This window comes from Fusibacter paucivorans, assembly GCF_018390735.1.
GTDB lineage: Bacteria > Bacillota > Clostridia > Peptostreptococcales > Acidaminobacteraceae > Fusibacter > Fusibacter paucivorans.
Map to the genome: position 1 here is coordinate 57672 of NZ_JAHBCL010000013.1, position 57671 is coordinate 115342.

General features: G+C 40.4%; 58 protein-coding genes, 2 tRNA genes and 1 pseudogene (2 of these 61 cut by a window edge). 10 read left to right on the forward strand and 51 right to left on the reverse strand.

Translation table 11 applies throughout. The annotated features are described in order from the left end of the window. The 6 genes from holA to KHM83_RS08910 all read right to left on the reverse strand — a co-directional run. Window positions 1–515: the 5' portion of a DNA polymerase III subunit delta gene (holA, locus tag KHM83_RS08885; protein ID WP_213236650.1), read on the reverse strand. Its footprint begins 511 nt before the window's first position; only the first 515 of its 1026 coding nucleotides appear in the window; its start codon is at window positions 513–515; its stop codon lies beyond the left edge, outside the window. 45 nt (window positions 516–560) lie between these two features. Then, window positions 561–2684: a DNA internalization-related competence protein ComEC/Rec2 gene (locus tag KHM83_RS08890; protein ID WP_213236651.1), complete on the reverse strand. Its 2124-nt coding sequence runs from the start codon at window positions 2682–2684 to the stop codon at window positions 561–563. 66 nt (window positions 2685–2750) lie between these two features. Next, the gene (locus tag KHM83_RS08895) at window positions 2751–4178 is read right to left on the reverse strand and encodes a hypothetical protein (RefSeq protein ID WP_213236652.1); all 1428 of its coding nucleotides are present in this window, start codon (window positions 4176–4178) and stop codon (window positions 2751–2753) included. Beyond that, on the reverse strand, window positions 4162–6072 hold the full coding sequence (locus KHM83_RS08900) for an Eco57I restriction-modification methylase domain-containing protein (RefSeq protein ID WP_213236653.1): 1911 nt from the start codon (window positions 6070–6072) through the stop codon (window positions 4162–4164). The genes KHM83_RS08895 and KHM83_RS08900 overlap by 17 nt, the downstream gene beginning before the upstream one ends. A 102-nt stretch (window positions 6073–6174) precedes the next feature. Further along, a complete protein-coding gene (locus tag KHM83_RS08905) occupies window positions 6175–6582 on the reverse strand; it encodes a hypothetical protein (protein ID WP_213236654.1) in 408 nt (135 codons plus the stop codon). A 93-nt stretch (window positions 6583–6675) separates the two neighbouring features. Then, window positions 6676–7560, reverse strand: coding sequence for a hypothetical protein (locus tag KHM83_RS08910; protein ID WP_213236655.1), 885 nt, complete (start codon window positions 7558–7560; stop codon window positions 6676–6678). A gap of 237 nt (window positions 7561–7797) precedes the next feature. Between KHM83_RS08910 and KHM83_RS08915 the strand changes: the two genes are divergently transcribed. The 6 genes from KHM83_RS08915 (at window position 7798) to KHM83_RS08940 (ending at window position 13808) form a co-directional block, all read left to right on the forward strand. Then, the gene (locus KHM83_RS08915; protein ID WP_213236656.1) at window positions 7798–8991 is read left to right on the forward strand and encodes a hypothetical protein; all 1194 of its coding nucleotides are present in this window, start codon (window positions 7798–7800) and stop codon (window positions 8989–8991) included. An 11-nt stretch (window positions 8992–9002) separates the two neighbouring features. Beyond that, window positions 9003–9743 carry a glycosyltransferase gene (locus KHM83_RS08920; protein ID WP_343213137.1) on the forward strand — a complete coding sequence of 247 codons (741 nt, stop codon included), beginning with the start codon at window positions 9003–9005 and terminating at the stop codon, window positions 9741–9743. Continuing rightward, the gene (locus KHM83_RS08925) at window positions 9740–10954 is read left to right on the forward strand and encodes an FAD-dependent oxidoreductase (RefSeq protein WP_425513869.1); all 1215 of its coding nucleotides are present in this window, start codon (window positions 9740–9742) and stop codon (window positions 10952–10954) included. The genes KHM83_RS08920 and KHM83_RS08925 overlap by 4 nt, the downstream gene beginning before the upstream one ends. Next, window positions 10938–11891, forward strand: a complete 954-nt coding sequence (locus tag KHM83_RS08930; RefSeq protein WP_213236658.1) for a glycosyltransferase — start codon at window positions 10938–10940, stop codon at window positions 11889–11891. The genes KHM83_RS08925 and KHM83_RS08930 overlap by 17 nt, the downstream gene beginning before the upstream one ends. A gap of 175 nt (window positions 11892–12066) precedes the next feature. After that, window positions 12067–13017 (forward strand): NAD-dependent epimerase/dehydratase family protein, encoded by a 951-nt coding sequence (locus tag KHM83_RS08935; protein ID WP_213236659.1) that lies wholly within the window; start codon window positions 12067–12069, stop codon window positions 13015–13017. Beyond that, on the forward strand, window positions 13014–13808 hold the full coding sequence (locus KHM83_RS08940) for a sugar phosphate isomerase/epimerase family protein (RefSeq protein WP_213236660.1): 795 nt from the start codon (window positions 13014–13016) through the stop codon (window positions 13806–13808). Before KHM83_RS08935 ends, KHM83_RS08940 begins: the two co-directional genes overlap by 4 nt. Here KHM83_RS08940 and KHM83_RS08945 read toward each other — a convergent pair. Further along, entirely contained in the window at window positions 13786–14697 is a 912-nt protein-coding gene (locus KHM83_RS08945) for an alpha/beta fold hydrolase (RefSeq protein WP_213236661.1), read from the reverse strand. The two genes, KHM83_RS08940 and KHM83_RS08945, sit on opposite strands and share 23 nt — an antisense overlap. A gap of 254 nt (window positions 14698–14951) precedes the next feature. On the opposite strand from KHM83_RS08945, the gene plsY reads away from it, so the two are divergent. Further along, window positions 14952–15548 carry a glycerol-3-phosphate 1-O-acyltransferase PlsY gene (plsY, locus tag KHM83_RS08950; protein WP_213236662.1) on the forward strand — a complete coding sequence of 199 codons (597 nt, stop codon included), beginning with the start codon at window positions 14952–14954 and terminating at the stop codon, window positions 15546–15548. 26 nt (window positions 15549–15574) lie between these two features. Then, window positions 15575–15671, forward strand: a tRNA-Sec gene (locus KHM83_RS08955). 49 nt (window positions 15672–15720) lie between these two features. Here the strand turns inward: KHM83_RS08955 and KHM83_RS08960 are convergent. The 9 genes from KHM83_RS08960 to KHM83_RS09000 form a co-directional block, all read right to left on the reverse strand. Then, on the reverse strand, window positions 15721–16773 hold the full coding sequence (locus KHM83_RS08960; protein WP_213236663.1) for a DUF2817 domain-containing protein: 1053 nt from the start codon (window positions 16771–16773) through the stop codon (window positions 15721–15723). Window positions 16774–16834: 61 nt separating this feature from the next. Then, entirely contained in the window at window positions 16835–18388 is a 1554-nt protein-coding gene (locus KHM83_RS08965) for a glycosyl hydrolase family 18 protein (protein WP_213236664.1), read from the reverse strand. 146 nt (window positions 18389–18534) lie between these two features. After that, window positions 18535–19389 carry a GerMN domain-containing protein gene (locus KHM83_RS08970; RefSeq protein WP_213236665.1) on the reverse strand — a complete coding sequence of 285 codons (855 nt, stop codon included), beginning with the start codon at window positions 19387–19389 and terminating at the stop codon, window positions 18535–18537. 8 nt (window positions 19390–19397) lie between these two features. Then, window positions 19398–20705, reverse strand: coding sequence for a sensor histidine kinase (locus KHM83_RS08975; protein WP_213236666.1), 1308 nt, complete (start codon window positions 20703–20705; stop codon window positions 19398–19400). A gap of 85 nt (window positions 20706–20790) precedes the next feature. Next, entirely contained in the window at window positions 20791–21495 is a 705-nt protein-coding gene (locus KHM83_RS08980) for a response regulator transcription factor (RefSeq protein ID WP_213236667.1), read from the reverse strand. A 15-nt stretch (window positions 21496–21510) separates the two neighbouring features. After that, on the reverse strand, window positions 21511–23367 hold the full coding sequence (selB, locus tag KHM83_RS08985; protein WP_213236668.1) for a selenocysteine-specific translation elongation factor: 1857 nt from the start codon (window positions 23365–23367) through the stop codon (window positions 21511–21513). Beyond that, the gene (gene selA / locus KHM83_RS08990; protein ID WP_213236669.1) at window positions 23360–24730 is read right to left on the reverse strand and encodes an L-seryl-tRNA(Sec) selenium transferase; all 1371 of its coding nucleotides are present in this window, start codon (window positions 24728–24730) and stop codon (window positions 23360–23362) included. The genes selB and selA overlap by 8 nt, the downstream gene beginning before the upstream one ends. 75 nt (window positions 24731–24805) lie before the next feature. Next, the gene (gene selD, locus KHM83_RS08995) at window positions 24806–25846 is read right to left on the reverse strand and encodes a selenide, water dikinase SelD (protein ID WP_213236670.1); all 1041 of its coding nucleotides are present in this window, start codon (window positions 25844–25846) and stop codon (window positions 24806–24808) included. 74 nt (window positions 25847–25920) lie between these two features. After that, window positions 25921–26358, reverse strand: a complete 438-nt coding sequence (locus KHM83_RS09000; protein ID WP_213236671.1) for a ComEA family DNA-binding protein — start codon at window positions 26356–26358, stop codon at window positions 25921–25923. 132 nt (window positions 26359–26490) lie between these two features. Here KHM83_RS09000 and KHM83_RS09005 point away from each other — a divergent pair, with 132 nt between their 5' ends. Beyond that, window positions 26491–27834, forward strand: a complete 1344-nt coding sequence (locus KHM83_RS09005) for a D-alanyl-D-alanine carboxypeptidase family protein (protein ID WP_213236672.1) — start codon at window positions 26491–26493, stop codon at window positions 27832–27834. 148 nt (window positions 27835–27982) lie between these two features. On the opposite strand, the gene KHM83_RS09010 is transcribed toward KHM83_RS09005, so the two are convergent. The 32 genes and pseudogenes from KHM83_RS09010 to KHM83_RS09165 form a co-directional block, all read right to left on the reverse strand. Beyond that, a complete protein-coding gene (locus KHM83_RS09010) occupies window positions 27983–28369 on the reverse strand; it encodes a RidA family protein (RefSeq protein WP_213236673.1) in 387 nt (128 codons plus the stop codon). 10 nt (window positions 28370–28379) lie between these two features. Then, complete coding sequence (locus tag KHM83_RS09015; RefSeq protein WP_213236674.1) at window positions 28380–29021, reverse strand: helix-turn-helix transcriptional regulator; 642 nt, start codon at window positions 29019–29021, stop codon at window positions 28380–28382. Between the two features lie 9 nt (window positions 29022–29030). Continuing rightward, a complete protein-coding gene (rsfS, locus tag KHM83_RS09020; RefSeq protein WP_213236675.1) occupies window positions 29031–29369 on the reverse strand; it encodes a ribosome silencing factor in 339 nt (112 codons plus the stop codon). Window positions 29370–29493: 124 nt separating this feature from the next. Then, window positions 29494–30048 carry a bis(5'-nucleosyl)-tetraphosphatase (symmetrical) YqeK gene (gene yqeK / locus KHM83_RS09025; protein WP_213236676.1) on the reverse strand — a complete coding sequence of 185 codons (555 nt, stop codon included), beginning with the start codon at window positions 30046–30048 and terminating at the stop codon, window positions 29494–29496. A gap of 87 nt (window positions 30049–30135) precedes the next feature. Then, entirely contained in the window at window positions 30136–30762 is a 627-nt protein-coding gene (gene nadD, locus KHM83_RS09030; RefSeq protein ID WP_213236677.1) for a nicotinate-nucleotide adenylyltransferase, read from the reverse strand. A 155-nt stretch (window positions 30763–30917) separates the two neighbouring features. Then, window positions 30918–31205: pseudogene (yhbY, locus tag KHM83_RS09035) on the reverse strand (ribosome assembly RNA-binding protein YhbY); the annotation flags it as partial. Window positions 31206–31219: 14 nt separating this feature from the next. Further along, on the reverse strand, window positions 31220–32497 hold the full coding sequence (gene obgE / locus KHM83_RS09040) for a GTPase ObgE (protein WP_213236712.1): 1278 nt from the start codon (window positions 32495–32497) through the stop codon (window positions 31220–31222). A 238-nt stretch (window positions 32498–32735) separates the two neighbouring features. Further along, complete coding sequence (gene rpmA, locus KHM83_RS09045; protein ID WP_213236713.1) at window positions 32736–33014, reverse strand: 50S ribosomal protein L27; 279 nt, start codon at window positions 33012–33014, stop codon at window positions 32736–32738. Then, the gene (locus tag KHM83_RS09050) at window positions 33001–33351 is read right to left on the reverse strand and encodes a ribosomal-processing cysteine protease Prp (RefSeq protein WP_213236679.1); all 351 of its coding nucleotides are present in this window, start codon (window positions 33349–33351) and stop codon (window positions 33001–33003) included. Before KHM83_RS09050 ends, rpmA begins: the two co-directional genes overlap by 14 nt. Window positions 33352–33357: 6 nt before the next feature. After that, the gene (gene rplU / locus KHM83_RS09055; protein WP_213236680.1) at window positions 33358–33666 is read right to left on the reverse strand and encodes a 50S ribosomal protein L21; all 309 of its coding nucleotides are present in this window, start codon (window positions 33664–33666) and stop codon (window positions 33358–33360) included. A 180-nt stretch (window positions 33667–33846) separates the two neighbouring features. Next, entirely contained in the window at window positions 33847–35268 is a 1422-nt protein-coding gene (locus KHM83_RS09060) for a ribonuclease E/G (protein WP_213236681.1), read from the reverse strand. A 67-nt stretch (window positions 35269–35335) separates the two neighbouring features. Then, window positions 35336–36016 (reverse strand): TIGR03936 family radical SAM-associated protein, encoded by a 681-nt coding sequence (locus KHM83_RS09065; protein WP_213236682.1) that lies wholly within the window; start codon window positions 36014–36016, stop codon window positions 35336–35338. Continuing rightward, entirely contained in the window at window positions 36016–37842 is a 1827-nt protein-coding gene (locus KHM83_RS09070) for a TIGR03960 family B12-binding radical SAM protein (protein WP_213236683.1), read from the reverse strand. Before KHM83_RS09070 ends, KHM83_RS09065 begins: the two co-directional genes overlap by 1 nt. Window positions 37843–37870: 28 nt before the next feature. Next, window positions 37871–38980, reverse strand: coding sequence for a rod shape-determining protein RodA (gene rodA / locus KHM83_RS09075; RefSeq protein WP_213236684.1), 1110 nt, complete (start codon window positions 38978–38980; stop codon window positions 37871–37873). A gap of 44 nt (window positions 38981–39024) precedes the next feature. Then, a complete protein-coding gene (gene minE, locus KHM83_RS09080) occupies window positions 39025–39291 on the reverse strand; it encodes a cell division topological specificity factor MinE (protein ID WP_213236685.1) in 267 nt (88 codons plus the stop codon). Between the two features lie 12 nt (window positions 39292–39303). Beyond that, on the reverse strand, window positions 39304–40101 hold the full coding sequence (minD, locus tag KHM83_RS09085) for a septum site-determining protein MinD (protein ID WP_213236686.1): 798 nt from the start codon (window positions 40099–40101) through the stop codon (window positions 39304–39306). Window positions 40102–40140: 39 nt separating this feature from the next. Continuing rightward, entirely contained in the window at window positions 40141–40833 is a 693-nt protein-coding gene (gene minC, locus KHM83_RS09090) for a septum site-determining protein MinC (protein WP_246542984.1), read from the reverse strand. A gap of 74 nt (window positions 40834–40907) precedes the next feature. Then, window positions 40908–43748 (reverse strand): penicillin-binding transpeptidase domain-containing protein, encoded by a 2841-nt coding sequence (locus KHM83_RS09095; protein WP_213236688.1) that lies wholly within the window; start codon window positions 43746–43748, stop codon window positions 40908–40910. Next, window positions 43741–44238, reverse strand: a complete 498-nt coding sequence (gene mreD / locus KHM83_RS09100) for a rod shape-determining protein MreD (protein WP_213236689.1) — start codon at window positions 44236–44238, stop codon at window positions 43741–43743. The genes KHM83_RS09095 and mreD overlap by 8 nt, the downstream gene beginning before the upstream one ends. Before the next feature lie 10 nt (window positions 44239–44248). Continuing rightward, the gene (gene mreC / locus KHM83_RS09105; protein WP_246542987.1) at window positions 44249–45100 is read right to left on the reverse strand and encodes a rod shape-determining protein MreC; all 852 of its coding nucleotides are present in this window, start codon (window positions 45098–45100) and stop codon (window positions 44249–44251) included. 21 nt (window positions 45101–45121) lie between these two features. Next, the gene (locus tag KHM83_RS09110; RefSeq protein WP_213236691.1) at window positions 45122–46147 is read right to left on the reverse strand and encodes a rod shape-determining protein; all 1026 of its coding nucleotides are present in this window, start codon (window positions 46145–46147) and stop codon (window positions 45122–45124) included. 41 nt (window positions 46148–46188) lie between these two features. After that, complete coding sequence (gene radC / locus KHM83_RS09115) at window positions 46189–46866, reverse strand: RadC family protein (RefSeq protein WP_246542980.1); 678 nt, start codon at window positions 46864–46866, stop codon at window positions 46189–46191. A gap of 9 nt (window positions 46867–46875) precedes the next feature. Then, on the reverse strand, window positions 46876–47448 hold the full coding sequence (locus tag KHM83_RS09120) for a Maf family protein (RefSeq protein WP_213236692.1): 573 nt from the start codon (window positions 47446–47448) through the stop codon (window positions 46876–46878). A 9-nt stretch (window positions 47449–47457) separates the two neighbouring features. Then, window positions 47458–47706 (reverse strand): DUF4321 domain-containing protein, encoded by a 249-nt coding sequence (locus KHM83_RS09125; protein WP_213236693.1) that lies wholly within the window; start codon window positions 47704–47706, stop codon window positions 47458–47460. A 343-nt stretch (window positions 47707–48049) separates the two neighbouring features. After that, window positions 48050–49033: an RnfABCDGE type electron transport complex subunit B gene (locus KHM83_RS09130; protein ID WP_343213134.1), complete on the reverse strand. Its 984-nt coding sequence runs from the start codon at window positions 49031–49033 to the stop codon at window positions 48050–48052. Between the two features lie 15 nt (window positions 49034–49048). Beyond that, window positions 49049–49630, reverse strand: a complete 582-nt coding sequence (gene rsxA, locus KHM83_RS09135; protein ID WP_213236694.1) for an electron transport complex subunit RsxA — start codon at window positions 49628–49630, stop codon at window positions 49049–49051. A 12-nt stretch (window positions 49631–49642) separates the two neighbouring features. Continuing rightward, on the reverse strand, window positions 49643–50236 hold the full coding sequence (gene rsxE, locus KHM83_RS09140; RefSeq protein ID WP_213236695.1) for an electron transport complex subunit RsxE: 594 nt from the start codon (window positions 50234–50236) through the stop codon (window positions 49643–49645). A gap of 14 nt (window positions 50237–50250) precedes the next feature. After that, window positions 50251–50829, reverse strand: coding sequence for an RnfABCDGE type electron transport complex subunit G (locus KHM83_RS09145; RefSeq protein ID WP_213236696.1), 579 nt, complete (start codon window positions 50827–50829; stop codon window positions 50251–50253). Beyond that, window positions 50829–51764: an RnfABCDGE type electron transport complex subunit D gene (locus KHM83_RS09150; RefSeq protein ID WP_213236697.1), complete on the reverse strand. Its 936-nt coding sequence runs from the start codon at window positions 51762–51764 to the stop codon at window positions 50829–50831. Before KHM83_RS09150 ends, KHM83_RS09145 begins: the two co-directional genes overlap by 1 nt. Window positions 51765–51776: 12 nt before the next feature. Then, window positions 51777–53090, reverse strand: a complete 1314-nt coding sequence (gene rsxC / locus KHM83_RS09155) for an electron transport complex subunit RsxC (RefSeq protein WP_213236698.1) — start codon at window positions 53088–53090, stop codon at window positions 51777–51779. A 218-nt stretch (window positions 53091–53308) separates the two neighbouring features. Next, a complete protein-coding gene (locus KHM83_RS09160) occupies window positions 53309–54112 on the reverse strand; it encodes a hypothetical protein (RefSeq protein WP_213236699.1) in 804 nt (267 codons plus the stop codon). Window positions 54113–54291: 179 nt separating this feature from the next. Continuing rightward, the gene (locus tag KHM83_RS09165) at window positions 54292–54654 is read right to left on the reverse strand and encodes a response regulator (protein ID WP_213236700.1); all 363 of its coding nucleotides are present in this window, start codon (window positions 54652–54654) and stop codon (window positions 54292–54294) included. 308 nt (window positions 54655–54962) lie between these two features. On the opposite strand from KHM83_RS09165, the gene KHM83_RS09170 reads away from it, so the two are divergent. Further along, window positions 54963–55047, forward strand: a tRNA-Leu gene (locus KHM83_RS09170). A gap of 214 nt (window positions 55048–55261) precedes the next feature. On the opposite strand, the gene KHM83_RS09175 is transcribed toward KHM83_RS09170, so the two are convergent. The 3 genes in view from KHM83_RS09175 to KHM83_RS09185 are tightly spaced (at most 17 nt apart) and all read right to left on the reverse strand, a layout consistent with a single transcriptional unit that may run on beyond the window. Beyond that, window positions 55262–56602, reverse strand: coding sequence for a sensor histidine kinase (locus tag KHM83_RS09175; protein WP_213236701.1), 1341 nt, complete (start codon window positions 56600–56602; stop codon window positions 55262–55264). Beyond that, window positions 56578–57252: a response regulator transcription factor gene (locus KHM83_RS09180; RefSeq protein WP_213236702.1), complete on the reverse strand. Its 675-nt coding sequence runs from the start codon at window positions 57250–57252 to the stop codon at window positions 56578–56580. The genes KHM83_RS09175 and KHM83_RS09180 overlap by 25 nt, the downstream gene beginning before the upstream one ends. 17 nt (window positions 57253–57269) lie before the next feature. Then, a protein-coding gene (locus KHM83_RS09185) for a lantibiotic immunity ABC transporter MutG family permease subunit (protein WP_343213135.1) crosses the window boundary here: on the reverse strand, window positions 57270–57671 show its 3' portion. The gene runs 324 nt beyond the window's last position; 402 of the gene's 726 nt are visible here — the last part of the coding sequence; its start codon lies beyond the right edge, outside the window; its stop codon occupies window positions 57270–57272.

Sequence of the window (57671 nt, forward strand, 5' to 3'; positions counted from 1 at the left end):
TTAAGATAATTCACCATTTCAATAAAATAATTGAGTGTATGGGAATCGATGGCACCCTGGTGTTCTTTAAACTTTTTACCTGTCCATTTTTGAAACTCCTTTTGTGACAGTTTTTCGAAATTGACAACACAGCCGGCTTTATCAATGGTCTTGAAGAGTTTCTTGCGTTTGTCCACTTCTTTTTCAATAAACAAAAGGTAAACGCCATCTGGGATATCAGCTAATAAATCAAAAAGCTTTTTATCTACTTCCTGTTTGAAACACTGCGCATTTCGGATAATAATAAGCCTCGCATTATCAAAGAATGGCAGCGCTGAAATGAGTGCTGATAGTTCATCTACGTTTAAATTGCCTTCCATGATGGAAAGATTCATATCCTTATAAGTAGGATTCAAATAGTTTGTTTCAATATATTTAACAGAATTGTCAAGCAGATAGCGTTCAAAGCCATATAGTAAATTAAGTTTAGGCAATTGCTGTGTTGAAATGCGTTTATAATAACTAAAAAAGTCCATATAACTCCTTCATATAAATAAGATATAAGAATTTAGAAGCCGCGTTTAATCATCAATGATGATATCGTCCTTGCTGCCTAAATAGGTTTGAATGTGTACTTGATCATCGTCAACAGTCAATTGTATATTGCCGTCATTAAAAGTAGTATAAAGCTTAGCACCAATGCGCTGATAGGCTTCGACGACTTTACTCGATGGCATATGATAACGTCGGTTCTGAGAGAATACTGCCACATCAACATGATGCTCATTGAAAAACGTTTCATCGTATCCAGTTGCAGAACCGTGATGCGGCACTTTGAGCAGATCAATATCACTTGGCAGCATGAACTGATTCAGCGTATGACCAGAGAGATCACCTGTGAAAACGGCATTAAAATCGCGATGTGTTAACAGCATCAAAGTACTATTATTATTGGGGTCCGAATCTGAAAGCGCATAGTGATAGGTCAGCTTGAGATCCTTATAGACGATTTCACCGGATGGCGGCAAAAATCGACATGTTATCCCTTCTGATTCTATCATATCTTTAACATCAGATAAACAAATGACTGCTTCGACATCCAATTTTTTTGAAATCATGGTTAAGCCGCCAATATGATCATCGTGCCGGTGAGAGATGACGAGATAGTCGATGTGATTAATATGATTTGCCAAAAGATAAGTATAAACATTGGCATATGCAGTTCCGCAGTCTACTAAGATATTTAGGCCATCATACTGTATTAGCGATGAATCGCCATGTCCAACATCAATGGCGGTTATTTTTAAGGTATCATCAGCTCTATGATACCATTCCCCTGTCAGCGTCAATACGAGAACCATCTGAATTCCAATGTATAATACATGTCGTCTGTAAGGTCGACAATTCTTTAGCGCAATGGCAGCTGTAAAAAGAAAAAACAGTATCAATAAGCAGAAAATGTCACTGTTTTGAAGACCATAAAATGCGATGGTTTTAATGGGAAGATAACCTACTGCATATTCCATAATGCCAAGAAGTAGATTGAGTACTTTGCCGATAAGCATCATTAAAAAATTTTTTGGCAATGCTGCAAACATAAAAAAATAAGCCGTAAGTATCGGCATTAAAAAACCGTATACGGGAATCAACAATGCATTGGCAATAAAACTAAATAGGTTAAATGTCTGAAAGACATATAGGGTGATGGGAATCAAATAAACCTGTACGGCGATATATTGCAGCAGATACTGCCCCACTTTATGCTTGATAAGTTTTTCTGTATAAATCGAAATATAGCGGTTAAACTTTGGCAGTATGTAGGCAACGCCGATATAGGCATAAAAGGAAAGTGCATAGGCGGCTGTTAAAATGACACGCGGCATCGTCAACATAATGATCATATTGGTGACAATCATCATATTCAAACGATCGACGGGACGCTTAATAATACTGGCGGCTACAGTATAACCAGCCATTAACAACGCTCTAAGACTTGCAACGCCGCCGCCTATCAGCAAATAGAAAAGCAGCATGACCAACGCTGTCAACAACTTTCTGACGCGAATATCACCTATGCAAAAAAGACGGTTGAACATGATATAAAGCACGCCAAAATGCAGTCCCGAAATGGTAAACAGATGCAAAACGCCCAATTCACGGTAGGTTTCGTATGTTGAAAGCGCCTCTGCTTCACCAAAGAATAACGCTGTTAGGATACTGCTTAAGTGAGGCAATTTTAGATTTTTTAATCCAAGATAAACGCGGTTCCGAAAACCTAAAATACCATGTGGTGCTATCTGATCCGGCATGTAATTTTCATATGTATAGCACCCTTCAATATGACTGGCAAATAAATAGCGATCGTAATCAAAGACATTTGGATTTTTTGTCGATGTCCACTGTGCTTCATTTGCATCAATCGAAATCGTCCCATGATTATCAGAATGCAGCATTGATTCAAAATCAGTCTCTGGTATTTTGACAATCAGCCACTGAATGCCGTCGTCTGTTTTAAACCTTACGGTTTGCTTAGCATAATCATAACTGGTGATCCTGCCGTGAACTGCTTTTAATACCATATCTCTCTGAATATTTGATGGATAGGCCACACGACTTTCTACAATCATATGACTGTATTGATTTTGAAGTAAAAACCATAGTAAAATCCACAATACATGATGCAATAGTACTAACTTACGCGACATAAAACCTCCCATATATTACCATTATTGTAACATAAAATGGAAATATATGGGAGGTTGAAATTATCATTAATAAACTTCTGAAATTTTATCGCTGAAAACAATCTTATTCCCCTCGATGTAAGCAGCTATGGTCATATAATCAGGAGAAAGGACGATTTTTGACAATGTGCCCTCAAAATCCATTAACTTCATAGTACCGAGATGATCATATCGATAAACAGCATTGCCATATGCGATAATAAAGCCTTTTTCATATGGTAAATAATATTGCTGGACTGCCATTGACGTATCAAATGGCTGCAACCCCGTCAGTGTTGTGAGGTTTTGATCTTCAAGGTGATAGAACAACGTATCTCCTTCAGGTGTAGACAACAGCATCAGATGATCTCTTACAATCACCGGCGAATTAATTTTAATATGTGTCCCTGCCATCGAGACGGCAGTCACCTTTTCTTTTGTAGAAGGATCATAAACTTCTATCGAATCGATAATAAACGTCATGTCATCGACGATACCGTTAATATATAGAACCGCATCAGAATCAGGAATAGTCGTAATGCTAATATGGTATTGCTCATCATCTTCGGCAGTATCATACTGAATATTGCCATTGCTAAGGTCAACAATCCCAAACTGGCGACCAGCAAAATCACCTGACATGGCCCCTTCATAAAAATAATATAGATAACCGTCATTTTCAGAAAAAGTTGGATTGATGCCCATAAAGCCGTCAACATAAGCCTTGGCACTGTCAGCCCCGTAGACATAAATAAGTTTTTCATCATCTTCAAAGAGCACATACCCGCCAAGTGGTGAGATGACAATGTAATCTTGCAAGTGGTTTAATTGATCCAACGTTAGTGACCGTTGAATAATTTTCTTTTTATTCGTTATAAAATCATATGTGACGATGCGATTTGTCCCCGTCTCAAAATAAACGAGTTTTGTACCGTTATCAGACACGATGGTATAAGGCTGATCATTCTCACTGACAGCCATTCGCTTGGATATTTGATAGACATTTCCCTCTGAATCAATTTTATAGAGACCGCGCAGTGCATCATCGGCGATATAATACATGCTGTAGAGATCGTTATAATAAAGCAGTGTGACATTCTCAGGTGACTGATTCTGTATGGTCAGCTCAGTAGTTGTGATGGGTTCATCACCATCAACATCGCCTCTTAACGTTAAGTTTTGGAGATCGACTTCATAAAGTGCCTCCCCTTTTTTAGCGTGCGTACCCTTAAAAATAAACGTTTGATCATCGACAAACCGAAACTGTCCGTTAATGGTCTGAATATCATTAACATCAATGATAGCGCCGTCACGTTCTACTTCCTCAGGAATGAAAGGCGTAATGACAACTTCCTGCGGTGTTACTTCAACGTTGGGCTTCAACTGCCAGTATGCAAAGACGAGTAGTAATAACACAGCAATAATTTTTGCTGGCTTATGCCATTTTGGCGTCTTTTTCTTAATGATGATTTTCATATAATCTCTCCTGAATATAGGCAATTTCATCGTCTGACAATGTCAGCGCATCAAATAATATTTGATCGACAGCCTGAATAATGCGATAAACTTGATTGCCCTTTGCGTCTTTTGCGGATGTTTTAAGCTGCTCGAGCTGCAATAACGATTGTGTATCAAAACTGAATATCGGCATGGCTTTCAGCGGCGTGGCATAAAGTTCCAACATTGTTCCCTTACGCTTTCCCTGCAGATAGAGCCAAAACCGAATGACACTTGAGTTTAAAACGAGCATAAGAATATCCAGCGGCATAATTGTATTAGTATGACTGTTATCAACATTATAAGCCAATTTGTTTTTAATGTAATAAACATCAGCAGACGCATAAAAGTCACTTTCAACATAGGCGAATGCATTGGTATCTCTTCGCTGCGGCACAACGATTTTAGGTCCTTTAAAAAGGTCTTCATCTCTGGGCCACGTCAATTGATACCATGCACGGACACCATTTTTCACTTCGCGACGCTTCTCAAGCAAGGTGCGATACGGTTCAAAGTGCTCAATCAACTCTATAGGCATTGTCGCTTCTGTTGCCTGGTCATCCAAATAGTAAATAAAATAGTCCGCTGTGGATTCTGTGGTAAAATGCCTGATCTGACTGTTTTTAAAAAATGGGCGCAGCCATTTCCGCATTGCTTGCGTTGTTTCAGCAGCTTCTTCATGAGAGAGGACAAAAATACCGCTGCGCGATTTAGATCGGTCTGCACCGCTTACAATCCCTTGTCGGACAACGTAGCGATCAGCAAGTTCGCAGACTTGGCAATTTCTTATTTTGGTCAAAATCGCATTCGCCACATCCGAAGCAATAAACTGAATTTGCTCACGATCGTTAAAAGCCATGTCATATGGCAACTGTTTCGGACTCGTCTGTAGATCGCGATAGAGATCAATATGCGTCGGTTTTGCTTTGGCGACTGCATAAAGACATGCGTGCAGCCGCCTGGATTGGAATACGGTTCTCTCATCAAAGTTTAGCATATTTTGCAGATAAAACCTAGTTTTAAGGAAATGCCTTAGTTTCTTGGCGCCATCCGCTGTAAAAAAGTAATTGGAAGTTAAATAGCAGAGTGTGCCGCCATCTTTTAAGCATTCATAGCCCCGATAGATAAAAAAATAGAAATAATCCATTTTGCCTTCATAATAAAGTTGCCCAAACGTCGTTTCTTTAATGGGTTTAAAAAGCGCGAGGTGCCCTTTTTCGCCAATATATGGAGGATTGCCAATAATGAGGTCAAATGATGCCATGTCGTGTAAAAGGCTGTTGCCGACAATGAGATTAAGCCTTTCAGGGCATTCCAGTTTAAAAGACATCAAAAATAATTTCAGTAATTGATTGAAAGCGACAATCGCATCCTCATTGATATCAAATGCATAAACATTATTCGCAATATAATCGTAGATGAGCTGCACGCGTGAACACTGTTTTAATATAAAAGCAAGCCATTCTAAATAGGCCAGTATCAGCATACCTGAACCGCAACACGGATCTAAAATACTTTTTTTTAAAAGCCAATCGGCAAGCATGCGGACTTCTTCTGTTGTGGTTTCCTCAATTGCTTTTATCTTACATTCAATATTGATTCCCTTTTTCTTCTGTTCTCCTTGAGCCGCCTCTGTTCTATGGGCAGAATACTGATCTGCGTAGACATCACTTTGGACATATTGACACCAAATGTGTTTAAAAGGTGCCATTAGATCCGGTCTATTTTGCTTAATATGCGCAGACAACAGCAAGTAAACCATTTCCTGCTGTTGTTCAGCTGGCGTATAAACAGTACCAGCCTCACCTTTTGGGACAATGGCGGATTCATGCGCGTATTTTGCCTTTAGTGTTAGATAATTCTCAGAAAACATGTAAAATGCCCTCCCAATTATGATTTGTATTGCAATACAATGCCACGCAAATGCCTTACTTAACTTTCAAATATTCTAAAAAAAAAATTTTAGTACAACGTACTAAAATTTTTGTCTTCTATATTTACCGTAGCCGATTTTCTCTACACCGTCAATGCTTAGAATAATATTATCAACCAATAGGTCAAAATCGGGGATGGTGATGTCGATACCTTTCTTTTTCAGATACTTCATGATTGTAATCAATCGGATGTGATAAGACGAAGGATTTTTAAAATAAGGATGTTTCTCGATCAAGACTTTAACGGTATCTTGGTCGATATTAGCGAGTGCCTGTCTGTTCTCATCATTGATTTTTGATGAAACCTCATCTAAATAACGCTGAAGCTCTTCTGTTGGGTTATCGTGCTTGTCTAATAAGTGTTTAATCTCATTTAGAACATCATTCATCTCCAACTTTTTACTGGGGGGAAGTTCCTGGGCGGGAAGTTCCGATGTCGCATTAAGCATAGTCTCTTAACGACTCCTTTCTTAAGCAAAAGTACACTAAGTCAAATTATATAAAACATTTTACACTTATCAAAGCATAATTGTCAAATATTTCTACAATAATTCATCAATTGTTAAAATTTCAGATTTGACAAAAACAAACGTTTCATCTTCAAACGGTTTCAGCAACGATTGCAAAAATGCTCGATCCGCTTCATTGTTGCAAAGCACGTATAAAAATGAGCCTTCAAACTCAAGTTCTGCAAAAATGCGATCTGCCTGAATGACGCGAAGAATGGCTTCATCGTCTTCATCTGCTGTAATCGTTATGGTGTCTACTGATAAAAGATCATCAATCAACTGGTCGTGAGATCCACTTAGCGCATAAGTTGCCTGATAGAGTAAATAAGTTTCATCAATACTGTTTTCTTCATAAATTTCCGACATAATGCTGGACATTTTGAAAATGAGCATGCTCTGTGTTGTTAAAAAGGCTTTTAGATCAACTGGGCCATAAGCGGTACAATGCTGATTGTATTGATCGAGAATATACTTTGTGATGATTGCTTTATATGCTTGATCATAATAGAGCACATCTCCTACGAAAAACACCTTTTCAGACATTTCAATGATTCTCAAACTCATTAAGCCCGTATCCAGCGGCTGTGATCCATCCAACCGATACGTATCGCGTGTAAAGATATCTTTTAACAGAAAACCATTTTCGTCATAGGCAACTTCATAAACACTTCGATGAGAGCCGGCAATCGCGTCTGCATGTGAAGTCTTCCGCAATTTTGCGTATTGATCGGCTAATGTCATTTGCGCATTTGACGGCATATAACTAAAGATAAACCATTCATTGAATCCGGCGATATCACTGCCATCTTCATTGGTTATATATTGAGCCTTCGCCTCATCTACAAAAGCACTGTTGTGCGCCTGCATGGCGAAATCATATAAGGCTTCATAGGTTATTTCGATTTCTTTTAATTGCATAGCATTCCTTTCTGAGAATATTTAATATGCTTATTTTCATCATACCATCTTATGTCTTGAAAGTCACCTCTTCATTCGATCATCTTAAATGCTCATTTGCTTTAAAGCGCTGTATCGCAATAAACACAGTAGACAACCCTTCTGACATACGATATCATAATGATAGCTTAAAATTTCTTAATGATCCGATTGATAAATCATTAGCTGTATACGATCGACTACAGGAGTCATACAACTATGCCTACCAATAAAACAAAGCAGATATTTGCCGTAACGAGCGGCATTGCCTTATTACTTATCGTGGAACTCTTTTCGCGGTTGCCGGATGCCAACAGCCTAAATGACTGGTGTACGACACCATATGCTTTTAATTATCATTTTGGCATGCACTCCAGATTTCTAATGGGCAGTATTTTTCAATGGCTGCTCAGTCCCATATCGCTACACAGGCTTTACCTTTTTATCTTACTGTCTACTTTGATTCTCATTGGCTTGTTTGCTTATTTCTACGCGAAAACGATAACTGCCGCTACTGATAAAGCAACGATAGGTATCACTTATTGGACGATCCTCTTGATGGCCAGCCCAGCTTCCATTGCATTTCTCTTTTACTGGGGAAACTACGGCAGAATGGATCTCTATTTAATTGGAATCCTCTTCATCGCGCTTTCAATTGCAGATAAACGTCATTTAAATAATATGATTCCAGCGCTGCTGTTGATCGGTATGGCCGTTCATCAAGTTTTTCTTTTTACTTATTGTGCCGTTATTCTAGGCGTATTGCTTTATGAATGCTATCGCAGTCAATTTCACAGAGGGGATGTCATACGTCTGATTTCAGGTATTGTCATCGCTGCAACGGCATTTTTATATTTTCAATTTGGAACGTCGCCCTTGTATTATGAAAGTGCCGGTGGTGTTGTCGAAATCCTGAATCAGCAATCCAATATTCCCGTCAATGAAAAAATGATCGAATATGAATACTTTAAATCACTTTCAGAGCATATGGACGCTTTTGTCAAAGTCGACCTGAAAGATCGTGTCATTCGCGGAATCATTGTCCTCATATTAATGATGCCGATAAATATATTCATCTGGCGTTTTTGGCACAATACAGCGAAATTGCACATCACATACCGATTGCTGAGCCTGACGCCGCTGGCAATTCTGCCTGCCTTTATCCTGACCATTGATTGGGGACGCTGGTTTGCCGCAGTTTATATTGCCGCTTTTAGCTTAATTGCCTATCTGTTTAAACGAAAAGATCCTGTCGCTGAAATTTATTTTGAAAAACTGTCCGAATGGATACAAAAGCAACCATTATTAGCTTTTGGCGTACTTGTCTATTTCGTGGCGCTTAATAAATTTGAAGCAGCCGCTATTTTAAATTATGCAACCCATATCCATCTATTTTTACAAAAAATATTTTAGGAGGTCGTTTGGTGAAGACGATCCACATTCTATTTCCCGTTTTAAATGAAGAAAAGCGCCTTGAACGAGGTGTGCTAACGACGCAAACTTATATGGAGAGCCTGTTGCTTACCTATCCCCTTTGGGACTTTCTTTTGACGATCGTCGACAACGGCTCAACGGATCAAACACAATCAATTGGTGAGACACTTGCTGCTTCACATAAAAAAATCCAATATCTTCGCATTGATACCAAAGGTGTCGGTGCCGCATTTAGAGCAGGACTCGCTATTAATACAGCAGATGTTATCGGTTATATGGATGTTGATTTGTCAACTGATATCACACATCTTGAAGATGTCTTGCGCGCTTTTGACCAGTCACCGACTTTAATGCTGCTCAACGGTTCAAGATTGAGCAAAGCGTCAAAAATGGACGGTCGCAAGTGGTACCGTGCACTTTCATCGAGGGGATTGGTCTACTTGCTGAAGCTCTTTTTAAGTTTAAAAGCATCCGACGCGATCTGTGGTTTTAAGTTTTTTAAAGCCGAGGCGGCTAAACGGCTTGCTGAAAGTTCCAGTGATGAAAACGGATGGTTCTACCTTATTGAAATGTTGCTTAGAGCTGAGCGAATGCAAATGCACATTGATGAGCTGCCAGTGAGATGGGAAGACGATCATCAGACAACGGTACATTTTTTTAAGCAAACAGCTAATTACCTTAAGCATATCTTTAGACTTTATATTGAATTTCATTTTAGGAGCAAATTTTGATATCAATAGAATCTGATAAGCAATTGCATTCATTAAAACAAATGCCGGAAGAAACCAACGAACGGCCTACGGAAAGACAATATGATAAAATTATCATTGGCGCCGGTCTGTATGGCTTATATGCCGCTGAATACACTGGTAAAAAAGGTGAAGCAGTCCTCGTTCTAGAGTATGATGAGGCCCCTTTTAAAAGGGCGACTTATGCCAATCAGGCAAGGGTTCACCTCGGCTACCACTACCCGCGTTCATTTGCAACCGCGAAGAAGTCAGCTGGTTATTTTGATCGCTTTAATACGGCATATGCGACATGTATTCATTCGACATTTGAAAAAATCTATGCGACGTCTAAGCAGTTTTCTTGGACAGAGGCGCATCAATTTGAAAAGTTTTGTCATGCCGTAGGTATCCCTTGCACCCCCATTGCCACACAGCGGATTTTTAAAGAAGGCATGTGTGACGGTGCTTTTCAAACAAGAGAATACACATATGATGCTAACATCCTTAGAGAAACGATGCTGGCGTCTATTGAGCCATTAGACGGTGTAACTATTCAGTATGGTGCTCGCATTAAACAAATTGAATCATGCGATCACCTCTATCGGATAACACTGGAAACTGGTGAAACACTGACGGCGCCTTTCTTATTAAATGCAACTTATGCCTCTATTAATCAAATTATTACAAAAATGGATTTTCAGCCATTTAAGATTAAATATGAACTTTGCGAAATTATTTTAGTGACACCAAATGATGCTTTAGCCCCACTTGGCATTACCGTTATGGACGGGCCTTTTTTTTCGATTATGCCTTTTGGGAAAACGGGGTTGCACTCGTTGACATCTGTGACTTTTACACCGCACAAAACATCTTTTGACGTTTTGCCAACATTTCCATGTCAGGCGCAAAGTAAGGGATATTGCACACCGGAACAACTCGGAAATTGCAATGACTGCCCTTCAAAGCCCGAAAGCGCATGGCCGTATATGAGTAGTTTGGCAAAGAAATATTTAAAACCGGATTTTGATTTCGAATATGTTGGATCACTTTATGCGATAAAACCAATTTTGACCGTATCGGAAATTGACGATTCTCGGCCTACCCTTGTAAAAGTTTTTTCAGAATCGCCGACTTTTGTCAGCGTACTTTCCGGTAAAATCAATGCCGTTTATGATCTTGAGGAGGTACTCGACCAATATGGAAGCACAAAATAATCAATGTGATCGTGAGAAACAGTTTGTTTCGGCTGTGATCTATCTTCATGATGTGGAAACGACTATACTGACTTTTTTAAAAAGCGTCGACCACACGATGGCACTTCTTTTTGAACGCTATGAAATAATCTGTGTCAACGATGCATCAAAAGACGGCACTGCAAACTATGTTAAAAATTTTGAATGCGAAGATAAGACGGCTGCATTGACACTCATTAACATGAGTTATCATCAAGGCCTTGAACGTTCTATGACTGCGGGTGTCGATCTCGCCATTGGCGATTTTGTCTTTGAATTTGATCAAACGCATTTGCTCTTTTCGCCAGAATCAGTTAAAGCCATTTACCAGCGTGCAATTGAAGGTTTTGATATTGTCAATGCGACTCCAAACATCAGACAGCCAGTAACCTCGAAATGGTTTTACAGTGTTTTTAATCGCTTTGCTTCTTTTAGTTACGCCCTCGATACGGAATCGTTCCGCATGCTTTCCAGAAGAGCGATTAATCGCGTTAGAAGCATGAGTGAAACGGCTCCTTACCGCAAAGCGCTATACGCCAATTGCGGCTTGAAAATGTCGACGCTGTCTTTTGATGTGACCGAACAGCTCGGTTCATCAAGCGGAAATGATTTAAAAAGGCGAAGCCAGTTGGCAATTGATGCACTGATCCTCTTTACTGATGTCGGTTATCGGTTTGCCATTACCATGACACTGATTATGATGCTGATCACAACGATTGTCGCTATATATGCTGTGATTGTCTATTGTTTTCAAAATCCTGTCGAAGGCTGGACGCCAACGATTCTTTTTCTCTCATTTTCTTTTTTTGGAATCTTCGGCATATTAGCCATTGTTATTAAATACTTATCCATTATCGTAGAACTTATCTTTAAAAAACGTCAGTATGTGTATGAATCCATTCAAAAAATATCTAAATAAGGCAATTGCATTGTTAAGGAAATTTCATCATTGCATTTATTTGATCCTTAATGGCAATTTTAATGATGTAATTCCCACAAATGGTAAGTCACTAAGCATTAAACTGATTTTATTATAAATGTTCAAAAATATGCTATTCGATCATAATAATTAATCTTTTTTAAAGGAGTCTTACATGAAAGTACTTGTCGGCTATACCGGCTTTGTCGGTGGCAATTTAAAAGTTCAAACAGCGTTTGACGCCTATTACAACAGCAAGAACATTAGAGAAGCTTTTGGATTAAAACCAGATCTTTTAGTTTACTGCGGTGTTAAGGCAGAAAAGTATATGGCTATTCAGAATCCCGAGGCAGACCGCTTGCACATTGAAGAAGCCATGGCTAATATCAGCGCCATTGCACCTAAAAAAATAGTTTTGATTTCAACGATTGACGTTTACCCAAAACCGCTGCATGTTGACGAAGCGACAATGCCGTCGGTTGATGCATTTGATAAAAATGCATACGGCAAACATCGTCTGATGCTTGAAGCATATGTACGCGAGCACTTTGATGCATTGATTGTCAGATTGCCTGCACTCTTTGGACTTGGACTTAAGAAGAACTTCATTTATGATCTTAGCCATCCAATCCCTACAAAACTCTCAGCGTCACTCTATCACAAATTATCTGCAAATGAAGCGGCAATTGCAAAAGCCTATACACTTGATACCTCAACGAATTTTTATGTTTTAAAAGAAGTCTATGACGCTGCCGCACTTTTGGAAGCTTATGAACATCAGCAGTTCTCTTCCCTTCACTTTACGGACAGCAGAGCCGTATTTCAATTTTATCCGCTCAACCGCCTCTGGCAGGATATTGAAACAGCACTTTCACATCAATTAACGACTGTCAACCTGGCAACGGAACCGCTTAGCATTTCAGAAATACATGAGCGTATAAAAGGAAAACCCTATCTAAATGAAAAAGATAATGCCTATCCCATTTATGATCTGCGTACAAAATATGCAGCTTATTACCACGACCCAGCTTCAGAATTAGATCTGCTTCATCGTGCTTTTCCGTATTTGATGACTAAAGAAACTGTACTGGATTCGATTGAAATGTATTTGAGAGGTGACCAATGAAACTTTCTATTTCAAATATTGCATGGTCAGAAAACGATGAAGCTGTGTATGCCATCCTTAAGCAGTCGGGGTTCCAAGGATTAGAAATTGCGCCGACACGCCTATTTCCCATATCACCCTATGAAGCGCTTGATTCTGCAAGTGCCTTTAGCCAACAACTTTTCGATACGTATGGGTTAACCATACCGTCTATGCAGTCTATATGGTATGGCAGAGGTGAACGCATCTTTCAAAATCAGCAGTCACAGCAGCTGCTGATTGACTATACAAAATCTGCAATTGATTTCGCAGCGGCTATTCAATGTAAAAGCCTCGTCTTTGGCAATCCAAAACAACGAAATCGGATGCCTGGTGATCTCGATAATGTAGCATTTTTTTTTGAGAACATCGCCAATGCCGCTCAAAAAAAAGATGTCATTATTGCCCTTGAAGCAAATCCTTCTATTTATGGCACAAATATGTTTAATTCGACGCAGGATGTCATTGCATTTGTGCGTGAAATCAACCATCCCGCTCTTAAAATTAATTTGGATGTAGGCACGATGATTGTCAATAATGAGCAGGTCAACATCCTAACCGATCACGTTGATATCATCCAGCACGTTCATATTAGTGAACCCTATTTGGCGCCAATTGAAGCACGCCCCTTGCATGATGCCCTCATTCGGCTCTTAATGAATGGTGGCTATGACGGTTTTCTATCAATTGAAATGAAAACGCCGCCTGTATTTGACGACGTCTTAAAGAGTATTGACTATCTTATTCAGCTTAATGCTCGTTTAACCAGTTGATGATATCGTTGTATACCATTTCACGATTAATCTCATTCAGCATTTCATGGCGCCCATTTTCATAGAGTTTCAGGGATACATTAAAACCTGCTTCTCGATAAAACTCGGCGCTTTTTTTCACACCTTTTCCAAAATCGCCAACAGGATCCATACTCCCTGACATTAACAGCATCGGTTTTGGCAATACTGATGTTTTAAAGTATTCATCATAGAGAATACGCTTTAAATTTTCAGAAAAAGCTGTAAAAAAGCCGACGGGATGGAGCGCGCCGCAATATGGATCGTTAACGAACTTCTGTACCTCGGCTTCATCTCTAGAGAGCCAGTCAAATCGTGTTTTCGGCTGCTCGTATTTTTTCGTATAGGCACCAAACGTCAAGTGATCAATGATTTTCGAATGATAATGCACCCCTTTAAATGTTTGAATGAATGACGCAATATGATAACCGGATGAAATCAGCGTTTTAGATGGAAAACCGGTGCCGGAAAGAATAACGCCGTCTATTAAATGCTGAAAATCAAAGAGGAAATCACGCGTTACGAACGACCCCATACTGTGCCCAAAGATGAAGACAGGCGTATCGGGATAAGATTCACGTGCCATTGCGACTATTTTTCGCAGTTCATGCTTCATGCGATTCCAGCCATCTTCACCAAGTTCACCCAACATTTCTGTACTGCCGGCTGTTTTACCATGTCCCCGTTGATCATATGCGAATACGGCAATGTCGTGTTCCGCGAGAAATGCTGCAAACATCTCATATCTGGCAATGGTTTCAGCCATACCATGTACCAGAATAACTACTTTTTGAGGATGTTTCGTCTGCGATAATTGATAGCCGAATAGGGTTATGTCGCCAAAAGCGTTGAGTGTGAATGCTTCTTTCATATGACCTCCTCTGTCTATTTAACCTTTTATCTTTACCTCTTCATATAACATCTTTTTAAGCTTAAGTGCCCTCGCTATTCATTATAATACTTTAATGACAGTTTTAGTGAAATTCAAAGCATCGCGGTGAAGAATCAGCTGAAGGATATTGTGTAATTTCCTTACATAGTTATTTTAACACAGCACATTCTGTGTTAGAATAAAGACGGTGAATAAAGTTTGGATTTATATCTTCATACACTTGGGGGGAAGTTATGCACTATATCATCGTAATCGTATTGAGTTATTTTATTGGGAGCATACCCTTTTCTTATATCGTCCCGAAAGTCTTTGGCAAAATAGACATTCGTTCGGTTGGGAGCGGCAATACCGGCACGACAAACGTGGTTCGAACACTGGGCTTAAAAATTGGTGCCCTCGCTTTTATAGGTGATTACGTTAAAGGGGTTATTCCGGCTTTTTTAGGCTTGCAGATCCTCGGTTTTAACGGCGCACTAATCGCAGGAACCGTTTGTGTTTTAGGGCACTGTTACCCTGTGTGGCTTAATTTTAAAGGCGGAAAAGGGATTGCAACATCTGTTGGTGTATTAACGGTAACATTTCCCTATATGGCATTAGGCCTGCTAATTTGGCAGTTCGCCATTATCTTTGCAACGAAGTATATGTCACTTGCCTCAATAACAAGTGCGCTTTTTTTTCCAATTTGCGTCTTAATCTTTAAAGAGGATACGCCTTCTAAAATTTTCGCTATTTTCTTAGGCGGTTTTGTCATCTATCGACATCGTGCCAATTTAAAGCGTCTGCTGAATGGCACGGAGAAAAAGTTGACAATTGGCAAAAAGAACGCCTAACAATCAGTCTGTTATCATTTCATTCTGAGGGTAGATGGGTGCTGGTGTGTCCTCCGGTCTTCAAAACCGGCGAGAGTGGTTAAGAGCCGCTTTGGTGGGTTCGATTCCCACGTACCCTCGCCATAACAAAAAAACACATTTTCTGGTATAAAAATCAGATAAATGTGTTTTTTTATGTGTCTAAATAATGAAAAGTGTCAATGAGTGCTAACATCCCTTTTTTGAATTGACGCTGAGCCCTCTCCCACCAGCGCTCATCCTTTGGAAAAAAATCATAGATGAAAGGCTCGCAGGTAATCGGCAAATGATTGAGACGAATGCCGTTTTCAGTAATTAAATGCTTCATTGATAAAAATGTGCTAAAAAAATGCTTTTTTCTAAGGCCGAATTCAACCGTTATGCTGAAATGACTGCGATTATGCTGGTTTTGGTATAACCATCCTGTAAAGTCACCGTCAATATCGTACATGGCACCCTCGCCCGTTCTCAATACATTTGAGAAGCCAAGATCAATCCGCCACTGTAAAACAGATTTTGGCTCTAGTCGATCCAAAATCATCGTCATCGTGCCATAATCACCGATACCCGTGTGAAGATCAGCGAGCAGCCAGTCGACATTTGCCTTTAGATAAGGTTTTAACCAATTGGTTAAAATAATATTTTCCGGTGCCAGTTCAGTACCGCCATAAAAAGGATACGTTGGATCAATGTATTGACCGCGGAGAAGACGATCAGTTGTTAAAAGCCAATAACGGCTTAAAAACAGCGGCATGACCTCTTTGAAAAAATGTCGGCTGTTATCCATCGCGTTTTGCTTTACCCAATCGCCTTTGAAAAAAGGATGAGCCGTCTTGCTGCAAGTCATTCGACTAAAATCTTCAATAAAATTACGATTGAGATCAATGCCCTCCGCATTGTTGCGCGTTAAATGCCGCATCCCCCATGCATTGATAAAATTTACGATAATAACAGCATTTCGATTGAGGTCAACATTGCAGAGAATGTCATCTATAAAGTAGCAAATCATCTCCGAACCAACATAGCCCTCAATGCCATGAATGCCTGCGGTTAATACGAACAGCTTTTTGGGAAGCTCTGTATTGCTGCAATAACAAAAATGCATACCGTTATAGGCGGTTTCTTCATCCACACATCGGTAGGTTTGTTTTAAACCCTGAATGTGCTTAAAATAGCGATTGCGCGTCTCTTCATAATTTGGCAGCAACTTCATCACCTCTTTAAAAAAACACCGTTCTCACAGGAACGATGTTTATCTTAGCGTGTATTTAATCAATGTAAGATTGGATACGATCCCATATATCTAAATAGGCGCCGTAATCGATATAATCGGGAATCGTTCCCAGTCGCCAAACTGAAAAATCTGAAATGCCCATGCGCAGCGCCATTTCGATCTTCGCCGCGACACTTCGTTCATCCTCATACCATACGACATTGCGGGTTTCATCAATAGGATCTTGGAAGATGATAAAAGCGCTTTTCAGCTCGCTCGAATACTGAGGTGTCACATCCTGATTGATTCTTGAGAGAATGGCACTATACGATGGTCTGTAAGGCCTCTCATTGATAATCTTTCCATCCTTTAACTTCCACTGAACACTGTCAATCGAAAGCTGAAAGACTATTTTTGAATGATCTCTGACACCTGTAACCGGATCTACAATTCCTTTTATTGCATAGTAAATATCTTGTATTGGCGTCAGAGGCGTTATCGTAATACCGGAGATCATATCTGACTGCGTCAATCTTTTGGGATAAAAATCATGTGCCATCAAAATTATCTTATCGGCGATGTCACCGAGTGCACGGTAATCATAGCCATCATAATACGTCATACCATCTTTTCTTATCGGATGTACCGCGACTGCAATGCTATACTTCGTATCCAAAGCACTGCGCAAGCTCCTTACAAATGATGTCAGAGCCGTTGCATTATCAGAACCTTTCAGCCCTTCAAAATCAATGAGTACACCTGTAAAACCCATTGTGCTGTCATCTTTAACAATCTCATCTACAATTGCCTTGATCGCCTGATCGCGATAACCTGGATGCGCAATAATGGATTCAACGACGGTATTCGCCTCAATGTAATCATCGATTACCGTAAGCATTAACAGCCTTTCTGTACTGCCATATTTAGCGCGCTCAATCGGCTCTTCATACCCTGAAGGAATTCTGTATTCATTGTTGTTTCGCGTACTGGTGTTGAGTAGAATACGGTTTAAATCACTGTTGTATTCTAATCTCGACCATCCAAAAATGACAGTATCAAGATCTTTGATATTGCCAATTTGGCTATAGGAACTGATTGCATAATAACTTGATAAGGATGTTATGTTAAGTGCCAACAATCGATCGACATGGTAGAGTATCGCGATTGCTTCTTCCGTTTTAAGCGCATCATTTGGACGAAATGTCCGCGTATCGTTCTCAGAGATAATGCCAAAGTCAAGGCCGAGTCGAAGGTAACCGGTATCGCTGTAAGTATCGTCAAAAGGTACATCAGTTTGATTTAGCTGATTTGCTAAATAACTGTAACCAAGATGATCAATAACGTGTTTAACAGCCTCGAGTCTCGATATTTCACCGCTTAATTCAATCGTCTCTTCCGAGGCATCGAGATCAAATCGATTTAAAATTTTTACAAAATCACTTTTGCTGATATCCTCACCAACATTAAGTGTATCACTTGTCAAAATAAAATCATCTTTTTCCAATTGTTCTCTGAGTGCATCAGACCAATGCGCTGTATCTGCAAAAATCGGCAACGATGTTGCCAGCAACATAACACTAAAAAGCAGTGCTATCATTTTTTTGATCATGGCGTCTCACCTTTCAATATTTCTTAGCATCATTATATACCTAAAAGACTAGAAATATCGTGACAATTATATTAAATTCCTATTGTGCGTTTCCTGCGTCAGTCATAGCAGCAGTCTCAATGAATGCTGCGATGGCTGTCTATGTTCTAATTGGACAATAAGTCTACCAAGTAATTGCCATTGTCATTGACAACAGTCCAATTCTTAAAAAAATGCTCTTGAAAAGCTTTGTTTTCTACATTCTTTAAAAATTTTACATACACGACCCAATGATCTGAATATGTTTTTGTAAAGTACATGTCCCGCGTAAAGCCAAAAGTTTCATCACCGATACTATTCGCGAACTTTACGAAGTCATTGAAGTCATATACTTGCTTCGTATTCTCTGACAATAGTTCATAAGCGAGATCGTATCGTGTTGAAGTAATGTTGTCAATAAATTCGACAATAACGTCTGAAGGCATTCGCTCTTTTTCATAATTTAGACTTTCAAGTCGGGACAATGGTGCATTTAAATTATAGTCGAGTATTGATCGATTAATGCGTTCGCCGTCAATGAGAAACTGCACTTGGAAGACGCGCTTTATTTCCGTTAATGAGTTCACAACGCTCCAAAGATAGAGATCTAATCGTTCGTCCTGCCATCGCTCCGTTTCTAAGATATCCTTTGAAAGATTTAGATAGCAGGTATTGTTGGCATATTCCACAGAAATAATTTCACTTTCATCAACTAAAAGGCTTTTGTAAGCAATGTTTTTCGGACCGACGATAATGGCATTGATCATCGCACTTTCATAATCGTTGTTTTTGACTTCTATTTTTCGATTTTCCGTGCGCAGTGCATTGCCGTAAACGAAATAAATCTTAGTGTGAAAGCTAATAGCCTCTTTATTAGGCGAAATATAAGCGTTATTCTCAAGTTCGGGAAAATCAATGGTCATGTTAAGACCAACAGCCAATAATGAAAATCCCATTAATAAAACAATGAATATTCTTTTCATTTGGCCTCCTATATCTTTGGTAAAATAATGGATATGATGGTGCCGCGCCCAACTTCACTGGTTACTTCAATACTGCCTTGATGAAGCTGAACAATTTGCTGTGCTATTGATAGCCCCAGCCCAGTTCCGCCTGTTTTTCTGGCACGCGCTTCATCGACGCGGTAAAAGCGATCAAAGACATATGGCAAATCTTTTTCAGGAATACCAATGCCGTTGTCGGTGACGTTGATAACAATCTCATCTTTGCGCTCTATTAAAGAAAGCACGACTAGACCGCCCTCAGGTGTATACTTTACAGCGTTCCCAACAATGTTTAAAAGGCATTGCTGAATTTTTTCCTGATCTAAATTAATCTGGATTTTACTCTGAGAATTAAACGTCAACTCAATATTTTTCTTTGTCGCAATGGGCTTGATCGTCTTGATCACTTTTTCGATGAGATAGTTAACGTATGTGACGCTAAGATCAAGTTCTAATTCGTCTTTTTCAATTTTTGCCAGATATAAGAGACTGTCAATGATCTTATTCAAACGGTCGACTTCCATGTTGATATCCCCTAAGAATTCACGATAAATCGGTTCATCCCAGTGCTCTTGAGACAATAGTGTATCTGCGACAATTTTCATACTCGTCATCGGCGTTCTCAGTTCGTGTGAAACATTTGAAACGAACTTTTTACGTCTGTCATCCACTTGAAATAGCTTTGTGGACATTAAGTTAAACGCATTGCCGAGGGCACTGATTTCATCATTCCCTTTCACGGCAACTTTTGTATCGTAATTGCCCGTCGTAATTTTTTTGACGGAATCTGTCAAGTTTTCTATTGGCAGTGCGATAATTTCCGAGAAAAAAAGGCTGACAAAGAGCGAGATTAATACTGATGTCGTAAAGATAATCAGGAGTTTATCAATGATGAGATTAATATTCTCAAATCCATCATTGATATCGGAAGACATAAATGATACGCCAATAATTTCATTTTCATCAATGATCGGTACTGCCGCATACATAATGTAATCCCTGTCATATTGATAGATATTGGCAGTACTGTTGCCTTTTAAAGCATTGACAACCTCCGTATTTGTCAGTGTACGGCCATTGTATTCATCATATGCATCAATGACTACAGTTCCTGCCGTACTGACAATTAACGTTCTGGAATCGTAGTCAAAAGTGTGCTGCTTGATAATGTCTTCAATGTATTGGTACGTATACGTATTATCAGAATTTCTTAAATAAGGTGCAATCTGACTTGAAATGATATTATTCTGAACTAAAAGACTTGTTTTAGCTTCTTCGACATTTGTCTTAATCAAAAAATCCTTAATAAAAATCGTCGTCATAAAAAGGATTAAGGATATTAATATTAAATAGGTGGAAACAAGTTTCCACCTAATACTTTTAAAGAACTCTTTTTTTCTTATTTTTAAAATAGTAACCCACTCCCCATTTGGTTAAAATGTAATCAGGCTGTGATGAGTTCTCTTCAATCTTTTCTCTCAGGCGTCGAATGTGTACATCTACGGTTCGAACATCACCAAAGTATTCATAACCCCAAATCGTCTCAAGCAGTTCTTCTCTTGAGTAAACACGTTCCTCATTGAGCATCAGCAACAGGAGCGAATCGAATTCCTTGGCTGTTAAATTAACATTTTGACCATTGACAGCTACTTTTCTGCCAAGCGTATTGATGGTGAAGTCACCAACACTCATAACGTTTGACGCAATTGCTTGATCGGCTACTTGAACACGCCTTAAAATTGCTTTAATACGCGCTTTTAATTCGAGCATGTTAAAAGGTTTCGTGATATAGTCGTCTGCGCCGTATTCCAGACCGAGTACTTTACTGGAGTCGTCATCCTTAGCTGTTAACATTAAAATAGGAACCATTGATTTTTCTCTAACCTTTTTACAAATCTCCAGGCCGTCCATTCCGGGAAGCATTAAATCCAAGATCACGGCGTCATAGGTGTTTTCAAGGATCTTCGAATAGGCATCCTTTCCCTCATCAGCCGTTTCTACAACATAGCCCTCCTGTTCTAAACTAAACTTGAGGCCCTTTAGCAAAATCGGCTCATCGTCAACAACTAAAATTTTCTCTGACATGTTTTCACTCCAATCTCATTTGATAAGAACTCTTTTATTTTCAATCCGTTTTGTTAACCCTATTTCATCAAAATGCTCCAGCAGCATAACGCTGTTTTTACGCGATGTTCCAAGTAGATCGCGATACGAGGCAACATCTGTGAATGCATTGTTTTCAAAGTATGTGAGCATCGCTTCCCTAGCGGAATCATAAGCCGCTTTCAGCATATAGCGATCTTCATTTATTTTAACAATATTTTCCCGATATTTCAAATAACGATAAAGATCTGCATGGTTTGACGATTTATTCGCCAGCTTTATTAAATCAGATGCCTTCGCCATTTTGAGCGCATCCGCTTCAAAAACAGCATCAAATTCGCTTTTCAATTTATAAAATGCTGCATCTTCTGTCGGTTCAAAATCATAAATATGCACCCATTGTGCTGTAATTCTTAAGGTTTTGTCCATATACAGCTGTACCAGAAAACGATCGAAGACCTGTTTCGTATATTTTGAAAAACACTTGGACTTCAGCTCTGCACGATTAACACCAAAACGATAAGGATGTGCTTCATGATAAGATTCGACAAATTGGTAAACGGCATCCCGTTTTGTCTCATAAGCATTGGCTGTCATATACAGCACATCAGACAATGCGATGATGTTGCCAGTGTGGATGCCTTGTTTAATAAGCTTTTCAAGCATTTCTTTTGAAGTCGATAAGCTATCAAATAATGTATTATGAATATCAAACGGTTCTTGCAGCGCGTTTAGCTGTTCATTAAAATAGGCATCCTCCGAAATGTCGGTGATCGTCGTAATGTGATGTTTTTTGGCATTGGCATTTGCGATTATACCACCGCCAATGGTTTGAACCGGCGAAAACCGCCTCATGATAAAACGATCGCCAATATTGGCAAAAACAGCCTCCTCAAGTCTGATTTGAGCAACAGCATGTGTATCGCTTTCAATTGGATGCTGGTTCGTCAATACGAGTCGTCCCATTACTTCGCGCGTGCCGTGAAAAAAACGAATGCGCTGCCAATGTCTAACGTATTGATCAAAGTCAGCCTCTACATCCAAGATGTACTGCCCTTTTCGATTCGCAACGGTCGTTAATAGGTCACCGCGTTTCACAGCATCCATATCACAGGTGAGGTTCATCGCAACACGATGACCATAAACAGCATCATTGACACTTTCGCCATGTATTTGAATCTGCTTGATTCTCGTTTTTGTGTCACTTGGATAAGCATAGAGGATGTCATCCTTTTTAAAAGTACCTTCGATTAGCGTCCCCGTTACAACGGTTCCCTTTCCCTTCAGTGTAAACACACGGTCAATATACATTCGGGGTGGCAAATCAGCTCTCTCAGTTGAGATCGGCTCGAGAAGCTGTTTTAGATAGGCACGAACCACTTGGTAACGATCAGGATTATCTATTGCTGTGACAAAAATCGGTTTGCCTTCAAGAAAAGAATCTATTGTCATGACAGCTAAAGCTTTTTTTAATGAATCTATTTGCTCGTCTGATGCTCGATCTGCTTTGGTGATCACAATAAAGCCATTATTGACTGCCAAATGCTTTGCAATGGCAAAGTGCTCAAGCGTCTGCGGCATGATCCCTTCATCGGCAGCGACGATCAGCATGACAGCGTCAATGCCGGTAACGCCGGAAAGCATTGTCTTAACGAATCGCTCATGCCCAGGGACATCGACAAAGCTGACTTCATCATCGTCAATACGTATATGCGCATAGCCTAAGACAATGGTGATACCTCGTTTTTTTTCTTCTTCAAGTCTATCTGGATCAATTGCAGTCAGCGCTTTGACCAATGTGCTTTTACCGTGATCAATATGGCCGGCAGTCCCGATAACGAGATGGTTATGCATGATAGCACCCCGCTTTCAATGCATTGAAAACGCCTGTGAAATCATCTTCTTCAATCATCCTAAAATCCAGTACGATGCTGTCTTTTTCGATGCGGCCAATCAGCGGTTGATCCAGGCGACGCATCGCCTGAAAGCATTTTTCTATCGAATGGTCAGATTGAATGATTAAACCGCATGAAGGCAGCAACGCGAGCGGCATACTGCCTGCACCTACTTCTGAATCCATAGACGCCTTGGCAACATGGAGCTGTATGTTGTTTAATGGTTCTTGGTATTGATTTAAAAAGGCATCTACTTTTGCCTCAATCGTATCTTTTGACAATTTCAAATAGCGATGTGTTGGGATTGCTTCTGTACGCAGTGCTTCATTCTTGAAGTATGCAGTCATCAGTCTGTCCAAGATGCTAAGTGTAAACTTGTCGACGCGAAGCGCTCGAAGCAATTGATTAGCTTTTATTTGAGCAATCAGCTTTTGTTTGCCTACGATAATGCCGCACTGCGGTCCGCCCAGCAGTTTGTCACCTGAAAAGGAAAGCAAATCGCAATGTGCGGCTGCTTCTTGAATGGTTTTTTCCTGAAAACCTTCGATCGCCTCAAAAGTGCCGCTGCCCAAGTCCTCATAGAGAATGAGCGCGTTAGCCTTCGCAATTTCACTGAGGACATCAGTCTCAACAGAGGCTGTAAAACCTTGAATACGATAATTGCTCGTATGCACTTTCATCATCATGCGCGTCTCTTCGTCAATTGCCTGAGTATAATCAAAAGGGTGTGTTTTATTGGTTGTCCCGACTTCAATCAGTTGGCAGCCGCTGAGTTTCATTACCTCGGGGATACGAAATGCGCCTCCGATTTCAACGAGTTCCCCCCTAGAAACAATAACGCTGCCGCCTGATGCAAATGTATTAAGCGTCAGCATAACGGCTGCTGCATTATTGTTGACAACGATAGCATCTTCTGCACCAGTGAGCAGTTTTAGTCTTTCAACAACCGGGGCATAGCGTGAACCGCGTGCCCCTTTCTCTAAACTATATTCTAAATTGCTGTAGTGAGCAAGAACATCAGCCGCTTCATCCAAAAGCCTCTTTGAAATGGAAGACCTGCCAAGATTAGTATGAATAATGACGCCTGTACCGTTAATAATTCGCTTTAAGCCGGGCGCAAGCGTCGCTTCAATAAAGTTGCGAATCGATTGAATGACCTCATCGGCGTTGACGTCTTTAACATCACCTGAAGCAATCGATTCCCGCAGTGTTTGCAAATATTGGTCAGCTAATTTTTTTTGCCATTTTGGATCAATGTCATCCATTGATAATTTTGACAGGATTTCATTCATATTTGGAATATTTGAATATAACGATTTCATTCTTGCCTCCCAATATGTTCAATGGTTCACCGCTTGACAGTATTTTCTCCGCTATTAAGCGATGCGAAACTGTCATTACGGTTTTATGCGCAGTGCATGTGCACCTGCTGCAACAATTTTCCCAATACGCGCAAAAGGCACATCAAGTGCAGTAGTCAGCGCTTCCATCGCATCATTCGCCTGTGCTTCCGGCAGTGCTATCAAAAGTCCGCCAGACGTCTGCGGATCGTAACAAAGATCCAAAAGCGCCACAGATAAGTCGCCTTCAAAAGCTGTCTTTGGCATGACGTGTGCCTGATTGCGGTATGCACCCGCCGGAATAATACCCATTTCTGCTAAAGGTAATGCCGCATCCACATAAGGAATGCTGCTTAAACACATTTCGATCGTAACGTGACTGCCTTCTGCCATTTCTAATGCATGGCCTAAGAGACCAAAGCCTGTAATATCGGTGCAGGCATGGACATCTAATGCTTTAACGGCTTCGGCAGCGTATTTATTTAACGTACTCATAATTTTTGTAATCATCACAATGGTTTCTGTGTCAACCATTCCTTCTTTAAGTGCTGTTGTCAGCACACCCATCCCCAACGGCTTGGTCAGTATAATAACATCGCCCGCTTGTGCGCCTGCATTCTGCCAGATATGCAATGGATCGACAAGTCCGGTTACAGAAAGGCCATATTTGGGTTCGTTGTCTTCTATCGAGTGTCCGCCTGCCAAGACTGCCCCCGACTCTTTCACTTTTTCAGCACCGCCTCTCAGTATTTCTTTCAAAATGGCAGTGTCGAGACAATTTGGGAAACAGACAATATTCATGGCAACGCGCGGTGTTCCTCCCATAGCATAGACATCACTCAGCGCATTTGCTGCTGCAATTTGTCCAAAATCATAGGGGTCATCAACAATCGGTGTAAAGAAGTCAAGCGTCTGAATAAGACCGGTTTTTTCATCTAATTGGTAAACTGCGGCGTCATCTGAAGTTTCATAACCTACGATGAGCGCAGGATCTTCATTTTTAGGAATATCGCACAAAACTTGTGCGAGGGTCTCAGGACCAATTTTAGCCGCTCAACCAGCACTTTTTGTGTATGCCGTCAATTTTGCATTTTCCATATGCTCACCCCCCTGATTATTATAGCAGATACGCGTGGTTTTTGACAGATACCCCTCTTGAAATAGCGTGATAATCACTCTGGCACGGCAGATTTAATACTTTCAAGTTTTGCCGGACCAATGCCCTTAACATTGATGATTGCATCAAAGCTCTCAAACGGGCCTTGGTTTTGACGATACTCAAAAATACGTTCAGCAATTATCTTACCAATCCCACGAAAATGTGTATACCCATCTGCTGTATATTTGTTAAAAGTCTCTATATCAATATAAAGTGCTTCAACAGGATCATAAATGGTTGCAGCTTCCACGTTCGCTTCTGTATGATCGCTTATATCAACAGGTATACTATTGGCATGATTACCCTTCTTTTCTACCATCTCGACATTTATTTGTTCTTCAACAATCGGTGTGAAAACTTCCTTGACGTCATGTGCCGCATCCGGCATACTATGCGTCACAATCAATGCAATCAGCATTGCAATTGTCGGGACATGGTACCATTTCGTCATCCTACACCTCCTATGTGGTATATTTTACCATTTCGGTTTGACGCAATCAATTGCTTTGCAGGGTTTGCTATAAAATATTCAGCATTTATTTTTTATAGTCCTTCCGTTATAATGTTCAAAGAGGAGGAATGCATGATCAATATGACGAAACGAATGACAATGCTTATTTTATTAACAATTCATCTGTTCGCAATACCAATTTTTGCAGATGAAGCACCATTTTCCCTTGATAAATCTGATTTGGTTGCTGAAGCAGCCATTCTCATTAATGAAGATACTGGACAAGTTATTTTTGAAAAAAATGCAAACATTCCCATGTTTCCGGCGAGTACAACCAAAATTCTCACGGCATTGATTATCTTGGAAGACTGCGATCTTAATGCCGAAGTCACAATCGATGAAAAAGTTCCCTATGTCGATGGCTCATCAATTGCATTAGAAACAGGTGAAGTACTGACAGTAGACCAATTGCTGCACGCTATGCTCATGGTGAGCGCCAATGATGCCGCTGAGGCACTTGCGAAGTTTCATTCTGGAACTGTTGAAGCCTTCACAATGGTTATGAATGAAAGAGCGGCTTCATTGGGGGCTTTGAATTCAAATTTTGAAAATCCGCATGGTTTGCCAAATGAAAACCATGTGTCTACGGCGTATGATCTTGCAATGATTGCAAAAGCCGCCATGGAAATTCCCTATTTTCGTGAAATTATTATGACGCCGCGCTATACAATTCCTGCTAATCAAGTAAAAACGGAAGATCGTGTTCTCAACCATTCCAATAAGTTTATTCCCGGTGTCCCAGGGTCATCTGATAAAATTAACGTCCGAGGTGAAACGGTTACAAAGGGTTATGATCTCATGACAGGTATCAAGAGTGGTTATACAACGATTGCCAGACACTGTTTTGTAGGTGCGATTGAAAAAGACGGCAGACGCTATATTTCAGCTATTCTTAAGAGTGAAGGCGTCAATATGTATATTGATACGAGAAACTTACTAGATTACGGTCTTTACAGCGTTTCCAGTTATATGCTCTATGAAGAAAATGAAGTCGTGACATCATTATCCCTTAATGATGCACGCCAAACGACCATTTATTTGCACCCTGATCATGCATTGAGTGTCGATTTAGGATATGAAGTCAGTGCCAACTCACTCATTAAGGAAGTGACGACAACAGATCACCCTGTATTGCCGATTTCAAAAGGGGAAATACTCGGAGAGATAAAATACTATCTTGGCGATAAAGTCCTCTGTGAAGCCAATCTTATTGCTGACGATGATTATTCCGGCGAAGATCTTATGTCAGCTGAGATTGAGCACTATGATCATATCCCCTTTTACAAGGATAAGATGTTTTATTTGAGTACCGGCATTAAGCTGTTATTAGCTTTAATAATCTGGCGAACAATTGTCACTTGGATTCGGCTGATTTCACTTCGACGCAAGCGTCGTCTGCAAAGACGCAAATATTAACGCACACGCGCTCGTTTATCATGAGCATCACGTTACTCATTTCATTATCATGTAAGCGTCAAAACCCCCGGCATTTATCCATATGGATTGGTGTCGGGGGTTGTTTTTAATGGTTATTCTTAAAATTTCAACTTATACGTTTATGCGGCTATGCATTTTCACCATAAGCGATCATTTCAATTTCCACATCTGCATTTAAAGGCAGTTTAGCGACTTCAAATGCTGCTCTTGCAGGTTTATGTTCATCAAAATAAGTGCCGTATACTTCATTCATTGCGGCAAAATCACTAATGTCGTTTAGTAATACAGTTACCTTTACAACACTTTTCATCGTTAAGCCAGACTCAGCTAAAATTGCTTTGCAGTTTTCAAGCGATTGTTTTGTTGCAGCTTTAATATCACCTTTAACGAGTTCGCCATTCGCCGGATTAATTGGTACTTGACCGGAAACAAAGACAAAATTTCCGGCAGAAACGCCTTGAGAATATGGACCGACTGCAGCTGGTGCATTAGATGTGTGAATTGTTTTTAACATGTTCTCCTCCTTATTTGCCCTCTCGTATACCGTCGAGATAATTATATATCGTATAACGGGATACTTGGAGGGAATTGGCAACGTAATCAATGGCACCTTTAATTAAAAAGACACCTTTATCTTCCAAGTCCTTGACAATGCTAACTTTTTCATCTTTTGTCAAGTATATGACTGGACGACCAAATTTATGAATTGTATTTTCGACAATATCGTAAAGCACATCATTGACTTTATTAATCTCGCCGATCACGTTAACTTCTTCTTCATTTACTTTGCAAAGCTCCGAAAGGATGTTTTTGGCACTGATCATATCGGTAATGTCAAAGTTGATACACATACAGCCAATGATCTTTTCATCCATATCTTTGATAAATGAGGTCGTAGATTTTAATTCTCTGCCCAATGTACTTTTGCCCGTATAATTATACACGTCCTCACCATCAATTTTTTTGTCAATTTGCTTCATGACGGTTTCCGTCATTTTCGTTTCAACTGTACGACCAGTTACATGGCCATTGAAGATTGCTGCAATAGAGTATTCAAGATCAGAAAAGTCATGTATAACAACTTCACAATTTGACCCAAATGTTTCAGCAACACCTCTAGCAACCGGAATAAGCTTTTCCAAAATCGGATGGATTGCTTTTTTCATAAATTCCCCCTAAACAATTGTTATGAACTCTGCATCACTCCATATTCTTTCAAGATTATAATACGCACGCATCTCTGCATTGAAAATATGCACGACAAAGTCCTGATAATCCATGAGCACCCATTCGCCTTTTGCTCTGCCCTCTTTATGCTTAGGCGTGAAATGGGCGTCAAACAATGTCTTTTCAACGTGATCACAAAGTGCATTAATATGCGTTGACGAAGTACCGGTGGCGATAATAAAATAATCCGCCACTGTTGTAATACGATTAACTTTCAAAACAACGATATCCTTTGCCTTCTTATCATCCAGCAGATTATAAATCTTTTTTACGATGTCAAAATTCAATTCTACTTTGCTCCTTTTTCTATTGCCTTATTATCTATAATAGATAATATATCATAAATAATCAAGAAAAATGCATCATTCTTCATTTTTTGAATAATTATAGACAGTTAATGGATTCATTCCGTCAACGAAGGGTATGCAGCATATCATAGGTATTCTGATGCACAATTTGATGTTTTTCTGATAGATAGGCAACACATAAATCAAAAAAATAGTGAATGGCAGCATTCAGATCTTCAACAACAATTTTACGAAGGTCATCAATATGTTCGAATTGACGTTTCGGCTCTATAATGTCTGCCAAATAGACAATTTTATCAAGTGTAGTCATGTTGGCACGGCCATAGGTGTGCCATCTGACGGCATTTAGAATTGATTCATCATCAATGCCAAATTTTGTTGACAGCAAATACGCTGCAATTTCACCATGCGCCAAATTAGGGTTGGCTTCAATGCTGGGGTCCTTATAGATGTTCGCTTTTTGAATATACAAAAGACAGGTTTCATCGTCAAGTTCTTTGGCAATATCGTGAACCAGCCCGGCAAAGTATGCTTTGTCGGGGTCCGCACCGTGTATTTTAGCCAAGTCTTTTGAAAGTTTTGCGACGCGCATGCTGTGCTGAAATCTTTTTTTACTTAAATTTGCCTTTAAGTACGTGATCATTGCTTCGTTTGTCATCATTATCTCCTGAGTCATGCAAAAAAACCGATGCGATCATCGAATGAAACGATGAATGAACCGGCTTGTCTACGGTCCATGCGACAACTATACGCGATATAGACCTTTTTCATAAATATATGCCTCAACCGATTCTGGCAGGAGGTATTTAATACTCTTCCCTTCCTGTACCCTCGTTCTGATATCCGTCGAGCTGATAGCGAGTGCTGGAATAAAGCACATTTCGATCTTGGCATCCAGTTTTTCACGCAGTACTTGAATCTTCGCTTCAAATTCCTCAGTATCAACGCCCGGACGCGTTGCTGCGACAAATGTCACATATTGGCTGAGTTCTTTGCTGTGATACCATGAATCCAACAGGATGATGGCATCTGCCCCCGTGATAAAATAGAGCGAATCAGATGCATCCAATGATTTTCGCAAATCCCTAACCGTCTCCACAGAATAGGAAACGGCTTCTCTTTTCAGCTCATAATCACTGACTTCAAAAAATGGATTTGATTCAATAGCCAAAGCGGTCATCCGGAAACGCTCTGTCCGCGTTTCTTTAAGGTTATTTGCCTTATGTGCTGCAATGCCAACCGGAATAAAAATGATTTTATCCAGTGCATACTGCGTTCTAATTTGTTCAGCCAGCATTAGATGACCATAATGGATGGGATTAAAGGACCCACCCATAATTCCAATGCGTTTTCCGCGGGCTGCTGCTTCCATAAAAGCACTCCTTATTTTGACGTCTTTGGCGTTTTTGGTTTGACGGATTTACGAATGCGCTTGCCCGTCGACTGTTTCTGCATTTTATTTTGCTTTTCACGCTCTACCTGCAACTGTTTAAGACGATTATTATGGACGCGCGAATTATCGGCGCCTGGAATTTCAAGCGTCGGATTAGTCCGAGACTGTCTGTATAGCGTAAAGCGATTGCCAATCGCCTGAACAAATTCTGCATCTGTTTTTTCTGCAATTTCATTCGCCGCTTCTTTGGCTGTGCACATACTATTATTCAGTACACTTATTTTAATGAGTTCATGATGTTCCAACAGATGATCAACTTCTATTAGAAAAGCCTCTGTAACGCCTTCTTTGCCTAGTTGAGTAACTGGCTTCATTGTATTTGTAAGTGATTTTAAAAAACTACGCTGTTTTCCCGTTAGCATATACGCTCCTATACCTAATCATAAAATTCAAATTCAAAGGACAGGATTCTTACTGTATCGCCATCCTCAATACCCATTTCGCGAAGGTGATCAAAAACACCTTTATTTTTTAAGACATTTTGAAATCTTCTGAGTGATTCTATATCATCCATGTTGGTTGAATACATCAATCGCTCGAGATATTCACCTTCGACACAGTAAACCCCTTCATCCATAAAGTAATTGATTTCAGATTTGTCGGTGAAATCCAGCTCCTCTACGAGATAGTCCGATTCGTCGACAAGCGCTTCATGAGGAATTTCATCGAGCAGCGTCGTCATACGGCTTAAGAGTGTTTCAACGCCTTCACCTGTTGCCGCAGAAATTGGATAAACTTCATAACCCTCTGCTTCAAGTGTCGCTGTAAAATGCGTTAAAACTTCTCGATCGAAAAGTAAATCGATTTTATTGGCTGCAACGATTTGTTTACGCGTCGATAGCCTTTCGCTATACCCAAAAACTTCTTTGTTGATCGTTTTGAAGTCCTCTATAGGATCACGGCCCTCAATGCCGGATATATCGACGACATGTACCAGCAGTCGTGTGCGTTCAACATGTCTTAAAAAATCATGTCCCAATCCAACACCGTCTTTAGCTCCTTCTATCAGCCCCGGTATATCAGCTATGACAAAGCTCTTGCCTTTAATAGCTTCAACAACACCTAAATTAGGCTGTAGTGTTGTAAAGTGATAATTGGCGATTTTGGGCTGTGCTTTTGTTGTCGCTGCAAGAAATGTTGATTTTCCCACATTTGGATAGCCAAGTAATCCCACATCTGCCAACAACTTGAGCTCCATGACAATATTGCGTTCAACGCCGCTCGTCCCTTTTTCTGCAAAAGTCGGCGCCTGTCGTGTCGCTGTTTTAAAATGTGTATTACCCCTGCCGCCTCGGCCGCCTTTCGCAAGAACTACTTTTTCATTTTTCGTCTTTAAATCTGCTAAGACTTTACCGGTTTCCGCATCTCGAATAATGGTGCCAACAGGGACTTTAATCAATAAATCTTCGGAAGCCTTTCCCGTCATATTCTTTTTGCCGCCGTCGCCACCGGCTTCACCATTATATTTTGTTTTATAGCGGTAGTCCATCAACGTTCTGATCCCATCGTCTGCAATGGCGACAATACTACCGCCTCGGCCGCCATCGCCGCCATCCGGGCCGCCATCCGGCACATACTTTTCTCTTCTGAAACTAACGCGGCCATTGCCGCCATCGCCAGCTTTAATGTAGATTTTTGCAATATCTACAAACATCATTCACCTCTACGAAATATTCGTATATAGGATATGAACCGCTATGTCAAAGGCTCATACCAATGCTCTCAAATTTTCCAATGCTTAAAGTTTAAAAAGTATAAAATTCAGTCTTTTTGATCACCTATAGACCTTCTTGAAATAAAGGACCTCAATCATCAAATCTGTCATATTCTAAACCGATTTTTATCTTCTTATTTTAATAAAAATGTCCATCAAAGATGATGGACATTTAGGATTAAGCTTCATAAACGCTTACTTGTTTTTTATCTTTGCCTTTACGCTCGAATTTTACAACGCCGTCGACTTTTGCGAATAATGTATCATCGCCGCCTTTGCCTACGTTGTTGCCAGGGTGGATTTTCGTTCCTCTCTGTCTTACGAGAATACTTCCGGCACTGACTGCCTGTCCGTCTGCTCTTTTAACACCAAGGCGTTTCGACTGTGAGTCGCGACCGTTCTTAGAAGAACCAACACCTTTTTTACTCGCAAATAACTGTAAGTTAAAAGTTCTTATCATGTCCCTGCACCTCCTCAATGATCAGTTTGACATTTTTAGGATAACTACCTACAATGCCATCTATGCCAATTACGAAATTTCTAAATAATATGTCCACAGTATGTCGATCTGCTGTTTCCGGAACACTCAAGGACAATAAGCCCGATTGATACGAAAGCCTAAGCTCTTTTTCCGGGATTTCAGCAATCAGTTCAAGTGCATTTGCCAAAGTCTGCCCCAATGTGGAAACAGCTGCACAGACAATATCATGTCCCGGTTTTCCGGAATATGCATGTCCCGTAATCTTTAATGACAAATACTGTTCTGAATTTTTACTAACGACAACTTTTACCATCTGTCACTACATTGAAATCGCTTCGATTTTAACCTTAGTGTACGGTTGTCTGTGGCCTTGTTTTTTCCTATAGTCTTTTTTAGACTTGTATTTGAAAACGATGACTTTTGGACCTTTGCCGTTTTTAACAACAGAAGCCGTTACTTTAGCGCCTGCTACTTCTGAGCCAACTTGTAAGCCCTCTTCAGTAGAAACAGCTAAAACGTCATCAAACTCTACAGTTTCACCTTCAGTGACATTTAATTTTTCCACGAAAATTTCATCACCTTGAGCAACTTTGTATTGTTTACCACCAGTTTTAATAATTGCGTACATTTCGCACCTCCTCTATCCATACTCGCCGAGATCTAGGTACACCTACGTGTTTTAAAAACCCAACTCGTGCGGCAACACGATAAATAATATCATATCAACCAGCACATGTCAATGAAATTCCAGTATTTTGACCGATATCTTACCGCTGTATTACTTTCTCTTTTTTATGTTGATTATCGCTCATTCCGGAAGTGTCTGAATGGCATAACTGGACGCCGTTCGTTTGCGCTTTTCATATTTTAATGATAAGCCAAAAATGCTGCCATCAATAGGCCGCTGTCTCAAATAAATATATAATGGTTCTTCACAAACGACCATGGCACGTTTGGTATTTGTATGATTAGAAAGCCGCCTGAGCTGATTCTCCATTGAGACCAAGGCCAAATGATAAAGATCACCGCACTTATAATCAAAACTCATCAATGCTTTTAGCGATGGCTTCTCACGTTTTCGCGTTATTTCCAACAAGCCAAGCGCTGTAAAGCCATGGACGCTGAAATCGTCATCTCGCGTAAAGAATTCCTCACGGCATTTCTCAAGAAAACGCGTTTGCACCTCTGCAGGCATATGAATAAAGTCAATGATAATCACACCGGCTATCTGCCTCAGCAGCAATAATTGTCTGATAGATTTTGCTGCCTCAAGATTTAATCCAAAGGCAAAATCATCTTTTGTCTGATCGCCTGTATAAGTGGCTGAATCAATGTCAATGATTGTAAAAGCCTCCAGTTCATCTATGGTGAACTGTGCGCCTGAAGGTGTTTTGAAGACGTTTCCGGCAAGGAGTGCTTTTAATTTTTCAAGCAATGTCAATGTATTGATATCACTGGCTATCTGCTTATCGATATCGTTCTTTTGAACCCCCATCGCAATCAATGCGTCTCTTTCTTCGTCTCGCTGAACATAAAGTCGTGTTTGACGCATTTCATAAAGTCTGCGATAGACTTCATCTTCAAATGTATCCGGTTCATAAAGACAGCGCATGTTTGGCGTCAGTCTAAATTGATTTAGCATGCGTTCCCATACATCAATCAGTCTCATCAGATCACCGTAGACAGCTTCCGTATCATTGGTTTCTGCTACTTGACTTCTAACGATAAAACCGATCGCAGCACCTTTTTCTGTTAGACGATTTTGAAGCGTTAGGTCTAAAGTGCGCGGATTGATTTTTCTGGAATACTTAATACCCTTTGTCTGTGGAAGGAGTACAAAGTATTTGCCAACGATACTAATTTCAGCTTTCAGGGAAGCGCCTTTTGACTGATACGCTTCACGACTCACTTGGGCCAGTATCAATTGATTGCGCTTTACCAACTGCTTTATTGGAACCTGCTTCACTTTTGCATAAGTGATATCAAGTGCTTTGCACAGTTCGCGCTTCGTCATAAAGGCGTTCTCTTTTGCGCCAATGTCTAAAAAAACCCCATCCAATGAATCGACAATATTGACGATCTTTGCTGCGAACACTTTGTTTAGATAAGTGTAATTTTCACCTCTTGATGCGACAATGCCCTCTATCGCATCATTTGTCAGATCATATTTAATCGCCAGACGGGTATCGCGACTTTCTACAATATATATTGCTTTGTTTTTGTTGTTCATCGCCTTCCCGCTTTCTCGTTTGCTTCCTTTAAAAGAAAATCTGATTAACCATTACGATGGCTTATGACTATTTTGTTAATTCAAACAGCGGCTCATGCGCTATATCAAACATTGCAAGCCGCTCGACGAGAATAACCGCCGAATCTTCTGGTTGTCTGCAAAACTTTAAAAAAGCTTTGACGAATGTTTCAGGATTTAAATTGCCTTGACTGCTCGTCTTCAAAGTACATCTAAGTGTAAACTCGCAGGATTCTTCATAAATAATTTTGGCCTTGTAGATTTGTGCTTTTGCATCAATGGTACGCATTTGACCACGCTTGTTTTTCTTTTCATAAATAATCGAATCCTGTGAAAGAAAATGCTCAAATTGCCCTTCCAAATCGCTGATCGGCGTTTGAAGCTCGACATTAATCAAATACTCAGAACTGTCAATCCCCGCCATAAGTGACGTCTTCGATTCGACGTATTTTGCATCCAATAATTCAATCCCCTCTGGAAAGACAGTTGCAAGTACTTTCTCAAGCGGCATTTCTTCTGTCAAAATGACTTCCATCAAATCGCCTTTTGTCGCATAGCCGACAGATAACGGTGAGGCAAATGTCATTTTAGGATGCGGATTGAATCCTTCAGAAAATTTTAAAGGATATTGATGTCGCCTAAAGACTCGTTCAAAGAGCTTCATCAACTCCAAGTGCCCTAAATATTTCATGTAATGTGTTTTGGTATAACGTATTCTCAATGTTACCATTAGCAATCACCGCCGATAATGATTTTATTGACGCCGCAGCCTTTGCAGTCTGTTCGGCAGTCGCCTGTTACTGTTTCATCCAGTGCTCTTGTATTTTCAAGCCATAAATACTGTTTAGTCACGCCCGGGCTGATCACATCCCAAGGAAATATTTCATCTTTTTGGCGCTCTCTCGTCGTATAGAAATCAGGTGAAACATCGCAGGCTTCAAAAGCTTTCATCCAATTGTCATGGTTAAAGTATTCCTGCCACCCATCAAATTTACAGCCTAATTCATAAGCTTTTATTAATACCGCAGCCAGTTTCCGGTCGCCTCTTGCGAAAACACCTTCCAAAACGCTGGTCTTTGGATCGTGATAATTGTAAACAACTTTTTTGTTGTTAAGCTTGCCCTTTAGATGGTCAATTTTCTCATAAAACGCTTCTGCGGTTGACTGCGCCATCCATTGAAAAGGCGTAAACGGTTTTGGGACAAAACATGAAGTACTGACGGTAACCTGTACAGACTTTTTCATATATTCCGGTTTATACTGCTTAAAAAGATAGGTTCCCAAATTGGCAATATCGGCAATGCCGTCAAGATCATCCATGGTTTCCGTCGGCAAACCGATCATGAAGTATAATTTAACCCTAGACCAACCGAGTTCAAAAATACTCTTAAAGGTGGATTCAATATCATCTTCCGTCACACCTTTATTGATAACATCTCTTAGTCGCTGCGTGCCTGCTTCCGGTGCAAATGTTAAGCCGGTTTTTTTGATTTTTTGAATTTCCTTAAGCACATCAATGGAAAAACTGTCAAGGCGAAGTGACGGCAGTGAAACGCCGACTGACTGCGCTTCGTATTTGTCGACGAGTTTTTTGACAAGCGCGTCAATGCCAGAATAGTCCATGGTACTCAGAGAAGTTAACGATACTTCTTCAAATCCCGTACTGCTTAAAATTTTATCAATATTTTCGACGAGACTATCCTGTCCGCGTTCTCGAATAGGACGATACAGCATGCCCGCCTGACAAAAACGACAGCCTCTGGTACAGCCTCGGAAAACTTCCAGCATCGCGCGGTCATGTACAATATCGGCAAAGGGAACAATCATGGTTTCAAGTTTAAAGCCATCGTCCAAATTGCGTACAATCCTCTTTTTAATGACTTCCGGCACACCGTCAATCGTCTTGACCGATTGTATGGTACCGTCTTCATTGTATTGCGGTTCATAAAATTTTGGTACATAGACGCCTTCTATATCGGCACAGCGCCTTAAGAGCGTTTCCTTATCAATTTGTTTTAATTTATACAGGCGATAAACATCAATAAAATCAATCAGCAGCTCTTCGCCTTCCCCAATAAAGAACATGTCGACGATCTCTGCAAGTGGTTCAGGATTATAAGCACATGGCCCACCAGCGACAATCAACGGATCTCGCCCATGCCGATCTTTTGACAAAAGAGAAATGCCGGAAAGATTCAGCATATTGAGTATATTGGTATAGCTGAGTTCGTATTGTAACGTAAAGCCGATGACATCCATATCACCAAGCTGCGTCTTCGTTTCAAGGGAAAATAATTTCATCTCATTTTCTCGCATCATCGCTTCCATATCATGCCATGGTGCAAAAACACGCTCACAGAATACATCTTCAACCCCATTTAGCAGCTGATAGATAATTTGCATACCCAAGTGGCTCATGCCAACTTCATAAACATCTGGAAAAGCAAAACAAAATCGAATAGTATGATCATCCAATGGTTTATTAAAGGTATTCAATTCGCCACCGATATATCTTGAAGGCTTTTCAACACGTTGCAAAAGTCCCTCTAGGTTCATAAAATTGCCTCCTAAGCATTCATATTAATTAGTACATAAATGTACTTTTTTTTCTTCTCACATAGATACTTTCCGCCAGTCCCAGCGCAATCATACTTGTCACAATGGAAGATGCGCCATAACTGAAAAACGGCAATGTGATACCTGTAACGGGCATGACGCCCATTGTCATACCTATATTTTCAATAATTTGAAAAGCAAACATAAAGATGATGCCAATGATGATATAACTGCCAAAGTCATCTTTTGTCTTACGGCTTAAATGAATCAAGCGCAGTAAAAAAATAAAGTAAAGTGCAATAATAGCCGCACCGCCTACAAAGCCCATCTCTTCCACAAAGACAGCAAATATAAAATCGCTCTCCTGTACCGGCAAATAATTAAGGCGATGATAGACGCCTTGGAAAAGCCCTTTGCCATACAACTGTCCAGAACCCATCGTAATTTTTGACTGCATCACATGATAGTTTCCCGGCAGTGAGGTATCATTAGGGTTTAAAAAAGCGTCTATGCGCTGTTTCTGATGTGTTTTTAAATTTGCGTAAATAATCGGAAAGCCTATCGCTGATGCCACGGTACCAATGAGTATATAACGATATGGCAACCCTGCAATAAACATCATGCCAAACCCAATGAGCACAAAGACAAGTGCCGACCCAAGATCAGGCTGCTTAATAACCAATCCTATAAAAGGCAGCATGAGAAGGACACATTTTAGGATATCCAAAAAAGATTTCACACCGCGATTTTTTTCTAAAAACTTCGCAAAAAAAATAATAAAACCTATTTTAGCAAGTTCGCTGGTTTGTATATCAATAGGGCCGATCGCAATCCAGCTGCGCGCATTGTTTCGAATGGCGCCGAGTCCCGGTACATAAACCAGCAACAGCACGGCTATGGCTAAACCATAAATGACGAAATAAAATTCACCAAATACTTCATAGTCAAAAAATTGCATGGCGATGATGATGACAATACCAATGCCAAAGGCGATGATCTGCATCATAAACTGTCTTGAAAAACCGTCAGTTTGAACATTTGTAGCAGTGGCAATAGCCAATACACCAAATGTAAAGATCACCATGATAATTAACATCAACCAGTAGTCGAAATTCTCAAAAATCTTCTTAATTGTCAATCGTTTCACCTCGACTTAAAAAAGGTCCTATAAAAGGACCCGGATTAACGTTTCATATTTTTGATCGGTATACTCGCCACAAGAACAGGTTTCCCAGATTCATCATCCCGTGTCCTCGTAATTTTAATGTCCATATTCTGCGGATCGTAATCGACGTGCTCTGAAATCGAATTTAAGATATCCTCTTTCAAAAGCTCCAGCAGTTCTGGTGAACAATTGGTGCGATCATGTACCAAAACCAGTTTCAAACGCTCTTTCGCGATACTCTTTGTGCTCGGTTTGCTATTAAAAAAACCAAATAAGTCAAACATATGTCTCCTCCTTTACTTGCCAAAAGAAAATGCCTTCTTCAATTTTTCAAAGAAGCTCTCCTGAACATCAAACTCCAAGAATTCGACATCTTCACCCATAATTCTCTTTGAAATATTTTTAAACGCCATCCCGGAAAGCGCATTGTCTCTAAAGACTGCCGGCTCTCCTCTATTGGTACTCATCACCACTTCTTCGTCATCCGGTACCACACCGATAAGGTCAACGGCGAGAATATCTGTAATATCCTCAACATTCATCATATCGCCTCGTTTAACCATATCAACGCGCAGACGATTGACAATCAGCCTCGGATCATGAATTTCAGAAGCCTCAAGCAATCCGATGATTCTATCTGCATCGCGTACTGCTGACACCTCAGGCGTCGTGACGACAATGGCACGATCAGCACCGGCGATTGCATTTTTAAAACCCTGTTCGATACCTGCCGGACAATCGACGAGAATAAAGTCGTGTGTTTTTTTTAAGTCCTCTACAAGTTCTTTCATTTGTTCCGGTGATACGGCATTTTTATCTTTTGTCTGTGCTGCCGGCAAGAGAAACAGATTAGGGAAACGCTTATCCTTAATCAGTGCCTGCTTGATGCGGCATACACCTGTTACAACATCAACGATATCATAGACTATTCTATTTTCAAGTCCTAAGACAATATCAAGATTCCTTAGTCCTATATCGGCATCAATAACGCAGACACTCTTTCCTTCCATCGCCAGTGCAGCGCCAATATTTGCGGTTGTGGTCGTTTTACCGACGCCGCCCTTCCCAGATGTAATGACTATTGACTCACCCATTTTGTTATCCTCCAAAATATTATTGGTAATCGTTTTTAATTAATGTATACTTTCGATTTTTATAACCCCGTTGTTGACAGATGCCTTTTCAGTCAACCGATTTGCCTCTCGGTTTTCGTCTTTGGGCGGTACTGAAATATACCTGGAAATCCTGATCTGCGTCGGTGCCATATGATTGGCGACAACAAAAGCTTCATCATCACCATACGCGCCAGCATGAACAAAGCCAAGCAGTTTGCCAATAACGATGATATTACCGCCGGCAATGATTTCTGAACCGGGATTAACATCACCTAAGACAATGACATTGCCTGAAAATTCCACGCCCTTTCCAGAGCGCATCGTGCCATACACAAATTTTGTATCCGATTGCAGTACTTCCTTTTCAATAAAAACTTCTTTTTCAACGATGACTTCTTTTTCAACAACAATTTCTTTTTCAGTTGTCTTAGGCTCATCTAATTGAACAGAAGTTGTTTTTGGCGTCTCTTCCATTAATTCTAAACTGTCTACGCCAATGCCGTATGACTTTATAATTTCTTCAAGTCGATACTTTTCTGCATAGGACATTTTTTGCCCTTTGCAGCCAATAATATTCGATCCTTTATAAAAGTCAGCGGATTTCTCTAAAATCTGTTTTAAGTGATCGACGAGTATCTCAAAATCGACAGCCGATTCGATGGCTAAATACAAACCGTTAACTGTCCCTTTAAATGCCACGGGTGCTTTCATTTTCACAATTTCACCGCCTATACTTACTTACTCTATTTTATAGTATTGATGCGTTTAGTTCAAGTATCTGCCTACTATTCGTCTGCAGGAGGTGTCAAATGAAAATATTCTGCATAAATATCTCTGGCAACAGGTGCCGCATAACCGCCATGACCACCTTGAGGGATAAAAACAATAACGGCGATTTCCGGATTATCATACGGTGCAAATGAGACAAACCATGAATAACTATCATATGGCAAACGATATACATTGATTTCATCATCTGTGATGGTATCATTTGTTAGTTCTTTTATCGCTGCTCTCATGGCAACGCCTTTATTGAGATAATCCTGTTCAATCAGTTTATTGAGTTTATCTTCTTTAAGTGCTTTTATGGTTTCGTCTGTTGCTTCATTTTTTTCCTTTTCAAGGGTCGACAGTTCTTCACTGCGCCGCTTAATGATTTCTATCGTCTTCGCTTCAACGTCTTCAAGCTCTAAACTAGGTGCAAACTCCTTTAAATACTCTGTTAAATAAGCCACTTCATCCAGTGGTGGAATTAAGCCTTCCTTCTCAGCCGTACCTGTTTTGCCTGCTACGTCAACTGGAAAATCTTGAAAAACAGTTCTGGCTGTCCCCTCACTGCCATGTGTAACGCGATTCATAGCCTCTCGAATAATATCGAGATAATTATCAATATCAACACTTTCCGTTGATTGTTCTTTGACAATTTCTGTGTCACCTACTTTATTAACCAGTGACAACTCTTTCAAATAACCATCATTGGCAATGGAGGCAATATAACGTGCTACCTGTACCGGCGTGTAGGTATGATCCCCCTGCCCAATCGATAAGTTCAGTGTATCGCCTTCATACCATTTCATCAAGTTAAAATAATCGTATTTAATGACATCGGCAAGCTGCTCGGTGACATAATAATCATCATTTGCACCTAAATCCATCAGGCGTTTAATGATCTCACCTCTCGATGGATTTTCGTCGGACCAACCTACGATCGTTTGAATCAGCTCATTTAACTGATCTTCATCACTTGTGGTTGATTCAGGAAAATATGATTTTAATAATGTTGTCAGTTCTCTCGATAATAGAATTTCAATTGTCCGCTTTTTCTTATCCGGATCCGGCACACCAAAGTTTACTTCGCCAATCTCAATACCTGTTTTATCGTTCAGACCAAATTTTTTTGAAGCCTCGATAATAATAGAAGGCGTTATGTCATAATTCAGCGGCATATCACGATAATGGTCCTTACCGGTAGAGATATTATAAAAGTAATAGTTGCACGATGTTTCAATCGCCTTGAAGAAATCAGTTGGTCCGTGTTTAAGATGATATTGATTCCAGTACCAGCATCCATAGCGCTGATTGCCGATTTCAATATAACCGTTTGAATAAATTTTCTGATATGGATCGAGCCCCTGCATCATAGCAGCAAATCCCGTCATCATTTTATAAATCGATCCAGGTTGTACGGCCATCATCGTCGCCATATTGTAAAGCGGTCTCGCGGCAAGCGGATTACGCTTGTTGACAGGATTGAGTGCATTCCAGTCTTCCTGACTGATCCCCGTTGAAAACAGGTTAATATCATAGGAAGGATAACTGGCCATTGCAAGCACTTCACCAGTATTGACATCGACGACGACACCGGCAGCAGTCTCAGCTTGCGGAAAAGAATCACCGTATTTATAATCCCCCCATGGGCTATCGTAAACGCCGCCAATTTGTATTTGGTTAAGCGCTTTTTCAATTCCCTTTTCAAGGACGTGCTGTAAGTTCATATCAATGGTTAAATAAACATCTTCACCCGATGACGCTTTTTTAGAATCGAGACCGTAGTCTTCCTCATCAATGTCTTTTACGTATTTCCCATAAACGTCTACTTCTATATATTTATAGCCGTTTTCACCATGTAGATCAAGTTCATAATTGCCTTCTATACCAGTCTTGCCAATCATTTGATTTTGCTCATAGTCATTCTGTGTGACAAATTTTTCATACTCGCTATCGGTTGAAATTTTCCCCATATAACCGAGGATATGAGCGGCGCTTTCGCCGTAGGGGTAACGTCTTATCGATTCATAAGAAACGGATATACCCGCAAATTCATAAGCCCGTTCTTGTATCAAAACCGCTGTTTCTTTTTTAACCGACGGCGCCACAGTAATGAGCTCGTATTTAAGATAGCCTTTTTCTTTAATCGCATGTTTTAAAACGAGTATCTTGTAAGCATCTGCATCTGAATAGCTTTCATCAATATCAAATTCTTTTCGATCCCGAATTGCTTTGAAAGCTTCTTTTGCCGATGTATCAGCATCTAAACCATATAAATCTAGAAAGGTGTCTTTGTAAATTTCATCAAGGAATCTCATTTTTGATGTTGAGATAGGCAAATAAGTACCGCCGTTGTAAAGAATGCGATAAGCTTCGTAATTGCTAAGTTCTTCATCAATATAATTAAACGCCCGAACTTCCTTAAAAACATTATCAGCCGTTTCGCCCTCTGGATAACCATTGCTGCTGAGCCATTTTTTAATATTTTCATCATAACTGTATACGTATTGACCGTCGACAATTTTGATAGGAAATTCAATATGCGCTTCACCTTGTTCTTCTAAGAAATCATAAAGGCTGATCGCCATTGAATTGAGTTCATCACTTGGAATAACACCACTATTGAGTTTTAAGACAAAGCCAATGTCGCTTGTAGCGATCAAAACGCCGTTACGATCGTATATATCGCCTCTGCCTGCATAAGTTTCAATTTTTTTGATTCGATTATTAACAGACTTATCATAATAATAATCGCCATTTTCAATGGTTAGAAAAGAAAGGCGGTATATAAGTGCTACGCCAATCACAATAAATAAAAAAGTAATTTGATTTTTACGGTTCAACAAAAATTTAAGCATTATAGTCACCTAGTTTATAACCAAAGACGTTTTTAAAGACAAGCCGGTAGATGATGAGGCCAATGATACTGTTTAAAATGACTTCAATGATAATATGCATTGCCAATTGGTGAATGGGAATCGTTGACTGCAAGAGAAACATAAAGACAAAGAAAATGAGATGATATGCGATCGTTGCCATGGATATGAGAAAGATCGGCGTCATATCATTGCCTTTAAACATGATTCTTTCAACACGCACTGTTACGTAAACAAGAATCGTATAAATAATGGTGTTGACAAAGAGAACCTTCCCAAGAAATGTATCTTGAAGCAGACCCGATACAACCGCAAAAATATACCCATGCTGCTCTGAAAAGAGAATGGCAAATATAATGGAAAAGACGATACACAAATTCGCCAGAACGCCATAGACGCGAAACTGCTGAAAAAGTGTTGACATCAATATGAAATTTGCAATTGCCAATAAAAAGACGATTATCTTTTTCATCGTACACCGCCTAAGGTAAGTAAGTGTTGATTTCTTCCTCATATTCATCATAAGGAATAACCATCACTTTATTCAGCTTTTTAAAGTCAACTGCTGGTTTTACTTTGATTTGTTTTAAAAATAGATCGCGATCGTCGACGAGCTCGTAAATTTGACCAATAAGGATGCCTTTTGGATACATGCCGAGGCCTGATGTTACAATATAATCATTCACATGAACATTCGCCTGTGTGTCGTAGAGTTCACCGACGAGTTCATAATTCGTCGTCCCGCTCAAAATGCCGTCGTAATCATCTGTAACGCGCAGCATTTCAAAGCCGACAGAAGATTTATGATCAATAATGGAAATAACCTTTGACCAATTACTTCCAACTTCATAAACCAATCCGACAAGACCGTTGCCGTTAATGACGGTACTGTTTTTCGTTACGCCCTGCTCTGTTCCGGCATCAATGGTAAACATATTGAACCAGTTGCCGATATCCTTAGCGATGACAGAACATGAAATATAATTATCCTGATCAGAGCGTTCAGCATAATGAAGACTTTGCTTGAGTTCATTGAGTTCTTCAAATTCCTTTTGAGCCATGGTTAAACTAACGACCTGCGCTTTCAGCATTTCGTTTTCTTTTGATAAGCTTTCATTTAACGATTTGTAATTCAACACGTTGATGATGGGCTCTGTTTTTTCGTCCATAAAGTTGCCAATTTGACTGAAAAAACGCTGAACAGGAGCGATAAAAGAACCCAGCTGGCTTTCAACTGCTGTAATCCTTTCACGCCCCCCAAATGAAATTGCCATCAGCAAAATCATTAATAGCCCAACGACAATGACGATAATCTTCTTAAGACGTTCATTCATTCGCGTCACCGCTCATCCTTATTATAGGGATCTCGTAGAAATAAAGACTTCTTTTAATTCATTGAAGCTCTCAACGGCCTTGCTCGTTCCAATTGCAACGCAGTCTAGCGGATTCTCTGCAATACGAACCGGCATACCTGTTTCGTTCATAATCAGCTTGTCAAGGTATTTAAGTAAGGCCCCGCCTCCGGCAAGCACAATACCAGACTGGTAAATATCTGATGCCAATTCTGGCGGCGTTTTTTCAAGAGTCGACTTAACACCTTCTACAATGGATTGAATCGGTTCTTTAATTGCTTCATATATTTCGCTGGATTTTAATTGCAGCGTATTTGGAAGCCCCGTTACGAGATTTCGTCCTGTCACTTCATATATTTCGTCTTGTTCAGGCAACAGCGCACAGGCAATACTCATTTTAATATTTTCAGCAGTGCGTTCACCAATCATTAAACTGTATTTCTTTCTAACATAATTGACAATTGAATCATCCAGTTCATCGCCGGCAATTCTTATGGAGCGGCTTGTGACGATGCCGCCAAGTGAAATGACGGCAATCTCAGTTGTCCCGCCGCCGATATCAACGATCATGCTGCCTGTCGCTTCTGTAATCGGAAGATCTGCGCCTATGGCAGCGGCCATTGGTTCTTCAATCAAAAATGCATCTTTTGCACCAGCGGAAAGTGCCGCTTCATAGACAGCACGCTTTTCAACTTCTGTTACCTGTGACGGTATGCCGATAACGATTTTAGCACCGGTTAAAAAGTTCATATTCGGGCATGCTTTGCCGATAAAATGTTTAATCATCTTCTGCGTAATATCAAAGTCTGCAATAACGCCATCTTTTAATGGTCTAATCGCTCTAATCTGTCCAGGCGTTTTACCAATCATTTTTTTTGCATCAGATCCAACGGCGAGAACACGTTCCTTATCATCAATTGCCACAACTGAGGGCTCTCTGACGACGATTCCCTTACCTTTGACACAGACGAGTGTGTTAGCAGTACCGAGGTCAATGCCTAATTGTTTATAAAACAAACCAAATCTCATTTAAATACCTTCCTTTAACCTTATATTCATTTATCAAACTGTTAATCCAACGGTTCGTTTTCTTTAAAACTATAATATTGGCTGCCGCCAATAATGATGTGATCAAGCAGTGCGATGCCGAGTAATTTACCTGCTTCATGCAGTCTGCGGGTTATGTTGCGATCTTCACGGCTTGGCGATGGGTCGCCTGATGGGTGATTGTGAACGGCAATGATTGATGCTGAACTTAGTCGAACAGCCTTGCCGTACACCTCTCTTGGGTGAACAATTGAAGCGTTTAACGAGCCAATTGAGATAACCTCAGTACTGATAATTTCATTTTTCGTGGATAAATAGGCAACGACGAACTTCTCTACTTTTTCATGCGAAAGAAGACTATTAAAAGCGCCAATGACGTCGATCGGTGAAGCGATCCGCTGTCCGTAAGCCAGCTTTTGTGCATTAATCCTCGTTCCCAGTTCAACTGCTGCCATGATTTGACATGCTTTTGAAGGTCCAATGCCCTGCATGGCACACAGTTCTTGTATAGTGATATGCCTTAAATCACCAATATCCCTTTCACACTGGCCAATGACATCGTTTGCGAGGTCAATGACAGATTTTTGTCTAGAACCCGTCCGCATAATAATTGCTAGGAGTTCCGTATTAGAAAGGGATTGGCTTCCCTTGTTTAACATTTTTTCTCTGGGTCTCTCTGATTCAGGCATTGTTTTAATCATCTTTCGCTCCTATAACATCTGAATGTTGAATAATTGATTAAGATAGTCATTCAGCTTAGAGAGCGGAAGCCCCATAACAGTATAATAATCACCGTCAATTCGGTCTACCAGAACTGCGCCGGAACCTTGTATACCGTAAGCACCTGCCTTATCAAGCGGCTCACCTGTATCAACATAGCGCTTTAGTGTGGCTTCATCTGTCTGGACAAAGGTGACACACGTTTCGGATACATCTGTTATTTTTATGTTTTCATTGAGTTTAATGATTGATAGCCCTGTAAAAACCTGATGTGTTTTGCCATTCAGTGCTTTCAGCATTTCGAGCGCATCTTCTTCATCTTTCGGCTTTCCAAGAATTTTGTCGCTATAGACAACCGTATCAAATGAAAGAACAATGTCTTCAGGATGCTTTTGCGCAATTTCATAACCTTTTTCAAACGCTAAGCTCATCACAACACATTTGGGATCATCAGTTTCATCATAGACTTCTTCTGATGTGCTCGGCTCCGCCTCAAACTGTAAATTAAATGCTTCCAGAAGGGCGATCCGCCTAGGCGACTGACTTGCTAAAATAATTTTCATTCGTGTCACCTATAGCTTTCGATAGATTACAAAGGCAAGGAACAAGCCAATGATACCAGATAGATTTAAACTCAATTTCAGCCCAAATGTCATCTGTAAAATACTGAGATCGACGACAAATGGATCGACGCCAATGGTTTTGCCATAAGCCAGAATCGGCAATATGCCGCCTAAAGCTGCACCGATAATGCTTCCGAAAATCGCTCCGATTAACAAAAGAACTAAAAGCGCCAAACCACCGCTATTTTGAACTCTCATAAGCACCTCTATTTTACCATATATTTACATTTCATGCCAATTTGTTTCAACTGTGCTTTCATTCTACAAACCATAGACAATCCAGCGTCAATAGCCAATGTATAAAAGCGCATTTAATCAAATTTTCATGGTGCATTTTTGAAGCACTATTTACGGCGTGCTTTTCTAAATTCTAGTTTAGCATTAACCAATTTCAATTACAAGCAATCAAAAGTTTAATTCGTTGAAATAAATCAGAAATAGGGCTTTTATCATATTTTGTGTTAACGGTTAAAAGATATTGACAGACGAAAAAAACCCGCTCATCATGAGCGGGTTCCACTTTTAAATGCCTCTGTTTGAACTAGATGAGTTCAATGGCATCCTTTGGACATTTTTCTGCACAAACACCACAGCCGATACACTTGTCTGCATCTACTGTATGAACACTTTTCAGTTCACCTGAGATAGCATCAACCGGACAGTTTTTCGCACAGATCGTACAGCCGATACATTTGTCCTCAATAACTTTGGCAGTCTTGCGTTTTGACAAGTCTCCTTCAATAGCCTTTGTTGGACATTTTTCGACACAAACCATACAGTTTTTACATTTTTCGTAATCAATCTCAGCTAGATTATTAACAACGTGAATAGCATCAAATGGGCAGTTTCTTTCACATAAACCGCAAGCGATACAAGCGACATCACAATTTTTCTTAACCTGCGGACCTTTATCTTTGTTGTTACAATCTACGATCACAAGTTGATCATAAGGCACGAGGCTGATAACATTTTTAGGACAGATCTCAATACATTTATTACATGAGGTACATTTTTCTTTATCAACTTCTGCAATACCGCGGTCATTGATGTGAATGGCATCGAATGGACAAACCTGTACACACGAGCCAAGTCCCATACAGCCGTATTGACAGTCTTTCGGACCGCCGCCGAGCATATTGGCAGCGACACAGCTGTCAAAGCCGTCATAGTCAAAGCGGTTGCCGCAATGATCTGAAGAACCTTCACATTTTACTTTCGCCACCATTTTAACGGAGCTTCCCGCATCCATTCCCATGATCTCTGCGACGAGTTTTGCGACGTCAGCACCACCGACCGGACAGCCATTTACAGGTGCATCACCTCTTACAACAGCAGCTGAATAGCCGTCGCATCCTGGGAAACCGCAAGCACCGCAGTTAGCACCGGGAACGACTTCTCTAATTGCGGTGACCCGTGGGTCTACTTCCACTGCAAATTTCTTCGATGCAAACGCAAGTCCCGCACCAAAGAGCAAGCCCATTATGCCAAGGCTGATTGCAGATAATAAAATCGTATTCATATCCATTTGCATTCATCCTTTCTATACGAGTCCAGTAAAGCCCAAGAAGGCAATAGACATCAAGCTGGCAGTAATTAAGGCAATTGGGAAGCCTTTAAACGGCAATGGCACATCTGATATTTCAAGTTTCTCACGAATACCTGCAAAGAGGACAATCGCAAGTGAAAAACCGATTGCTGCAAAGAATGAATGAACAATCGTTTGAAGCAGGCCGAACTCGTATTGAATGTTCAAGAGCGCAAGACCCAAAACGGCACAGTTTGTCGTTATAAGCGGCAAGAATACGCCTAATGCCTGATAAAGTGTCGGGCTCATTTTTTGTAATACAATTTCAACGAACTGTACCAATGATGCGATAACGAGAATAAACGCCGCCGTCTGCAAAAATTCCAGACCATTTGGTACGAGTAATTTATAATGTACAAAATACGTTAATATCCCTGACAGCGTCATAACAAACGTAACGGCCATCCCCATACCAAAAGCTGTTTCAACTTGCTTTGAAACGCCTAAGAATGGACAGATCCCCAAAAATCTTGAAAGGACAAAGTTGTTAACGAGAATCGCACTGACCATAATTACCAATAAACTTGCATTTTCCATGTTAACACCCCCCTAGTTAGCTCTTCTGATTTGGAAATAGTTATAAAGCGCCAACAGTAATCCCAAAGCCAAGAACGCGCCTGGAGGCAGGATCATAATAAGTGCAGGTTTGTAAGATGCACCTAAAATAGAAACATTGAAAATGCTGCCATTGCCAAACAATTCTCTAACAGAACCAAGAATGGTAAGCGACATTGTAAAACCTAAGCCCATACCAATACCGTCGAAAACAGAATCGACCAAACCATTTTTAGAAGCGAAAGCCTCCGCTCGTGCAAGGATAATACAGTTAACGACAATGAGTGGGATGAACAGGCCAAGTGCCTTGTATAAATCAGGTGTATACGCTTCCATAATCATGCCGACCATCGTAACAAAGGATGCTATGACGACGATGAATGCCGGAATACGTACTTTTGATGGTATAAAGTTTCTCAAGAGAGAGATCGCGAGATTGGACAAAACCAAAACGGCTGTTGTCGCAAGTCCCATGCCGATACCGTTAACGGCGGAAGTCGTAACGGCTAGTGTCGGACACATCCCGAGCAATTGTACAAAGGTAGGATTCTCTTTGAGTATACCGTTCGTTAAATTTTTAATATTCACTACCGTTCCCCCCTTTAATTACCATTGATCGAATAAAACGCATCAATTGAAGCGTTGACACCGGATGTAACACCTCTTGATGAGATGGTTGCACCTGTGATCGCCTGGATATCTGTTTCAGTAGGATTAGACTTTGCAACACCTATTGGCGTATCAGTCGACATACCGGCGTACTGTTCATAGAAGGACGGATCAGTTGCTTTCGCACCGAGACCAGGCGTTTCATTGTGATTACCTATTCTAACACCTGATAAGGTTCCTTCACTGTCAATTCCCGTTACGACTTCAACACTGCCGCCGAAACCATTTGGTGTTGACTTGAATACATAGCCGACGATATTGCCGCCGTCGTCAAGGCCTTTATAGACTTCGACAACCGGTGCAAATTTTGCAACAATTGTTGCGAGTTCATCCCCTGTCACATCTTCAAAGGAAGAAGCTGCAGCAAGTACTTCTTTTTTAGCAAGTTCGTTCGCCATTTGGCGCTGTTCAGCAATTTTATCTTTTGTGACTTCATTCGTCATAGCAAGTGCAAAGGCCGCAACAGCTGAGATAATAAATAAGATCAAACCGGTTTTTAGGATATCTTTCATTACTTAGCACCTCCAAACACACGAGGTTTCGTAAATTTATCAATGAGCGGTGCTGCGACGTTCATCAGTAAAATAGAATATGACACGCCTTCTGGGTAACCGCCATAGAAACGAATGATCGTTGTTAACAATCCCATCCCCACTGCATAAATAATTTGACCCTTTGCAGTGATTGGTGATGAAGCATAGTCAGTTGCCATAAAGAATGCACCCAGCATTAAGCCGCCTGCAAAGATATTGACGATGGTAAGATTAATATCAAAGCCGCTTAATATCAATGTCAGTACAGCCACTGTACCAATATAAATTCCCGGAATTCTGATAGATATAATGCCGCGATAAATCAGGAATGCGCCGCCTAAAACAAGCAATAGCGCAGAAGTTTCACCAATACAGCCATTAACATTGCCAACGATAAAGCTTTGGATAGAAGGCATACTCACATCAAGTCCTTCTTTGATAATGCCGAGCGGTGTCGCCGATGAAGTTGCATCAACTGTCATTTGCGGCCACGTTGTCATTTGAACCGGCCATGACGCGACGAGCATTGCTCTTGCTGCCAGTGCAGGGTTCATAAAGTTATGTCCCAAACCGCCAAAAGCTTGTTTAACAATGATAATCGCAAAAGCACTACCAATGATCGGTATCCAAATCGGAACCGTTGACGGTAAGTTCATGCCGAGTAATAAACCTGTTACAACAGCACTGAAATCGTTAATGGTCACAGGCTGTTTTCTCATTTTTTGTACCAGTGCTTCACTGAGAAGTGCACTTAATACTGATACGACAAGTACAAGCAAAGCGCTCATACCAAAGTTATACACACCAAATGCAGCTGCAGGCAGCAGTGCAATGGTGACATCCCTCATAATTTTTTGCGTTGTCTCTTGAGAACGAATATGAGGGGAAGAAGATACGGTTAATCTTGACTCCATTTCATTGCCTCCTTATTTACGTCTCTTCGCTAGAATTTCTCGTTTAGCGACGCGGATTGATTCGAGCAGCGGACGTTTCGAAGGACATATAAATGAGCAAGATCCACATTCAATACAATCGAGCGCCCCAAATTTTTCAGCTTTTTCAAAATTAAGTCCCAGTGAATAGGCACTAATTTGAATAGGCTCTAAAAATGCAGGACAGACAGATACACATTTGCCGCATTTAATACAAGAAGTCGCCGGTGGCAGTTTTGCGTCTTCTTTTGTAAAGACGAGAATACCAGAGGTGTTTTTCATAGCCGGCAGCTGATCAGATGCTTGCGCAACCCCCATCATTGGGCCGCCAAGAAGTAATTTTCCCGGTGTTTCAGCGTAGCCGTCACAAAAATCTATCAGTTCTTTTAAGGAAGTTCCTACCTTAAAGCGAATATTTTTTGGTGACTTGATCGCTTTACCTGTCACTGTACAAATACGTTCGACTAGCGGCATCCCCTCTTTGAAGACGCGTGCTATTGTTGCAGAAGTCGCGACATTGTTGACGACGACCCCAGCATCCATCGGCAATCCGCCAGATGGCACTTCTCGATTTGTACAGGCGTAAATCAGTTGTTTTTCAGCACCCTGCGGGTACTTTGTGTGTAAGCCGACAACCTTGATCGGCGTTCCTTTTGCTGCTTTTGTCATGGATTCAATGGCATCGGGTTTATTGCTCTCAATACCGATGTAGCCATTTGAAACCGATAGTGCTTTCATCAAAATTTCGAGTCCCATAACGATCATCTCAGGTTGCTCAAGCATGAGACGATGGTCACAAGTTAAGAATGGCTCACATTCTGCGCCATTAAGAATGATTGTGTCAATTGGTTTTTCAGGTGGTGGCGAAAGTTTTACATGTGTCGGAAAACCGGCACCGCCCATACCAACCAAACCAGCTTCTTTAATGATGCCGATGATTTCAGCACCAGTCATCTGCGTAAAATCACCTTTTGGCTTTACGGATTCGTCAAGTTCATTCTTAAAGTCGTTTTCGATGATTACACAAACATCGAAGCCATAAGCCGTGTTCATTTTTTTCACGTCCAAAACCTTGCCGGAAACAGAACTGTGTACATTAGCACTGACGAATGACGGTGCTTTACCGATCAATTGTCCCATTTTTACGGTATCGCCTTTTTGTACGACTGCTTCACAAGGTGCTCCAATGTGTTGTCTCAATGGAATTTCAACTATCTTGGGTTCTAAGTAATCGACAATTGGCAAATGCTCTGTCGCTTTCTTAGCATGAGGTGGATGTATGCCACCTTTAAAGGATAGAAGCCCCATGTAATATCACCCCTTTGAAAAGATTTGAAAAAATCGTCTATAATATTAGCTTTTGCCAAAATTATACTGTATACAACAATTTCACCATAAACATTTTACTACAATATGTTCATGATTTCAATGTAAGACTGCTTAGATGGGATAAATTTATCCCATCTCTTAAAAACCGCAACACTTTGTAAACACATGCTTCACACACCTTATACGATTAATCAACACTATTTCGCTTCACTGAGTACGAAGTTTAGCCACAATTGGTTATAAGCCCCGACATTCGCTTTACGATCAACCAGCTTTTGTATATTTCCATTAAATGTTTTAAGTGCTTTAACAATCGTTTCATCGGCTTCATCTACTGGGGTAACCTGATCTAGAAATGCACTGCGCTTTAACAGCGCTTCAACATCAGACGTGTTCATTTCATCTGCTACCTGTGCCGAAGTAATTAGTTCACTGTACGCTTCAATAATTGTCCTAATGCTTTTTGCAAGTGTTTCAGAATCAATACCGTCGGCTTTTACTTTAAAGGCATTTATTGCCATTGTATAGTTCGCAGAAAAGGCATCTTTATATTTAGGATACTTTTCAACGATACGTTTCGTATACTGTTTTGCCCCGTCCTCATCAGCTGTCATTCCGGCAACCATTTTATAGTAACTGCCTGAATGGTAATAGCCGACTTGCAAACCTTCGTTTGCAAACATTCCCACTGCATCTTTTGCGGCATTTTCATCTGTAAGACTGCTGACTTGTGCAGTAAACAATAAAATTTCCTGTGCTTCAACACTGATCGTCTCCAATGAGTCAGATTGAGTATCAGCCTCTATTCCATCGCCGTTATTTTGTGCAGCCGGTTCTTCAGCAGTCGGTTTTCCATAAAGACTGTCCAATATACCGGACATGCCAACATAGCCTATAGCGCCTGAAATCAGCAAAATAACCAGTAACGTTACGATAAACGGTCCAGGTGCTCTGCCAACAAATATTCTATAAATACCTTGATTGTTTTTCTGTGTGCCCATCTTTGCTGTCCTCCATTTTATCATCACTATTCATTATAGCAAAAAACATTATCAATAAATAGAAAAGTCTTGTACAATCCGTATAAATAAACGGAATGCACAAGACTTTGTTTTTAATGCTTATTCAAATTTCATGATCAACTTAAAACACAACTTATCAAAAAGAGGACTGCTAAGCCTTAACCGATTAGCTTCTGCACTTCTGCAATAACTTTATCGCCAACGAATGGTTTAACAATAAAGCCTTTCGCACCGGCTTTAACGGAATCAATAACCATCCCTTCCTGCCCCATTGCACTGCACATTAATATTTTTGCATCTGGATATTGTTCCGTAATCATTTTGACGCCCTCAATCCCATTGACATCCGGCATTGTGATATCCATCGTGACTAAATCAGGCATGTGTTCTTTGTATTTGTTATATGCCTCTTCTCCATTGCTCGCTTCGGCAACCACTTCATACCCAGCCTTATGTAGAATATCGCCTAAGAGTTTTCTCATGAACATCGCATCGTCAACTACTAGTATTTTCTTGCCCATAATCAGAACCTCACTTCATCTATATTGTCCTTAAACGCTCACGGCGCCGGCATCAAAACATATCTCACTTATAAACTAGGTCTATTATACTAATCATTTTGTAAAGATACAACTATTTGTGAAAATGATTTATCATTTCGATGTTATGTTTCATTTATTTCCATTTCTTTAAACATTAAACGCAAAATTGACAATCTAAAATAAATTCGTTTTTTTTTAAATATTCGCTTGACTTTTATACGGATACTCACTATAATAAAAAAGTCGCTAGATGAGCAATAGCAACGATTTGAAAGCGATGATTATATGCGGATGTGCTGGAATCGGCAGACAGGCACGTTTGAGGGGCGTGTGTTCTAGGACGTATGGGTTCAAGTCCCATCATCCGCACCATCAATAAAAGGTCTTATAACAGGTATTGTTATAAGACCTTTTTGATTCTATGCAAAATACAAAAAATGATTTAAGCCATTAAACAATTACTCAGATACACAGATATTCAGATACCCAGATGATTTTACTGCATCAATATAAAATAGATTGATCCTAAATTGCAATAATAAATTGATGCGTATAAGGTTTAAAGAGACAAACCACAGCTAAAATCTTATGATGAAACTTTCAGTACCATCTTTACGACACCGCCAGACGGATAGTTGTCCAGTGTCAATTGTCCCCCATGCGCTGCTATAACTTTTGCAGCATACCACAAACCAAGGCCATTGTGTCCGTCTATACTGCGTGCGCTGTCGCCGCGCCACAGGCGCTCCGTTGCATGCTTCAGAGCCGCACTGCTAAAGCCCGGTCCTTCATCGTAGACATTTATATACCAGCAGTCATCTATTTGATCAGCTTCTATTAAAACACAGCCACCTGCACCGGTGTGTTCAATTGCATTCTGGATTACATTTATCAATGCGCGCAAGAGCTGCTCTTTCTGGATAAAAACAGACCCTGATAGATGCATTTCAATATTCAGAGAAACCTTTTCTGCATCTGCAATTGGCATACTCTGCTGTAGAAGCAATGCTTCCAGATCAGAGGTACTGACCTCTTCAAAGGGTTCTTCTGTTCCCACAGCCGTTGACAGCAAATTGGCAACGTATTTTTTTGCACGCTCATTGCTCATCAGAATATGCGTTACCTTCTTACGGCTTTTTTCAGGCAGTTCCTCTTCCAGCAGGAGTTCAGCATTACCGCCAACAAGCGTTAGCGGTGTTTTTAAATCATGCGCCAAGGCTGTGATTTCCGCTTCTCGGTTTTGCTGTGCCGACCATTGTAATGAAAGTGAATGATACAGTGCATCACGCATATGTGCCATGGCGTCTAATGCATTATCGTACTCTCGAATTCCCGCTCTCGGTATTTCAAAGTCAAGTGTTTCATCTGCAACCTTTTGGCTGACTTCAGTAAATAATTTCAGCTTTTCTGCCAGATTATGCCGCAGCCATAGTGTGTTGATGAGTAAGCAAAGTACCCAAGCAGCGCCAAGTGCTGCTAGCCACAGGTATTCAAACGGCGGCAGCATCGTACGCACTTTCGAATTAGTGAACTCTGCCCTATAATGCCATCGAATGATGATCGTACTGCCGTCACGATAAGTATATACTTTAACGCTTGCATCTTCACTTCTTGATCGATAAAGCCTTTCTAACGCTATTTTTGCCTTCCCTTCAATATTGCTTGCCACTATTTCATCCTGTCGGTTAAACAGAATGTATTCTGCCAAAAAAGAATCATCCGGCGGTATAAATATTTCGGGATCACCTGACAGCATTTGCGCCACTTGTTGACTGGAAACATAGCCCTGATAAATGACACCATTTCTTTGGAGTTGTGAAAAAGCAATCAGCCACAAAAGTATACATAACATCATACTGCCTATCATTACGACTGCAAATCGCAATAATACAAAAGATAGGCTTATCGCGCGTTTTCTTTTTGCCATTTGTAGCCCACCCCCCAAACGGTTTCGATAGGATTGAGACCTACTGTCTTCAACTTACCCCGAATGTTTTTAATATGCTCTGCAATTGCAGAAGGTTCCCCTTCAGCGTCATAGCCAAAAATCGCTTCATACAATTGGTCTTTTGTAAAGACTTGGCCTGCATGCAATGCCAGATACTCACTAATCGCGTATTCACTTTTTGTCAATAAAATTGCCGTTTCACCGACGACCGCCTCCTTCGCGTGCATATTAAATCGAACACCACCTCGTGTCATTGCGTGATTTGGCTGTCTATCTTCGCGCCGAAGATGGGCATTGACTCGCGCACGTAACTCACCAATACTGAATGGCTTCTTAATATAATCATCCGCTCCAAGGCCGAACCCCTTGATCAGTGCTGTTTCTTCAGTTTTTGCCGTTAAAAAAAGAATCGGACAATCCACCGAATCGCGGATCCGAGTACAAAGTGAAAAGCCGTCTTCTACCGGCATCATGACATCCAGTAATAAAAGATCATATTGCTGACATCTCTTTGAGTCAACCAATAAAGGGTTTGATTCACCCTCAACATAATAACCGCTTTGTTCCAGAGCATCACATATCAGTTCTAGCATTTGACAATCATCATCAATTACGAGTATTTTTATCACAGTCTCTTCTCCTCAAATTATTCATCTGCAACACGCCCCTCCCATCGACTAAACCAATAGATCGAGAATGCCAACATCGCAAATGTCATCACAATCATCACAATAATCCCAGGTAAAACAGGTGTGACTGAAATCTCAAAATAGTTTTCCAAAAGTCTAACCCCCCATTCCCATGGCATGAATTGCCAGAGATGATTACCGATTGGGGTTTCAAAATAACCTGCCAGAACAGTGCCTGCTATCCCAAGTATCATCACAATACTCGTGCCAAAGCGAAAAGCAATCGTCATAAGACATGAATATAAAAAAATATTGCTAATCATCATTATAACAAAGACGATTAAATACGGCTGAATTTTTGTATCATGCAATCCTAAAAAATGATTTACGCCAATATAAAACCCCATTTCAAATACTAA

What these genes read in the sequence shown, in the direction of transcription:
- KHM83_RS09010 (WP_213236673.1), bottom strand. Translation starts at nt 28,369, where the DNA reads ATGTTAAAAACAATTCACACATCTAATGCACCAGCTGCAGTCGGTCCA.
- KHM83_RS08935 (WP_213236659.1), top strand. Translation starts at nt 12,067, where the DNA reads ATGAAAGTACTTGTCGGCTATACCGGCTTTGTCGGTGGCAATTTAAAA.
- plsY (WP_213236662.1), top strand. Translation starts at nt 14,952, where the DNA reads ATGCACTATATCATCGTAATCGTATTGAGTTATTTTATTGGGAGCATA.
- KHM83_RS08965 (WP_213236664.1), bottom strand. Translation starts at nt 18,388, where the DNA reads ATGATCAAAAAAATGATAGCACTGCTTTTTAGTGTTATGTTGCTGGCA.
- minE (WP_213236685.1), bottom strand. Translation starts at nt 39,291, where the DNA reads ATGTTTGACTTATTTGGTTTTTTTAATAGCAAACCGAGCACAAAGAGT.
- rplU (WP_213236680.1), bottom strand. Translation starts at nt 33,666, where the DNA reads ATGTACGCAATTATTAAAACTGGTGGTAAACAATACAAAGTTGCTCAA.
- KHM83_RS08945 (WP_213236661.1), bottom strand. Translation starts at nt 14,697, where the DNA reads ATGAAAGAAGCATTCACACTCAACGCTTTTGGCGACATAACCCTATTC.
- nadD (WP_213236677.1), bottom strand. Translation starts at nt 30,762, where the DNA reads ATGGAAGCAGCAGCCCGCGGAAAACGCATTGGAATTATGGGTGGGTCC.
- obgE (WP_213236712.1), bottom strand. Translation starts at nt 32,497, where the DNA reads ATGTTTGTAGATATTGCAAAAATCTACATTAAAGCTGGCGATGGCGGC.
- mreD (WP_213236689.1), bottom strand. Translation starts at nt 44,238, where the DNA reads ATGAAAAAGATAATCGTCTTTTTATTGGCAATTGCAAATTTCATATTG.
- yqeK (WP_213236676.1), bottom strand. Translation starts at nt 30,048, where the DNA reads ATGACAAACGAAGCAATGATCACGTACTTAAAGGCAAATTTAAGTAAA.
- KHM83_RS09150 (WP_213236697.1), bottom strand. Translation starts at nt 51,764, where the DNA reads ATGGAGTCAAGATTAACCGTATCTTCTTCCCCTCATATTCGTTCTCAA.
- rsxC (WP_213236698.1), bottom strand. Translation starts at nt 53,090, where the DNA reads ATGGGGCTTCTATCCTTTAAAGGTGGCATACATCCACCTCATGCTAAG.
- selB (WP_213236668.1), bottom strand. Translation starts at nt 23,367, where the DNA reads ATGCATAACCATCTCGTTATCGGGACTGCCGGCCATATTGATCACGGT.
- radC (WP_246542980.1), bottom strand. Translation starts at nt 46,866, where the DNA reads ATGATTAAAACAATGCCTGAATCAGAGAGACCCAGAGAAAAAATGTTA.
- KHM83_RS09145 (WP_213236696.1), bottom strand. Translation starts at nt 50,829, where the DNA reads ATGAAAGATATCCTAAAAACCGGTTTGATCTTATTTATTATCTCAGCT.
- KHM83_RS08900 (WP_213236653.1), bottom strand. Translation starts at nt 6,072, where the DNA reads ATGTTTTCTGAGAATTATCTAACACTAAAGGCAAAATACGCGCATGAA.
- KHM83_RS09110 (WP_213236691.1), bottom strand. Translation starts at nt 46,147, where the DNA reads ATGAGATTTGGTTTGTTTTATAAACAATTAGGCATTGACCTCGGTACT.
- selA (WP_213236669.1), bottom strand. Translation starts at nt 24,730, where the DNA reads ATGAAATCGTTATATTCAAATATTCCAAATATGAATGAAATCCTGTCA.
- KHM83_RS08895 (WP_213236652.1), bottom strand. Translation starts at nt 4,178, where the DNA reads ATGAAAATCATCATTAAGAAAAAGACGCCAAAATGGCATAAGCCAGCA.
- KHM83_RS09070 (WP_213236683.1), bottom strand. Translation starts at nt 37,842, where the DNA reads ATGAACCTAGAGGGACTTTTGCAACGTGTTGAAAAGCCTTCAAGATAT.
- KHM83_RS08970 (WP_213236665.1), bottom strand. Translation starts at nt 19,389, where the DNA reads ATGAAAAGAATATTCATTGTTTTATTAATGGGATTTTCATTATTGGCT.
- KHM83_RS08910 (WP_213236655.1), bottom strand. Translation starts at nt 7,560, where the DNA reads ATGCAATTAAAAGAAATCGAAATAACCTATGAAGCCTTATATGATTTC.
- KHM83_RS09125 (WP_213236693.1), bottom strand. Translation starts at nt 47,706, where the DNA reads ATGAGAGTTCAAAATAGCGGTGGTTTGGCGCTTTTAGTTCTTTTGTTA.
- KHM83_RS09000 (WP_213236671.1), bottom strand. Translation starts at nt 26,358, where the DNA reads ATGACGAAATGGTACCATGTCCCGACAATTGCAATGCTGATTGCATTG.
- KHM83_RS09120 (WP_213236692.1), bottom strand. Translation starts at nt 47,448, where the DNA reads ATGAAAATTATTTTAGCAAGTCAGTCGCCTAGGCGGATCGCCCTTCTG.
- mreC (WP_246542987.1), bottom strand. Translation starts at nt 45,100, where the DNA reads ATGAATGAACGTCTTAAGAAGATTATCGTCATTGTCGTTGGGCTATTA.
- KHM83_RS08890 (WP_213236651.1), bottom strand. Translation starts at nt 2,684, where the DNA reads ATGTCGCGTAAGTTAGTACTATTGCATCATGTATTGTGGATTTTACTA.
- KHM83_RS08980 (WP_213236667.1), bottom strand. Translation starts at nt 21,495, where the DNA reads ATGTCAGAGAAAATTTTAGTTGTTGACGATGAGCCGATTTTGCTAAAG.
- KHM83_RS09060 (WP_213236681.1), bottom strand. Translation starts at nt 35,268, where the DNA reads ATGAACAACAAAAACAAAGCAATATATATTGTAGAAAGTCGCGATACC.
- rsxA (WP_213236694.1), bottom strand. Translation starts at nt 49,630, where the DNA reads ATGGAAAATGCAAGTTTATTGGTAATTATGGTCAGTGCGATTCTCGTT.
- KHM83_RS09005 (WP_213236672.1), top strand. Translation starts at nt 26,491, where the DNA reads ATGATCAATATGACGAAACGAATGACAATGCTTATTTTATTAACAATT.
- KHM83_RS08915 (WP_213236656.1), top strand. Translation starts at nt 7,798, where the DNA reads ATGCCTACCAATAAAACAAAGCAGATATTTGCCGTAACGAGCGGCATT.
- KHM83_RS09095 (WP_213236688.1), bottom strand. Translation starts at nt 43,748, where the DNA reads ATGCTTAAATTTTTGTTGAACCGTAAAAATCAAATTACTTTTTTATTT.
- KHM83_RS08905 (WP_213236654.1), bottom strand. Translation starts at nt 6,582, where the DNA reads ATGCTTAATGCGACATCGGAACTTCCCGCCCAGGAACTTCCCCCCAGT.
- KHM83_RS08940 (WP_213236660.1), top strand. Translation starts at nt 13,014, where the DNA reads ATGAAACTTTCTATTTCAAATATTGCATGGTCAGAAAACGATGAAGCT.
- KHM83_RS09130 (WP_343213134.1), bottom strand. Translation starts at nt 49,033, where the DNA reads ATGGATATGAATACGATTTTATTATCTGCAATCAGCCTTGGCATAATG.
- KHM83_RS09015 (WP_213236674.1), bottom strand. Translation starts at nt 29,021, where the DNA reads ATGAAAAAAGCAATCCATCCGATTTTGGAAAAGCTTATTCCGGTTGCT.
- minC (WP_246542984.1), bottom strand. Translation starts at nt 40,833, where the DNA reads ATGAAAGCACCCGTGGCATTTAAAGGGACAGTTAACGGTTTGTATTTA.
- KHM83_RS09065 (WP_213236682.1), bottom strand. Translation starts at nt 36,016, where the DNA reads ATGGTAACATTGAGAATACGTTATACCAAAACACATTACATGAAATAT.
- KHM83_RS09050 (WP_213236679.1), bottom strand. Translation starts at nt 33,351, where the DNA reads ATGGTAAAAGTTGTCGTTAGTAAAAATTCAGAACAGTATTTGTCATTA.
- KHM83_RS09165 (WP_213236700.1), bottom strand. Translation starts at nt 54,654, where the DNA reads ATGGGCAAGAAAATACTAGTAGTTGACGATGCGATGTTCATGAGAAAA.
- KHM83_RS08930 (WP_213236658.1), top strand. Translation starts at nt 10,938, where the DNA reads ATGGAAGCACAAAATAATCAATGTGATCGTGAGAAACAGTTTGTTTCG.
- KHM83_RS09160 (WP_213236699.1), bottom strand. Translation starts at nt 54,112, where the DNA reads ATGGGCACACAGAAAAACAATCAAGGTATTTATAGAATATTTGTTGGC.
- KHM83_RS09175 (WP_213236701.1), bottom strand. Translation starts at nt 56,602, where the DNA reads ATGGCAAAAAGAAAACGCGCGATAAGCCTATCTTTTGTATTATTGCGA.
- minD (WP_213236686.1), bottom strand. Translation starts at nt 40,101, where the DNA reads ATGGGTGAGTCAATAGTCATTACATCTGGGAAGGGCGGCGTCGGTAAA.